The organism is Pseudomonas sp. NBRC 111124 (genome assembly GCF_001320245.1).
Lineage (GTDB): Bacteria > Pseudomonadota > Gammaproteobacteria > Pseudomonadales > Pseudomonadaceae > Aquipseudomonas.
In genome coordinates this window covers 1-57,671 of sequence record NZ_BCBA01000045.1, presented here as the reverse complement: position 1 = coordinate 57,671, position 57,671 = coordinate 1, and the positions used below count along the sequence as shown (strand labels likewise).

Here is a 57,671-nt window from a genome sequence, read left to right as displayed (position 1 = left end):
AGCCCGGTGCCGGTGGGTGGCGGCCTGTTCGCCTTCGCCGCCAACGGCTACCGGGTGAAGTACTTCGAGGACATCAAGCTCACCGGCATCAGCGCCTCGACCAAGCTCGGCGAGACCCAGATCGGCGGCGAATGGTCGTACCGCGACGGCGCCCCGGTCATGGTCAACACCGGCCTCGGGCCGACCCCGGCGCGCGGCAAGGGCCAGCAGTTCCAGCTTTCGGCCATGCGCGTGCTGGGCGACCGGCCCTGGGCCAGCCAGACCACCCTCACCGGCGAAATCATCCACGTCAAGGTCGACAGCGTCGACGCCACCTCCGCGGCCGGCAACCTGCAGGGCGTGGCGCTGCTGCCGAGCCTGGCACCGATGGTCGCGGCGTCCGATGACTACACCTACAAGACCGCGACCGGCTGGCGCACGCGCGATGCCAGTGCCTACACCGTGGGCGCATCGTTCAGCTACCCGGGGGTGTTCCAAGGCTGGGACCTGGAGGTGCCGGTGCGCTTCTCCAACGTGTTCAGCGGCGCGACGCCCATGGCCGGGAGCATTTCCGGTGTGCAGGGTGACCGCCGCCTCAGCGTGGGCACCACCTTCAAGTACCTCGGCAACCTGGAAGCCGCGTTGACCTATGTCGGCTACCTCGGCTCGCCCGACGCGATCAAGCGGCCGTACGCCGACCGTGACTACGCGACCTTCTCGTTGAAATACACCTTCTGACCGATCACCTGACAACGCTGGCGCCTGCGGGCGCTGGCAGGGAGGCACCATGGGGCTCAAAGGCCACGCAGCAATAGTCGGTACCGCGCAGTACAAGCCGGAGAAGTACGCCACGGCACCGAAGATGTTCCACCTCGAACAGGTCGCCGACCTGGCCGCCCAGGCCCTGCGCGATGCCGGCCTGCAAGCCTCGGACCTGGACGGCCTGGTGATCAACGGGCCGCAGTTCCACGAAGCCTCGGTGTTCGTCCCGGCCATGGCCGCCGAATACCTGGGCCTGCGCCTGAACTTTGCCGAAGTGGTCGACCTGGGGGGATGCACCTCGGTCGGCATGGTCTGGCGCGCCGCTGCCGCCATCGAACTGGGCCTGTGCCAGGCGGTGCTGTGCGTGCTGCCGGCGCGCATGGCGCCCTTGGGGCCGGATGAAGACGCGGGCTGGATGGCCCGGGCCATGCGTTTTGGTGGGCACAGCACGGCGTTCGGCGCACCGGAAGCGGAGTTCGACCTCCCTTATGGGCACATGGGCCAGAACACCGGTTACGCGATGATCGCCCAACGTTATGCCTCGCAGTTCGGCTACGACCCGCGGGCCCTGGCGAAAATCGCCGTGGACCAGCGCACCAACGCCCAGGCCAACCCGCAGGCGATGTTCTACGGCCAGCCGCTGACCGTGGAACAGGTGCTTGCCAGCCGCATGGTTGCCGACCCGCTGCACGTGCTGGAGATCGTCATGCCGGTGGCCGGTGGCGCGGCGCTGATCATCGCCAACAAGGAACTGGCCGCGCGTGCGCGCAAACGCCCGGCATACATCACAGGCTTTGGCGAGCACCTGGCGTTCAAGTCGCCGACCTACGCTGAAGACATGGTGCACACACCGATCGGCCCAGCCTCGCGCCGCGCCTTCACCATGGCCGGGCTCAAGCCTGCTGACGTCGATGCCGCGCAGATCTATGACTGCTACACCATCACCGCCTTGCTGACCCTGGAAGACGCCGGTTTCTGCGGCAAGGGCGAGGGCATGGCGTTCGTCCGCGAGCACGACTTGACCTGGCGCGGCGACTTCCCCATGAACACCCATGGCGGCCAGCTCAGCTTTGGCCAGGCCGGCTCGGCCGGCGGCATGTCCCAAGTCATCGAGGCGGTCACGCAGATCGCCGGAGCCGCGGGCGAACGCCAGTTGCAGCGCTGCGACAGCGTCTACGTCTCCGGTACCGGCGGCGTGATGAGCGAGCAGGGCGCATTGATTCTTCAGGGAGCATGACGATCATGTCGAACAACAAACCGATGCCCGTGGCGACCGAAATCTCCGCGCCGTTCTGGGAAGGGCTCAAGGCCCGTCGCCTGCTGGTCCAGCAGTGTGGCGCCTGCGCCCAGTGGCTGTTCTACCCGCGCCGGCACTGCCCGGCCTGCCTGGCGCCGGACCCGGCGTGGCACGAGGTGAGCGGCCAGGCGACGCTCTACAGCTACACCCTCACGCGCATTCCGACCCTGCCGGACTTCATCGATGAAATGCCGCAGAAACTGGCGGTGGTGGAGCTGGCCGAAGGGGTGCGGGTCAACACCACCCTGGTGGGCCTGGAGGAAGAGCAGATCCGCATCGGCATGCCGTTGCAGCCGGTATTTGCCCAGGTCGATGGCAAGGGCACCCGGCTGTTGCGCTTCACCGGCCTGGATCAGAACGCCGCAGCACTGGAATCAGCCCACGTGGTCGAGGTGGTGGCGCCTGTCGAGGTGCCCGACAACCGCCTGCAGGTCGACTGCCAGGACGGGGCCGCACTGCAGGCCCTGGTCAGCGAACAGTACAGCGACTGGAGCAACAGCCTGTTGGTGGACCAGGCGCTGATCGATGCCTTTGCCGAGCTTTCGGGTGACGACTACTGGATCCACACCGACCCTGAGCGGGCCCGGCGCAGCAGCCCGTTCGGCGGCACCATCGCCCACGGCGCGCTGGTGCAGGTGCTGCAATCGCGGCTGAAGCTGGCGCTGGGCTTCGAGATCACCGGCTTCACCACGCAGATCAACTACGGCTCCGATCGCCTGCGCTTCCCGGCGCCGGTGCCGGCTGGCTCGCGTATTCATGCCCGGGCACGGGTCAAGGCGGTCGAGCTGAACCAGCGTGGGACCCAGCTGACGCTGGAGATCAACACCCATGTGGTAGGGCAGGAGCGGCCGTCGGTGATCAATGACCTGGTGATCCTCTACCAGCGTTGATGCATGGATGGAACAGATGGGCAACGCCAGCGCATCGCAATTGCCCGGGCCCTGCTCGAGGCAGTGCCACATTTGCCGGCTGCGCGCCCTCGCTGGTTTGAGCGGATTGCGGTGTAAAACTGTGACGCCCCTTTCGCGACCTTTCAATCGCGAAAGGGGCTATGCCGGTTGCAACAAACTGACTAGTTCAGCTGCGTCAAATTGTTACCGGTAGGTAGGCATGTCATAGCAAATTCCCGGAAGTGGCTCCCACAGTCCATTACTCCCCTGTGTCGTGGGAGAACGGTAAAATTCAGGCATGTCAAGTTTGGGGAGGTGTAGTGTATGTCGTGGTTCCGAAAGTGTAGCGTTGAAGAATTGGCTGTAATTACCTTTAGTCTTTCCTAGTAGTCGCGCGGACTTGTATTTTACGTAAAGTGCTTTGCTGTCCGAGATCGAGGCAAAAATCCGTACTGTTGAGGCTTTGACAGGAAGGCCGCTAATTGTATGCAGTTGTCGAGCGAATGAGGTATTGTTTACTTCTAAAGCCAAATTGCAGCTAATGAGGCGGATGTTTCCGTACTTCTTCTTGAATAAATCATGCCATTGGGTGGCAGTGATGGATTTGTGCTGGGTTGTGGTGAGCTTACGCAGTTCTGCTGGCGTGGCTTTCATCCTCGCCTTGAAGTCGTTGATCAGCATCCCGTAGAATTTTTGGGGTGATGTCCTTATCGCTACTGTCCTGCCGCCCCTACGTTCATAACGGCCTATGTGTGCCATCCCGGTGTCATCTACGTATCCATGGCCGATAGCATTCAGCCTCGATTCAGGGGCAGTATGATCAGGAATAACCGAGGGTTTGAATAATGTTGCGCCAGTGCGGCCCTTCAAGCTAGTTCCATAAGAGGCGTGCGTTTTTCTTAGCGAAGCCAATACACGGTCTTCATAAGCATGGAAATTCAAGCTAAGCTGATGTTCAGCTTTTTGAATCTTGTCCAGTTGTGTATGATGAACCTTTTGCAGCGTGCCGTACCTGTTTTTAAGATTTGTTTGCAGATCTGTCAGCAGGCGTTTCCAGTAGGCAAGGCTCGCTTCACCGTCGGATATAGCACCTGCGCGATTTCTTGCCGCGTCAATGGCCTCTGTTATGCCACTGAATTGCTCGTCCTGATATTTATACTCAAAATCGTTAAAAATGCCGCTGATTTCATCGCCGTCTTTTGCTTTGCCAAGCGAGAATTCAGCGTTGTTTTTTCCACTGATAAGGTCGTCCAATTCCGTCGAAGCGGATTGTGCTGAGCGATATTCTTTTTCCGTTCCAGCTTGGAAGCTTTTTTTCAGGCTCTTGAGCGTACTAACTTCGTTCTCCAGTTTTGCGAGCTCGGCATTGGCGTTGTTCAGTGATGCCTGATAGCGGGACTGCATGGCGGTCACCACCCCGTTTTTTTGCGCGTTCTCTATTTTCTTGAGTTCGCTCTCGATAAAGGGGGTCATTAATTTACGATTTTCAGCTACGGCATGCCGGAATCCCACTTGATCATCAAAGAGATGGATGCCCTGGAAGTCCTCCTCTACGGACATCACATGTCCGTTACTTCGGATTCCGCCAAGGTGCATGTCCTTCGAACCAAGGGCCGGAAGTGCAATGTTGGGTGTACCGTTAAGTAGATATTGACTGCGCCTGCTTCGCTGCAGCAATGACGAAATACCATGTAACCTCACAGTTCTGCGGAGTCCGCGCAGGGCAGTCAGCGATTTTGAACCCAGCTTGGCCATGACGCTCCCCAGTTTTTTTGCTCCGGCGTACGCCAGGTCAAACAGGCCAGCAGCCATCGCCGCCCATCCCAGCTTCTCCGCCAGTTCAGGGTTGCTCTGCTGCACCGACACCTGAGCGATGGTCAAACCGGCATACGCCAGCGTCGATCCATACATCACCGCCTTCGCCACCCCGGCCATCTGCGAGCCGAATGCCGGCGCACTGGCCAGTGCCATCATCACTTGCCCCACAGGTTCCAATATCCGCGAAAGCTCCGGGTCCGACTGCCGCAATGCCATCCCCGTTGCCGTGACTGCGGCACCTGCTGTGTAGGCGATCATCAGCCCGGCGATCACCGGCGCACTCAGGGTGCCCGCCGAGGCTACGATCATCACTGCGCCCAAAATCGTCAGGCCAGCAAACAACAGCCATTCCCCCATGCTGGCAGCCTGGGGCGGCGCCGTCTCCGTCGCCGTGATGGGCGTCAGCGAGGCAATAATGGTATCGAGCCTTGCCAGGTTGGCTGCCTGGCCCTGGCGGTTGAGCATGATGTGGCCACTGGGGTCCTCGAAGTTGACCGGGTCGGCTTTCGGGCAGTAGGCACGGTCATTCGGGCCGGCTGCACCCAGGGGGCTCCAGTCGTCGGGTTGGCAGAACACTTGGTGCTGGGCGTCGTAGAAGCGGTAGCCGTCGCCCAAGTGGAAACCACCGGTCACCGGATCCACCCGCTGGCGGTTGTAACCGACGCCTACCGATTGCGCGTTGAGGGTGGCCAGATGGGTGACGCCCCAGGGTGTGAACGTGACCGAATGGCGAACCCAGGCGCCGTCCTTGAACTGGTATTCATCACCCCCACCGGTCTGCGGGTCGCCGAGCACGAACAGCCATTGATCGTCCAAGGCAACCGCAAGGCCTGCCTGGTCATCCAGCGTCAGGCGCTTGAGCACGGTACCTGCACCATCCAGCCAGGTTTCCCCACTCAGGCCATTGGCACCATAGTTGAGGATGCGCCGCTGGTTGTTGACGACATCACACTGGGCGATCAGCCGGTCATGTTCGTCGTACTCGTAATAGGTCAGCGGCGTCGTGCCATTCTTGGCAGTCACTGACCTCAGGCGGCCGCTGTCGGTGTAGGCCAGGGACTGTTCCCGCTCGTTGGTCGCCAAGTTGCCGTTGGCGTCGTACGTCAGTGTGACCGTGCGGGTACTGGCCGTGCCGGCAAGGGTCGTGATGCAGGTCATCGCGGTACGCCGAGTGGGATGCATCGCATCGCCGTAGGCATAGTTGCGTACCAGCGTGTCGTTGTTGCTACGCGTGGTCGAGCATTGGGTCATGCTGCCCAGTTCGTCGTATTGGTACGTCTCTTCCTTGATGGCATGCCCTTCGTCATCCTTGACCTGCTCGCCCGCCACAGCGTCCACCGTCCATTGCTGCAACTCATCGCTGGTGCCGGTCACGCTGGTGTAGTAGACGAATGTCTCGCTTCTTGCCCGCGTGCCGTCACGGTACAGCGTTTTGCTAAGCAGCTGGCTGGCCGGTGACCAGGTTTGCTCGTAGCGCACCTTTTCCTGGCCGTTCAGCGCATAGCTGCGCTTGGTCTCGCGGCCGAAGGCATCGTAGTCGTGCAGCACCTGCAGGTGCTGGCCGCTGCGCATGTCCTGCACCGTGAGGCAGGCCAACTGGCCCAGTGCAGTGTACGTGTAATGGTATTCGAGTGATCCGCGGCGCAACCGGCTGCGGTAGCCTTGGGCATTCTCCCAGGCCTGCAGGGGCAGGTCGTTGCTGTTCCATGTGCCGGTCAAGACGCCGCGCAGGGAGGCCGAACCCTCATCGCGCTGCTGTTGCCCATGCACTGTCCGGTTGAAGCGCCAAGTGCCCAGCAGCAGCGGTTGCAAGGTTTCGCTGGTGACCAGGCTTTGATGATCACCCTGCACCGGGCGTTCGGCCTGCATGGCCTGTGTGACGGGGCTCAACTTGAAGGTGACCAAAGGTGTCCTGCTAGCGGTGCTGCTGCCTGTTTGTGCATACCAGGACAGGCTGCCATCGGCGTTGCGTGCATGGTAAAGGCTGGTGCCATCTGGCTTTAAGTAACCGTCTGGCCGGGTTTGCAGCGTCTGGCTGGTATCGCTGCCCCTGACCAGCGTCGACACGGCGCCGTCTTTGAACGTGCGGCTGGCCAGTACCCGTTCCGGCGCGCTCGCCGACTTCTTGACGCTCATGCGGGTCGGGGATTCGTTCAAGCCTTCATAGGCCCAAGCAATGATCGATTTGTCCGGTTGGGTCAGTGTCTCTGGGCGCCCCAGGCCGTCGTAGGTGATGTTCCAGGTTCTGGCTTGCTTCGCATAGCCGGGAATGTCCTCGGTCACCTGGGTGCGCTGGCCTTTCTGGTTGAGGGTCTGGGTGGTCATGATGGCAGCACCGGCGGCAGGTCTGTCCAGGCCGTTCCACGCTTCGTGCGTCAGAGTGACCGACCCGTCCCGCAGGTTGCGTTGGGTGGTTTGTTGGGTGCTCAGTGCGCCTTGTGAGATCAGCCCCAAAGTGGAACGGGTGGTCAGCGACACATTGTGGTTTGCGTCGGTAACCACCGGGTCTTGCCCGTGGGCCTGCCAGAACCAGTCCTTGCTCTGCTCGGGCACGGCTTGGACATTGTCGATGCGCAGGCCACCCGGCAGGTAGTCGAACATCACTTGGCTGGCCATTTGGCCATCGCTGTCCCAGGAGGTTTGTTCCACCATGCAGTAATTGTCGGCACTGTGGTCAGGCCCTGGCACGCGTTGCAGCTCACGGCGCACGATGCGTTGCTGGCCATCGTAATAGCACTGCTGGTGACGCCCTTGGGCGTCGCAACTCCTGACCCGCTTGCCCTTGCCGTCTTGCGCGTAGTGGATGGATTGCGAGCCGGTGGGGAATAGCCAGGCCACCACGCCTGAGGTGAAGGCCTCTTCATTGAACGCGTAGGTGTCACTGCGCACGCCTCGGCCCAGGCTGTCGTACTGATGGCAAGTGAATGCAATGGGGTTGCCCTCGCTGTCTTGCTGGGTTTCACGCAGCAGGCGACCGGTGCGCGCCGACACGATCTGGCGCTGCAGGATGGCTGTTGCTGTCGAGTAGGGCGTGGTGCGCAGCAGTTCGTAAGTTGCGGCTTCTTTGCCGATGGTCACCACTTCGGTCACGGTCTGGGTGCTGCGGGCGTTATCGTTCTGGTACCACTGGGTGGCGATGCGTTCGCTGCTGCGGACTACGCCGGCCTTGTGCTGGTGGTTGGCCTGCACCAGGGATACGGACAACGTTGTCGGTTTGGCCAGCGTCACGTTCGCCAAGGCCAGGGTGTCGCTGTCGTCAAAGGCTTCGAAGCCATCGAAGGTCAACACGGTGTTGGGCAGCAGGGTGCCGTGCTCGTCGCGCTGGTTCAGGGCGTAGCCGAACAGGGTCAGTACCGGGGCCTGGCGGGTACCGTCGGGCAGCAGCAGGTACTGGTATTGGGCGCATAGGGGCAGCAGGCCTTTACCCGCCGCTGGGCGCTCGGTGCAGGTGAGCTGGGTGGCATCGGCCAGCGTCCTGCCGGTGCTGCCCACAGTGGCATTGGTACCGGTGGTGACCTTTGCCAGTGTCAGCCCTGCAACCAGTGTGCTGATATTCAGGGGGTGGGCGTCGGCTTCGTAGTACCAGAGGCGTGTGTGCAAGCCATCGTCAGTGATGAACTCTATAGGTTCCAGGCCGCCTGGGCGGTAACGGGTCAGCGTGGTTTCCGTGAGCGAATTCGCTGGAGGGGTGGGCGCTGGGCTGGAGGTGGTCTGATCCGTGCTGGTCATGGCTGCGGTTCCTCGGCAGTGGTGGCGACGCGAAGATCTTCGACAGTGATGTGCTGCTCTGTTTGCTGCGGCTGGCGCAGCGAATCGGGCACGGTGTTGTCGGTCTGATAGACATAGCGGGTGATGCGCTGCTGCTCGCCGGGGACCTTCTCGATAACGCGCGCCAGTTGCGTGGCACCGTCAGCGCTGTGGGACCATTCCCAGCGGGTGGAGGGGACCTGTTCCAGGTCGCTGCCGACAGGGGCGTGCGCGTAGCGGGTGGCTGCGGTGATTTGCTCTCTACCTTCCCAGGCCCAGGCGTGGTGGGTATTGGGTTGTTGGCCACCGGGGACGAAGGTGTGCAAAGCGACGCGAGGTGGTGAAACGAAATGTAGCCAGTCGTAGGCGGCCACCTCCCGTGCCCCATCGTCCTCGGCAACGCAGCACAATACATTGTCCAGTACCGGCGTTACGGTGTACTGGAAGTGCAGGCGCTGGTCGGGCTTGTCAGTCTGGGAGCCGCTGGATCGAGTCAAACGCCTGAGCAGGCAGTCCTTGATGTCCAGGGTGATACAACAGTGCTCATCAGTCTCTGGCCAGAGGGTGAAAACGCTCTGTTGGCTGCCCTTTAGCACCGGCTCGGCGGAGTATTCGGCCTTGAGCAGAACGTTAACACCGTCCTTTATTCTATTCAGGCGCACATGGCCCTTCACGCCTTGCCAGTCCAGTTGCAGCGCTCGGCTGTCGGCCTTGAGTTGCAGGGGCACCAAGATCAAGGCATTCCGCTCGACATCGGTGAGTGCCAACGCCATTTCGGTTTTCAGTTCGTTCAGCTGTGTTCTATTCGCGATGACCTGTTTGAGTTTTTCCCGATCCCTACCTAATAAATCGGCGCTCCATGTGGTGTTGATAAAGCTCGCAGCAATGGAATAGAGATGTATGGATTGGGTTTTTTCGTAGTCATCAAGGTTTGAACCTGCCACAAAACCACTGCCTCCGGTCAACAAGCCGCCGAGAATGCTCCATATCGGCGGTGCATCCTTTGATGGGGTTTCAAGATCCTCCAATGCGTTATTGATTTGCGTGATAATCGTCTCGATCTTGTTTTTAAGATTTTCTTTGTACCCTCCGCCACTTTCCAGGTTGTCATGGGTCTGGGGGAGCCCAAGGACTTCTTCGTGGCCGTTCAGATATTCGATCGTGAAGGCCGTCAGGTGATAGACCTTTCGTTTACCACCTTCAGCGCTCAACTCGTCGGTAGTCCCTTGAGCCGTTTTGAGGGTATAGCCAAGGCGCACTATTGGCTCACCATTGATCAGTTGCTTGATGTCATCGATGCTAAGCTCATCTACGGTCCCGTTGCTCAGTACCAGGCGCCGCTTGCGGTTGTCGTAGGAAGACAAACCGGAGAACGCGAAGCCATCGCCGAGGGCGCTTTCGTTGGCACGTAACGGCGAGTAGTTGAACGCCAGTGGGATCGCAGGCGTACTGCCGGAGAGGCTGGAGAGCGTTGCAACTGAGTGATGGAAGTGGAACAGGCCTGTCTGGGGCGAGACGCCATGGAGCTGCGAGCCGCTAGAGGCAAAGAGTTCAGCCCCTTTGGTATTTGCCATGTCGGCACACAGTGTGTCGTGCGCAGGTATTTCTATATTTATTTCTTTCATTGTTGTGCAGCGTTGAATTTTTCTCCAAAGAAAGTTGGGTGATGAGGTGCCGATCAAGATCTCTGCTGAAGCGCTATTTTCATCTGGTTCGAAAAGGGCGTTTAAGTCAAGTGTAAGTCCATGGTCATTTCGGGTGCATGAGACTAGAGAAAAGCCTTTGTCGATAGCTTGAGCGTCAAGTGCAATGAGGAGTTGTTCACGTAATGAGGAGGTGAGGGTGTCGATAGTTGCGAGATGACATTGGGTGGTTGTTAGGTTTGATAGGGTATCTTTTAGGAGGTCTCTGTTATCGAAGATATTCGAAAGAATTGGTGTGAGCGGACTATGTTCTGTATAAGATATGCAGTAATCTAGTGCCTCTTGGAAGTGGGCTTCAATATCAAGGAGGTTTGCACCTATTGAGCGTCCCAAATCATTTTCGTATTCACGTGTATCATCTGTGTCGAAGACATAGAGATCATTGAGTGAGGGTATAAGTCTGCGAAGTTTTCTTATTTTGGGGTGACCGGGATAGCTCAGGTCTAAGGGGTGTAAATGTGTTTCTAATATGCCTATATCGATTTGCGTGGGGTTTTTTATTATTTTTTTATAAAGTAGATTTGTTGTCTTGTAAGAATAAAACGGTTTTTGAATTAATTCAGCATATAGAAAATATATGTCGTGCACATATGGTACTATGTGGTCTCTTTTGATTTCCTGGGTGCTGAGTAGGTGGGATTTATGCGCCTGAATTGGTCCTTTTCTAGTGTCTTCATTGATAAGAAAGGGCAAAGAATTAGTACCTTGGATGCCAGTCGCTGTGGGCGCTGGTATTATTTTCCTCAGTGTTGTTTGTAACTGGAAAGCAGTTGCCCCACGCATTGTCCACGTATTCAGGGAAGTGCCGGAATCGTTGAGGTCGATGCTGAGCCCAAGCCAAACAACCCCGTTTTCTTTCAAGTGTTCTTCAAGCGTTTCCTCTAGCTTGGCTCGCTTTTCTGCCTGGTCTGTCGAAGACTCCATCGCCGACAAAGTAAAGGAGGAAGCGTGGCAGAGGTATCCCGTGCGCGTGTCACGGCTCTCAATGACCAACTGAGCACTTTCGTCGCCAAGGCAGGCGTCAAGCACGCCATCAATATCCTCGCCGGTGCGGCTTGACCAGGCAGGTGAAGCCAAAGGCGCGCTCATCCAGATGCGCAGTGGCACGCCGGCGCGCAGGCAACGCCATGTCGAAGCAGGGGCCGTGCCGATGCCGCTTGCCTGTTCCAGTTTGATGTAGGGGGCCAAGGGACTGCCAGCCAACTGGTTGGCCAACGCGTCCGGCCATTGGTTCTGCGCCTTCGTTGCAGCACTTGGGCAGAACGTGAACGGCGATCCTGGCAGCGGTGCGCCCGTTACATCATCGTGTACCGCAATCATCACCTCGTTATCCAAGGCCAGGTCCGCGTTCACGGTGAATGATGCATGCTCAAGCCAATTGACGGATTCAAGTTGAACAGAAAGGTCGGACAGTTGCGGTATCCACAGCTGATTTCCCTGCTCCGCAGGCGTGATGCTGATGCCATCGTCCTGGCGTTTGCCGGCCCTTAGCATCGCACTGTGCGGGTTGAGAAATTCGCACAGCTGTTTGCTCCAACTACCGCGGGTGCTGTTCGCTTCGGGCTGGAAAAAATGCGATTCGTACAGGTGCTGACTGGTCCTGTGGCGTACTTGAATGCATACACGCTCTGCCAACGACGGCGCTGCATCTGGAAGCGAGAGTGCACTGACCTGATTGGCCTTGAACGGCAGGTTGCTGAGCAGCTTGCAATGCGAATCAAATGCCCACAAACGGTCGATCTGGCTTTTCTCGACGTTGTTGTAACCCGTGAAGGTGTGCGAGGTGGGGGCATCGGTGTTTTCGGTCAGTTCGGCGTCGTTCGAGAGATGCCCGGCCTGGAGCAGCACGGAACCCTCGACCAGCCTGCGGTCGGCCTGGATCGCCTTGACCAACGCAACAGGCCAGGCCACGCGGGCCTTGTTGGCTTCGGTTGCTTTCAGCGAGACGGTTTTCAGCACGCGCCCGTCGACGGGGTCGACGGCCCAGACGTGAACGGTTTCGTCCAGCTGCAGGTCTCGGTCCGCCAGCACATGGCAGGGGCTTGCCCAAACGCAATCACCGGTGCCCAGGGTACTGTGCTCGAAGCCTGTCATGCTGGGCAGCCCGGCCAACGGTTCGGGCGCTACGGCAGGTTGGACCGTAGGTGCAGAGGTGAGATCGGGTAGTTCAAGAACATAATCAGGTGCGATTGCATGCACGAAAGCCTGGTATCGGTTGGCTTCCATGTCCACGAAGTCAGGCGCTGGGGTGTTGCCGTCGAAGAAAAAGAAGGCGCAGCTCACCTCATGCTTGTATGTGGCTTTACGTTCGGAGATCTTCTTTGAAATCTTGGGGCTGCCAATAGCGTCTTTCAAATCGTCCGTGTCTTTATCGCGATTTAGCGCTACCGCGGTTGGGTTTACATGCGTTGAAACCTTGCCGATCAAAAATGCGACAGAAACATCACTACTCCTTTCTTCGAGCATGAGTGGGTGAGGGATGGTATGGAGTTTATCGTGGTAGCTGGCCTTCACCAGCCGCCAGCCTCTCTTGAAAAACTCGGAAAATTCGTTCGCTATTTCTTGCTTTGTTTGTTCAAGGGATTCGAAGCTTTTGATAGCGCTCCAGCCAAGACGCTTGGGTTCTTCATCGGAGAGCTTTGGCTTCAACCAAACGTACCAATCGTTGTAGTCATCCCAGTAGTAGGAAGAGCCGTTGACAGTGACGGGGTCGCCTTCTGACAAGTATCTGAACACATCCATTTCATAGCTGTAGGTTTTCTTGGCACTCATTTCAACCTCTCCGGTTGGAGGTCCCAACAGGGTGCGTGATCACGCCGCTGAGCCGATGTAGGTAACAGAGGTGATTGAGTGTTCATCTGGATGGAAGTGAGGGCAACTGGCAAAAATGTCAGTTGCGAACATACGAATTTGGTTCTTGTGGCGTTGCTATCAGCATGACGGGGTTCCCGCGAGCAGGCCTGCGAACTGAAGTGCGATGTGCGCGAATTCGCACTATTTGAGGGCGATAGCCAAGGCGCTGGCGCATGAGCAGCCGGGGCCGCTTCTGGCTTTAGTGACACATGCCCGCGCAGAATCTCACGCGGTGGATGGCACCGGCTGCGCCGGTGTTCGCGGTTAAAGCCGCTCCTACAGGATTATCTCGGCTTCAAGGAACGCGCTGTACTTGTGGGAGCCGCGCTTGCCGGCGATGGGCTGCGAAGCGGCCCCACGATTTCAAGGTTGTTGCATAAATTGCCGGGGCCGCTTCGCGGCCCATCGCCGGCAAGCGCGGCTCCCACAAGGTACAGCGCACGGCTGGAGATTCCGACAAACCTTAAGCCATTTGGACGATGTTTCCCGTCCGTCCCCGCCGGACTATCCCCCATGCCCCCCGCCTGACAAGAACAAGAGGAACGGCTCATGGCTGCGTTGTACCTGCCCCTCGATCAGGAGCGATGCCCATGCGCTCGGTGATCGGCTACCTGGTCTGCCTGTTCGTCGGCCTGACCATCGTCTTTACCTTCCTGCCACGCCCCGAAGCTACCTTCGCCGACGACCCGCTGCGCGCCGACCGGGTTCAGGTCAACGCCTTGCTCGACCTCGACACCCGCGTGCTGGCGGTGGGCGAGCGCGGCAGCATCCTGTTCAGCGACGACCAGGGCGTCAGCTGGCAACCGGCGGTGGTCGAGCCGCAGCGCGAGGTCGCGCTGACCGCCCTGGTGGCTCTCGATCGCCAGCGCCTGCTTGCGGTCGGCCATGACGGCTGGATCCTGCGCTCCGACGACGCCGGCCAGCACTGGCACGAGGTGCGCCACGACGACCAGCTCGGCGAGCCGCTGCTGGGGGTGTGGGCGGCCGGTGCCGAGCGGGTGCTGGCCTATGGCAGCTTCGGCAAGTTCTACCAGTCGATGGATGCCGGGGCGACCTGGCAGCCGTTGGCGCTGGAGGTCGACAGCGCCCACCTCAACGGCATGGACGGTGGCAACGATGGCCGGCGCATGCTGGTCGGCGAGCAGGGCCTGGTGCTGCGCAGCCGTGATGGCGGCGGGCAGTGGCAAGCGCTGCCGGCGTTCTACAGCGGCTCGCTGTTCGGCGTCGTGCGCCTGAGCAGCAACGACTGGGTGACCTACGGCATGCGCGGGCATGTGTTCGTCAGCCACGACTTCGGTGGGCATTGGCGCCAGCTCGAGCTTGGCAATGCGCTGCCGCTGTACGGCCATACCCGCCTGCCGGGCGGTGGCCTGCTGATCGTCGGTGCCGGTGGCTCGCTGGTGCGCCTGGACGGGCGCGGTGAACTGGCCAGCGCCACGCGCCTGGCCGGGCACGGCACGCTGACGTCGGCGGTAATGGTGGGCTCACGGCTGCTGCTGGGCGGTGAGCAAGGGGTTTTCGACGCCAGCGCGGGCAACCTCGCCACGCTGGGCAAATGAGAGGCAAACCATGAAAAGAGCAGACACCCGAACCGCGCGCTGCGTGGAGGCCACTGCCCAGGCGTTGATGAAGGGCCGCAAAGGCCTGCTGTTGCTGTTCGTGCTGTTGACCCTGGGCCTGGGCTACAGCGCGACTCACACCCAGCTGGACCCGGGCTTCAACAAGCAGATCCCGGTGCGCCACGACTATATGGTGAATTTCCTGCGCTTCAGCCAGTACTTCACCGGCGCCAACCGCTTCCTGGTCAGCGTGCGCTGGAAGGGCGAGGGCGACCTGTACAACGCGCAGTTCCTCGACACCCTGCGCAAGGTCACCGATGACGTGTTCTTCATCTCCGGGGTCAACCGCGCCAGTGTCACTTCGCTGTTCACCGCCAACGTGCGCTACATCGAAATCACCGAGGAAGGCTTCTACGGCGACGTGGTGGTGCCGCCGCGCTTCAATGGCAGCGCCGCGGACCTGGCCCAGGTGCGCAGCAACGCCGCGGCCTCCGGGCAGATCGGCCGGCTGATCGCCAACGACCTGAAGTCGGCGATGGTGCGTGCCGACCTGCAGGACATCGACCCGCAGACCGGCAAGGCGGTGGACTATGTCGAGGTCGCCAAACGCCTTGAGGCACTGCGCCAGAAGTACGCCAGCGACGACATCGAGATCAGCGTGGTGGGCTTTGCCAAGCTGGTCGGCGATGTGGTCGAAGGCCTGAACACGGTGATCGGTTTCTTCGTCATCGCGTTCGCCATCACCGCGCTGCTGCTGTGGCTGTATGCCCGTTCCTGGCGCCTGACCCTGGTCGCGCTGGTGGTGGCGCTGCTGCCGGTGGTGTGGCTGCTGGGCCTGCTGCCGCTGCTGGGGCTGGGCATCGACCCGATGTCGATCCTGGTGCCGTTCCTGATCTTCTCCATCGGTGTGTCCCACGCGGTGCAGATGACCAATGCCTGGAAGCAGGACGTGGTGGCCGGGGCCAGTGCCCGGCAGGCGGCGCACTCGGCGTTCTGCAAGATCTTCATCCCCGGTTCGCTGGCCTTGCTGATGAACGCCCTGGGCTTTGCCGTGATCATGCTGATCGACATCCCCATCGTGCATGAACTGGGGGTCACTGCCTGTATCGGGGTGATGTTGATGATCATCACCAACAAGCTGATGCTGCCGATCATCCTCTCCTGGCTGCGCCTGGAGCCTGCCGCGCTGCAGCGGGCCCAGGCCCGTGAGGCCGGGCGCCATCGCCTGTGGTGGCGGCTGTCGGCGCTGGCCGAGCCGGGCCCGGCGCTGGCGGTGTTCGCCGTGAGCCTGGCGCTGCTGGTGGGCGGCGCCTGGAAGGCCCGGGAGCTGGCGGTGGGCGATATCGGCGCCGGGGCGCCAGAGCTGCGCGGCGACTCGCGTTACAACCAGGACAACGCGCGGATCATCGGCAGTTATTCGATCGGCCTGGATGTGCTGTCGGTGTTCGTCGAGGTCAAGGGCGTCGAGGAAGGCTGCCTGTCGCCGGAGGTGATGCGCGCGGTCGAGGCCTTCGACTTCCGCATGCGTGCGGTCAATGGCGTGCAGTCGGTGCAGAGCGTGGCCGGCATGGGCAAGCGGGTGATCGCCGGCAACAACGAAGGCAACCCGCGCTGGGCGGCCATCCCGGGCTCGGCCCGTGGCCTGAGCCAGGGGGCACGGGCCTACATGCCGGACGACGGGCTGGTCACCGAAGGCTGCCAGCAGATGCAGATCCTGGTGTTTCTGGCCGACCACGAAGGCGCCACCATCAGCCACGCCATCGGCGAAGCGCGGCGGATCATCGCCGACGTGCGCACGCCAAAGGTCGACTTCCTCCTGGCCGGTGGCAACGTTGGAGTCATGGCGGCCTCTAACGAGGCGGTCAAGCGCGCCGAAGTGACCATGCTGGCGGCGCTGTTTGGCTCGGTGGCGCTGTTCTGCTGGCTGACCTTCTTCTCGCTGCGGGCGGTGCTGTGCATCCTCGTGCCCCTGGCCATCGTCGCGATCCTGTGCAACGCGCTGATGGCCATGCTCGGTATCGGCCTGAAAGTGGCTACCTTGCCGGTGATGGCCCTGGGCGTCGGGGTCGGCGTGGACTACGGCATCTACCTGTACGAACGCATCCAGCACGAGATGACCGCCGGCGCCGACCTGCGCGAGGCGTTCTACCGGGCCATGTGCCAGCGCGGCACGGCGGCGGTGTTCACTGCCCTGACCATGTCGATCGGCGTGTGCACCTGGGCATTCGCACCGTTGAAATTCCAGGCCGACATGGGCGTGCTGCTGTCGTTCATGTTTCTGGTCAACGTGCTGGGGGCGATCTTCCTGCTCCCGGCACTGGCGGCGTGGTTCAACCGCGGGCGACCGTTGGTCGCCCGGCAGGCGGCGCCCAGGGCGGTGCTGGTGGGCGAAGGCGCAGGAGATATCCGGTAATACAAAATAACCCCGGCGCCCCTATTGTCGGCGCCAGGGCGGCCAGCGAGACTGTGCCGCGGCCACATCGCCAAATAAAAATAAGAAAGGGTAGGCCAATGCCTGCCCGAGCGAGGAGAAGACTGTGGAGCTGTCTTGACCCATGATGCGCTGGCCCGACTCGGCTGCGACCTGACAACCTTCGATCGCCTGGTCGGTGAAGTCTATGAAGGCGCCCTCGACCCCAAGCTGATGGCCCGTGCGCTGACCAGCTTTCGCACCCTGTATGCCGCCAACTACGCCACCCTGATCCTGCGCGTGCCCGACCAGCCGGACATGGGCGTGATGATCATCTCCGGCGACATCGAAGGGGCCGGTGACGTCACCTACATGACTTACCCGCAAACCAACACGCCCTTCACCAACCAGCCGCCGGACCATGTGTTCACGGTCGACGACGTCATGACCCCGGCCGAGTGGGAGCGCAGTGCCTACTTCAAGATGTTCTGCAGCCAGCAGGACGTGTACCACGTGATGGGCGCCGACATTTCCACACCCGATGGCGGCAAGCTGCGTTTTCGCATCACCCGCTCCCAACGCGAGCCGAATTTCTCGGCCGATGAGCGCGCCCTGTGCGGGATGTTCCTGCCGCACCTGCGCCGGGCCCTGCAGGTGCACAACCTGCTCGACCGCAGCGAATCGCTCAGCGAGCTCTATTCCCAGGCCATCAGCCGCCTGTCGGTGGCCACCCTGGTGCTGGACGAGAGCGGCAGCGTACTGCGGGTCAACCCGGTGGCCCAGGAGATCCTCGCCAGCGCCGACGGCCTGAAGCTGGTGGGCGGGCGTCTGGAGGCGACCTACCCGAGCGACAACCGCGAGCTGCAGCGGTTGATTCGCGCGGCCTTTTCTGCGGATGCGCCCAAGGGCGCCGAAGCCATGTCGGTGACCCGCCCCTCGGGCCTGGTCAACCTTGGCCTGGTGGTCGAGCCGATCCCCTCGCTGGACTGGGCCGACGAGCGCGGCAAGCCGGCGGCGCTGGTGTACATCCGTGATGCAGCGAGCAAGTCGCTGGCCAGCGAAGTGGTGACCAAGCAACTGTTCAACCTGACCCGCGCCGAAACCGCGCTTGCCATGGAGCTGGCCAACGGCCTGTCTCTGGAGGAGGCCGCCGAGGCGCTGAACATCCGCCGCAACACCGCGCGGGCGCACTTGCGCTCGATCTTCTCCAAGACCGGCGTGCGCCGGCAGACCGAGCTGGTGCGTATCCTGCTCAACAGCGTGGTCGCCCTTGGCAAGCCCAAGGTGGTGCTGAAGGCGCCCGAGCGCCTCAAGGTGCCGCTGCCGCAACTGGCCGTGGCGCGCCGAGCCTGAGGTGCATCCAGGGCGCCAGCCGTAGTCCGCAAGGACGATGCTGGCGCGCTGGCGTTCTGCCGATACTGCACCGACCTATCCTGGAGATCGATCATGTCTGTTACAGCTATCAGCGGCAGTGCCTCGGGCATTGGTGCCGCCGTTGCCGCGGCATTGCGCGCGGCGGGTCATGAAGTCATCGGTATCGACCGTGCCGATGCCGAGGTGGTGGCCGACCTTGCTACCGAGCAAGGGCGGGCGGCGGCAATTGCCGAAGTGCTCGAACGCAGCGGCGGGGTGCTCGATGGCCTGGTCTCTTGCGCCGGGGTTGGCGTGACCGCGCCGTCCTGCGGGTTGATCCTGGCGGTCAACTACTTTGGCGTGAGCCAGTTGCTCGAAGGCTTGCAAGGCGCCCTGGCGCGCGGGCGCAACCCGGCGGCACTGGTGATCGGCTCGGTGGCCGCCACCCAGCCAGGCGCCGAGCAGCAGGCGATGACTGGCGCCATGCTCGACGGCGACGAAGCGCGGGCGTTGGACCTGGCCAATGGCCTGGGCCAGCCCCATGTGGCCTATGCCTGTTCCAAATATGCCATCACCCAGCATGCCCGCAGCCTGGCGTCGGCCTGGGGCCAGCGTGGCATGCGCCTGAACGTGGTGGCGCCGGGCGCGGTGCAGACCCCGCTGCACCAGGCGTCGCTGGACGATGCGCGCTTTGGCAAGGCGGTGCGCGAGTTCGTCGCGCCGCTGGGGCGCGCCGGGCGCCCGGAAGAGATCGCTGCGCTGGTGGCGTTCCTGCAGTCCGAGCAAGCGCAGTTCGTCCATGGCAGCGTGGTATTCATCGACGGCGGCATGGACGCGATGGTGCGTGCGCCGCGTTTCTGACAAGGACTCCCTATGAACAAAGTGGCCTTCATTACCGGTGCCAGCCGTGGCATCGGCCGTGCGGCGGCGCTGGCGTTTGCCCGCGCCGGTTACGACGTGGCGATCAGCGCACGTACGCTCGAGGAGGGCGAGCAGCATCAGCACGCCCTGCGCGATGCCGCAGGTGCTCCGCTGGCCGGCAGCCTCAATGGCACTGCCGAGGCAATCCGGGCGCTGGGCGCACGCGCCCTGGTGGTACCGATGGACCTGCTCGACAGCGCCACGGCCGAGCAGGCTTGTGCGGCGGTGCTGGCCGAGTACGGGCGTATCGATGTGCTGGTGAACAATGCCATCTACCAGGGCAACGACCTCAATTCGACCTTTCTGGCGCTGCAGCCGGAGACCTTGGAGCGGATGTTCAAGGGCTATATCCTCACGCCCTTGCTGCTGACCCAGGCGGTGGTGCAGCGAATGTTGGGGCAGGGCGGCGGGGTGGTGATCAACGTCACCTCCGGCGCCGGCGAGAGCGACCCGCCAGTGGCGGCGGACAAGGGCGGCTGGGGTTATGCCTATGGTGCTGGCAAGGCAGCGGTGTCGCGGTTGTCGGGCATTCTGTCGACCGAGCTGGGCGAGCGGGGGATTCGTGCCTATACCCTGAACCCTGGGGTGGTGACCACCGAGGCGTTGAAGGTGACCATTGGCGAGCAGGGAGTGATTGCCTTGCGCGCCGGCAGTGCACCGCCTGAGGTGCCGGCGGCGGTGATGGTGTGGCTGGCGACGGATCCGCAGGCGCCGCAGTACCAGCGGCGGACGGTGGCAGCTCAGTCCTTGGCCCTGGAACATAAGATCGTCGCCGACTGGCGGTGAGGATGGCACCGGCTTCGCCGGTGTTCGCGGGGCAAGCCCGCTCCTACAGAACTGCACATGACTTGCTGATTTAGCAGGGATCCTGTGGGAGCGGCTTTAGCCGCGAACACCGGCGAAGCCGGTGCCATCCTCCGAGTAGCTTCAGGCCCTGCGCTTGGCCAGGGTCATCGCCGTATCTTCAATCATGTCTTCCTGCCCGCCGACCATCCCGCGCCGGCCCATCTCCACCAGGATCTCCCGCGCCGAAACCCCATACTTCTGCTCGGCCCGCTTGGCAAACAGCAGGAACGAGCCATACACCCCGGCATACCCCATGGTCAGCGCATCGCGGTCACTGCGGATGGGGAAGTCCATGATCGGTACCACCAGGTCCTCGGCCACGTCCTGGATGGCGAACACATCCACGCCAGTCTCGATCCCCATGCGCTTGCACACCGCTACCAGCACCTCCATCGGCGTATTCCCGGCGCCGGCACCCAACCCCGCGCAGGCCGCGTCGATACGGCTGGCCCCAGCGGCGATCGCGGCAATCGAGTTGGCCACGCCCATCGACAGGTTGTGGTGGCCATGGAAGCCGATCTCGGTCTCCGGGCGCAGCGCGGCACGCATCGCCGCCACCCGCTCGCTGACCTGGTGCGGCAACAGGTAGCCCGCCGAATCGGTCAGGTAAATGCAGTTGGCACCAAAACTCTCCATCAGCTTGCCCTGGCTGGCCAGGCCTTCGGGGCTGTTCATGTGCGCCATCATCAAGAAGCCCACGGTGTCCATGCCCAAGTGCCGGGCATGGGCAATGTGCTGTTCGCTGACATCGGCCTCGGTGCAGTGGGTGGCCACCCGCAAGGTGCTCACGCCCAGGCCGTGGGCCATCTTCAGGTGCTCTACCGTGCCGATGCCCGGCAGCAGCAGTGCCGAGACCTTGGCCTGCTTCATCAGCGGGATCACCGCCGACAGGTAGGCCTCGTCACTGTGCGCGGGGAAGCCATAGTTGACCGAGCTGCCGCCCAGGCCATCGCCGTGGGTCACTTCGATCAGCGGCACCCCGGCGGCATCCAGGCCGCAGGCGATGCGTTGCATTTCGTCGAGGCTGATCTGGTGGCGCTTGGGGTGCATGCCGTCGCGCAGGCACATGTCATGTACGGTGATGCGTTTGCCGTTGAGGTCCATGGTCGGCTCCTTAGGCCAGGGCAGTGGGGGCAGGGCGCAGCACCAGCTCGCCCTTGAGGATTGCTTCGGCGTACAGCTCGGCGGTACGCGCCGCTGCTGCCGTCATGATGTCGAGGTTGCCGGCGTAGCGCGGCAGGTAGTCGCCCAGGCCTTCCACCTCCATGAAGATCGACACGCGCTTGCCGTCGAACACCGGGCCGTTGACCAGGCGGTAGCCCGGCACGTAGCGCTGCACCTGTTCGATCATCGCCTCGATCGCGGCGCGGATCGCTGGTTGGTCCGGCTCGTCGTCGGTCAGGCAGTGCACGGTATCGCGCATGATCAGCGGCGGCTCGGCCGGGTTGATGATGATGATCGCCTTGCCCTGGCGGGCGCCGCCGACCTGCTCCACGGCGCTGGCGGTGGTGCGGGTGAATTCGTCGATGTTCTTGCGCGTGCCCGGGCCTACCGATTTCGATGCGGCGGTGGCGATGATCTCGGCATAGGCCACCGGCTGCACGCTGGACACCGCCGCCACCAGCGGGATGGTCGCCTGGCCGCCGCAGGTGACCATGTTGACGTTCATCACCCCCCGCCCGAGGTTGGCCTTGAGGTTGACCGGCGGCACGCAGTAGGGGCCAATGGCCGCCGGCGTCAGGTCGATCATCAGCACGCCCAGGGCGTTGAGCTTCTGGCTGTTCTGCGCGTGCACGTAGGCAGAGGTAGCATCGAAGGCGATCTGGATGTTGTCGTCCAGCACGTGCGGCAACAGGCCATCGACGCCGTCGGCGGTGGTTTTAAGGCCCAGCTCGCGGGCCCGTGTCAGGCCTTCGGAGCTGGCATCGATGCCGACCATCCAGACCGGCTCCAGCACGTCGCTGCGCTTGAGTTTGTACAGCAGGTCGGTGCCGATGTTGCCCGGCCCGATCAACGCACATCGGATTTTCTTGCTCATGTTCAACGCTCCACGCAAAGGTCAGGGCACGAAGCGCAGGCTGGACTGGCCCAACCCGCTCATGCTCAGGCTGATACGGTCGCCGGCGGTCACCGGCACCAGCGGCGCCAGGGCGCCGGAAAGAATGATTTCGCCACGGCGGAACGGGATGCCCAGTTCGCCCAGGGTGTTGGCCAGCCAGGCCACCGCTGCGCAGGGGTGGCCCTGGACCGCCGAACCGAGGCCGCTGCCGGCCGGCTCGCCGTTCTTCAGCAGCTGCATCTGCACCTTGGCCAGGTCCAGCGTGCGCGGGTCGAGGCGTTGCGTGCCGAGGGCGAACACGCCGCACGAGGCGTTGTCGGCCACGGTGTCCTGGATGCGGATCTGCCAGTTGTCGATGCGCGAGTCGACGATCTCGAAGCACGGCATCACCCACTGCGTGGCGGCCAGTACATCCTCGGCGCTGATGCCAGGGCCGTGCAGGTCTTCGCCGAGGATGAAGGCGATTTCGCCTTCGGCACGCGGCTGGATCAGCTGGTGCCGGGCCAGGCTGACCTCGCTGCCGTCCTCGACCTGCATGGCGTCGGTAAGAAAGCCGAAGTCCGGCTGGTGCACGTCGAGCATTTCCTGCACGGCGCGGCTGGTCACGCCGATCTTCTTGCCGACCACACGCTCGCCCAAGGCTTCGCGGCGCTGCAGGAAGGCCAGCGAGATACGGTAGGCCTGGTCGAGGGTCAGCTCAGGGTAGCGGCGGGTCAGCGGTTGCAGGGTATGGCGGCCACGCAGGGCGGCGAACAGCTCGTCGCCGAGCGCGGTGATCAGATGGGCGTCCATGGCTGGAGTCTCTTGCTTTCAGGAATAAAAAAAGCCGGCCCGAGCAAAAGGGTGGCCGGCTTGAGAAAAGGCTGGTCAGCCGACCCAGACGCTGGAGTCGGCACCGCCGTCGACGTCGATGATCTTGCCGGTGACCCAGGCCGAAGCCGGCGAGGCCAGGTACAGCGCGGCGGCGGCGATGTCTTCGGGGCTGCCCAGGCACTTGAGCGGGGTGTTGGCCTCCATGGCCTGGCGCATGGCCGCCGGCATCACGCTGTTCAGCGCGTCGGTGAGGGTCGGGCCGGGGGCCACCGCGTTGACCCGTACCTGCGGCGCGAAGTCCTGGGCCAGCAGGCGGGTCAGGTGGCTGAGCGCCGCCTTGGCCGTGCCATAAGCGCTGAAGTGGCGTTGCGAATAGCGCGCCGCCACGGAGCTTATGTTGACAATGTTGCCGCCACCGGCGTCGCGCATCAGCGGCACGCACAGCTGGCAGAACGCGTAGGCGCTGGACACGTTGAAGCGCAGGATCTCGTCGAACTGCTCCGGGCTCAGGCCCAGCGGGTCATTGGGGCCACCACCGCCGACATTGTTGACCAGGTGGGTGATGCACCCGAGGTGCTCGTGGCTCTGGCGCACCAGCGCCTGGCGCTGCTCGGCGTCGTTGACATCGCAGGCGAAGGCCAGGCCGTTGCGGCCCAGCGCACGCACTTCCTCAGCCACGGCCTGGACATCGTCCAGCGAACGGGCAGCGCACACCACGTCGGCGCCTGCTTCGGCATAGGCCAGGGCAATGGCCCGGCCTATACCCCGGCCGCTGCCGGTGACGATGGCCACGCCGCCGTCGAGACGGAATCGCTGCAGGATGCTCATGACGGTCTCTCCTTATCAGGGCTGTCGATGGCACCGACTATGGTCATGCCGCCGGCCACCGGCATCGTCTCAACGGACTAGCGCCCAGGGCGCGTCGGCACTAGTCCGCTTTGACGATGATCGATTGCCTGGCCGCCCCGATGATCGATCCCAGCTCGCGCAGTGGCGCAGCGAGACCGGGAGAGACCAGTGATGCACAGCTTGCGAGAAAAGACCCAGGAAGAAGTCGAACTGATCGAACGTGCGCGGCGCATGCTGCCGCAGCTCAAGGAACGTGCAGCGCAGGCCGAGCGCGACCTGCGCATCCCCGACCAGACCATCGCTGAGCTGCAATCGGCCGGCCTGCTGCGCGCCCTGCAACCCCGGGCCTTTGGCGGCTACGAAGTGGACCCGCGGACCTTCTTCGAAATCCAGATGATCCTCGGTGAAGGCTGCATGTCGACCGCCTGGGTTTACGGCGTGATGGGCGTGCACCCGTGGCAGGTGGCGCGTTACCCGATCGAGGCGCAGCGCGAGGTCTGGGAGCAGGACCACGGTGCGCTGATTTCCTCGACCTATATGCCGGCAGCCAAGGTCAGCGTGGTACCGGGCGGCTACCGCATCAGCGGGCGCTGGGGCTTCTCCAGCGGCAGCGAACACTGCCAGTGGGTGCTGCTCGGCGGCATCCTGCCGGCCCACGGTGACTTTGCCAGCGAGCACGGCACCTTCCTGCTACCACGCGCCGACTACCGCATCGAGCCTAACTGGGATGTGCTCGGCCTGCGCGGCACCGGCAGCCACGACATCGTGGTCGAGGACGCCTTCGTTCCGGCGCATCGCGTGCAGCGCACCAACAACTGGCAGATCGAGGCGACCCCGGGGCGCCTGGTGAACACCAACCCGATCTACGCGATCCCCTTCGCCCAGGTGTTCTCCCGTGCGGTCTCGACCTCGGCCATCGGCGCCTTGCAAGGGGCGATCAATACCTTCCGCGACAACGCCGCCCAGCACATCGGCAAGCACGGTGCACGTACCGCCGACGACCCGGTCGCGCAAACCGCAGTGGCCGAGGCGGTGATTACCGTCGACAGCCTCAAGCTGGTGCTGGAACGCAACTACGAACACCTGATGCAACTGGCCCGCGCCGGCGAATACCCGGACACCGAAACGCGCCTGCTGTACCGCTACCAGTCGTCCTACGTCACCAACATCTGCGCCGAGCGCATCAGCGACCTGCTGCGCAGCATGGCGGCCTCGGGCCTGTACAACAGCAACCCGGTGGCGCGGCTGTTCCGCGACCTGCACCAGGCGCGCGGGCATATCGCCAACAACTTCATGGCCTACGGGCGCAGCTTCGGCGCGGTGCAGCTGGGCCTGCCCAACCCGGACCCGTTCGTCTGAGCCAGGTGACAGCGAGTACCTGAACCATGAATGACTATCTTGCCTTGCGTGTGGCGCGGGTGATCGAGGAAACCGCCGATGCCCGGTCACTGGTGTTCGACGTGCCTGCGTCGCTGGCCGAGCGCTTTCACTACAAACCCGGCCAGTTCCTGACCCTGCGTGTGCCGTATGACGGTGGCTGGCTGCCGCGCTGCTATTCGCTGTCGAGTACGCCGCTGCTCGATGAACCGCTGCGGGTGACCGTGAAGCGGGTGCGTGACGGGCGCGCCTCCAACTGGTTGTGCGAAGAGCTGCAGGAAGGCCAGACCCTGCAGGTGCTGCCGCCGGCCGGGGTGTTCGTGCCCCGCGACCTGCAAGGCGACCTGCTGCTGTTCGGCGGCGGCAGCGGCGTCACGCCGGTGCTGTCGATCCTGCGTTCGGCGCTGCTGGCCGGGCAGGGGCGGGTGCTGCTGATCTATGCCAACCGCGACGAACAGTCAGTGATCTTCCGCGACGAACTGCGCTTCCTCGCAGCGGCCCACCCCCAGCGCCTGCAGGTGGTGCACTGGCTCGACTCGGTGCAGGGCGTGCCGGCCGTGGCGCAGCTGGCCGAACTGGCTCGGCCAATGGTCGATGCCCAGGCGTTCATCTGCGGCCCGGGCCCGTTCATGGACGCCGCCGTGCAGGCGCTGGCCAGCCTCGGCATGCCCAGCGCCCGTGTGCATGTGGAGCGCTTCGTCTCGCTGCCAGGCGAAGGCGAGCTGCCCCAGGCCAGCCACAGCGAGGCGGCGATGGCCGCGCAGCTGGCAGTGCGCCTGGACGGCGAAGACCACCAACTGGACTGCGCCAGCGGCGAGACCCTGCTCGATGCCATGCAGCGCGCCGGCCTCGAACCGCCCAGCGCCTGCCGAGTGGGCGGTTGCGCCTCGTGCATGTGCACCCTGGAGAGCGGCGCAGTCGAGTTGCTGCACAACGATGCCCTGGATGCCGACGAGCTGGCCGAAGGCTGGATCCTGGCCTGCCAGGCCGTGCCCACCAGCCCGGTGCTGCGTATCCGCTTTCCCGAGTGATGCCGATGAGTGAGCCTTGCATGAATCCGAACTTCGCTATCCCCCAAGCGTCGGCCGCTGCGCCGGCCACCATCGCCCGTCTGCTGTTCGACAGCGCACAGCGCTTTGCCGGCCATGTCGCCATCGAAGAGCACGGCCAATGCCTGGACTACGCCGACCTGCCGGAGCAGGTGCTGCAGGTGACCCGCGGGCTGATGGCGCTGGGCATCCAGCCGGGCGACCGGGTCGGGCTGTGGGCGCCCAACAGCCGCGAGTGGATCCTCGCTGCGTTGGGCATCCACTGCGCCGGCGCGGTGCTGGTGCCGGTCAACACCCGCATGAAAGGCGCCGAGGCCGCCGACGTGCTGGCCCGCAGTGGCTGCCGGGTGCTGTTCGTGCAACAGCGCTTCCTCGACGTCGACTACCCGGCGCTGCTGGCGCCCCATCGCCCGGCGACCCTGGAGCACCAGGTGATCTTCGCCAGCGATCAGCCTGCCGCCGCTCACGACCTGAGCCATGAGCGTTTTCTGCTCGGCGCCGCCACCATCGAGCCGCTGACGGCCAGGCGCCGGGCCCTGAGCATCCAGCCAGAGTCGATCTGCGACCTGCTGTTCACCTCGGGCACCACCGGCAAGCCCAAGGGCGTGATGAGCGCCCATGGCCAGAATCTGCGGGCCTTTGCCGAGTACGTGCGGGTGCTGGGGCTGGTGCCGGGCGACCGCTACCTGATCGTCAACCCGTTCTTTCACGCCTTTGGCTACAAGGCCGGCTGGCTGACCTGCCTGATCGCCGGGGCGACCATCCTGCCGCACGCAGTGTTCGATGCCGAGGCGGTGTTCCAGCGCATTGCCCGCGAGCGCATCAGCGTGCTGCCCGGTGCGCCGACCCTGTACCTGTCGCTGCTGGCCCACCCACGCCTGGCCGAAACCGACCTGTCCAGCCTGCGCATCGCCGTGACCGGCTCGGCGAGCATCCCGCCGAGCCTGATCGAACGCATGCGCAACGAGCTGGGCTTCAGCGTGGTGACCACCGCCTATGGCCTGACCGAGTGCGGTGGCCTGGCCACCCTGTGTGACCCGCAGGCGCCGGCCGAGGTAATTGCCGGCACCAGCGGGCGGCCGTTGCCCGGCACCGAAGTGAGCATCCGTGATGCCGCCAACCAAGCCGTGGCCGAGGGGGAAACCGGGGAAATCTGCCTGCGCGGTTTCCACGTCATGCAGGGCTACTTCCAGGACCCGGCCGCCACCGCCGAGGCGATCGACGCCCAGGGCTGGTTGCACACCGGCGATGTCGGGCGCCTGGACCCGCAGGGCAACCTGGCCATCACCGACCGCCTCAAGGACATGTACATCGTTGGCGGCTTCAACTGCTACCCGGCGGAAATCGAGGCGGCGCTGCTGGCCCACCCGGCCATTGCCCAGGTGGCGGTGATCGGCATTGCCGATGCGCGCATGGGCGAGGTGGGTTGCGCCTGCGTGGTGTTGCGCGAGGGGCAGCAGCTCGACGAGCAGGCGCTGATCGGCTGGAGCCGCGAGCGCATGGCCAACTACAAGGTGCCGCGCCAGGTGCGGTTCTTTGCGCAACTGCCGCTGAACCCGTCGAACAAGGTCGCCAAGAACGACCTGAGGCAGGCCGTGGCCCAGGCCTGAGTGTCAGCCAACGGACCAAAACAATAACAACAAAGGAGAGCAGCATGATTACCGCGAACACGGGCCTGGCCCGGCGCCGCTGGCTGGCCGTGGCCATCGGCCTGGCCAGTGGCGGAGCCAGTGCCGGGCCGACACTGGAGCTGGGCGAGGACACCACCCTCGACTCGTCGCTCACGGTCAACTACACGGCGTCGATGCGTACCGCCAAGCAGGCCAACCAGTACCTCAACGACATCAACAACGACGACGGCACGCGCAACTTCAAGCGCGGCTCGCTGATCACCAACCGCCTCAGCCTGTTCGGCGAACTGCGCCTGCGCCATGACAATGTCGGCGCCGTGGTCCGCGGCAGCCACTTCTACGACGATGTCTACCACGAACGCAACGCCAACGACTCGCCACAGACGGTGAACAAGGTCGGCCGCGCTGACGGCTTCGTCGAGGACACCCGGCGCCTGAGCGGCAGCAAGGCGCGCCTGCTCGATGCCTACGTGTACGGCAACTACACGCTGGGCGACACCCAGTACCTGTCGCTCAAGGCCGGCCGCCACCTGGTGGCCTGGGGCGAGAGCCTGTTCTGGGCCAACATCAGCCAGGGCCAGGCGCCAGTAGACGCGACCAAGTTCAACGTACCGGGCACCGAGGCCAAGGACGCCTACCTGCCGGTGGGCCAGGTGTCGGCCTCGTGGTCGCTGAACGAAGACCTGGCGCTGGTCGGCTTCTACCAGTACGCCTGGGAAAAGACCCAGCTCAACCCGGTTGGCGACTACTTTGGCAGCGACACCTTCGGCCCCGGCGCGGAGTTCTTCCGGCTCAATGCCGGGGTGATCGACAGCTTGCCCGACAAGACTTTCACCGGCGTCAATTATGCCGGCGAGGTCAAGCCCCGTGACGGCGGCCAGTGGGGCATGGGCGTGCGCTACCGGGTCACCGAGAACACCGAGCTGGGGCTGTTCCATTACCGCTACCACGAGCGGGTCGGCTCGCTGTACTTCGACTTCACCGGGCAGACCCAGTACTCGTCGAACTCGCGCATCAGTGCGCGCTCGAACACCGGCGCGGCGCCGGCCTACCGCCTGGGCTACTTCGAGGACGTCGAGCTGACCGGGGTGAGCTTCAGCTCCAAGGTCGGTGATTCGGTGCAGTACGCCGGCGACCTGAGCTACCGCAACGGCGCCTCGGTGTACCTGAACAATGGCGCACCGACCACCGGGCAGATCTGGCAAGGCAACCTCAACGCCTCGTACATCCTCGGCCCGAGCTGGCTGGCCCAGCAAACCACCTTCATGGGTGAAGTGGTGCACCAGTACATCGAGGGCGTCGACACCCTGGTCATCAGCGGCGGCGGTGCCGGTGTCGACGGCCGCTTCGACGACTTCCAGTCCAAGACCCAGACCCGCGGCTCGACCCTGCTCGGCGTCGGTGCCTACCTGGACTACCCGTCGATTGCCGACGGCCTGGACCTGACCACCCGGGTGGTCTGGCAGCAGAACGTCGACGGCAGCGCCTACCAGGGCCTGGGCCGTGCCGAGAAGCGCCTGACCGTTGGCGGCGACTTCAAGTACCTGGGCAACTTTCAGGTCGGCCTGACCTACGTCGCCTACCTCAGCTCCCCAGATGTCGCCCAAGGCCGCCTGCTGGCGGACCGCGACTACCTGTCGTTCAACGCCAAATACACCTTCTGAGCCCAGTACAACCAGCACGAGGCCTGACATGCACCACAACCCCGATCGATCGCCGTTCAGCCCGGTCAGCATTGGCCCGCTGACCCTGAAAAACCGCTTCATCAAGGCCGCCACCAACGAGGGCATGAGCGCCCAGGGTGTGCCGTCCCGGCAACTGGCCAAGCTGCATGCGGGCCTGGCCAGCGGCGGCGTGGCGCTGACCACCGTGGCCTACTGCGCGGTCAGTCGCGACGGCCGCACGCTGCCCAACCAGCTGATCCTGGAACGTGACAGCCTGCCGCATTTCAAGGCCCTGACCGATGCGGTGCACGCGCAAGGCGGCCTGGCCAGCGCGCAGATCACTCACGGTGGCTGCTTCACCTTCATCCGCGAGCGCGCCACGCCCAGGCCGCTGTCGGCCAGTGGCGGCTTCAACAAGATCGGCATGATGAGCGGCATGTTCCTCAAGCAGGCGATGAACGAAGCCGACATGCAGCAGGTGGTGCGCGACTTTGCCCAGGGCGCACGGCTGGCCCGCGAAGCCGGTTTCGACGCCGTGGAAATCCACATGGGCCACGGCTACCTGCTCAGCCAGTTCATCTCGCCGCTGTACAACAAGCGCCGCGACCAGTACGGCGGCAGCCTGGAAAACCGCCTGCGCTTCCCGCGCCGGGTGCTGCGGGCGGTGCTGGACGCGGTCGGCCAGGACCTTGCGGTGGTGTGCAAATACAGCATCACCGAGGGCGTGCGCGCCGGCAACAGTGCCGAAGACGGCGCGCAGATCGCGCGCATGCTGGAGCAGGAGGGCGCCCACCTGCTGGTGCTCAGCGCCGGGATGAACGCCGAGTCGATCACGACCATGTTCGGCTCGTCGTTCCCCAAGGAAAACCGCGTGCAGCAGAAGAACCCGCTGATTGCCCTGGCGATGGCGCTGCAGCGGCGCATGGACCCGGTGGTGGAGTTTCGCGAGCTGTACCTGCTGGAGCATGCGCGCAAGGTACGTGCGGCGGTGAAGATGCCGCTGGCGTACCTGGGCGGGGCCAAGAGCCTGGCCAGCATCGAGCAGGTGATGGCCGAGGGCTTCGACCTGGTGGCCATGGGGCGGGTGCTGATTGCCGAGCCGGATTATGTGAACAAGCTGGCCAGTGGCGCGAGCCGCAACTCGATCTGCACGGCATGCAACCGCTGTGTGGCGATGATGTATACCCCGGGTGGCACTTCTTGTGTGCTCGGCCAGCCCGGTGATGCCCAGCTCAACAGCCAGCGCGCTGCCGGTTTGTAGGAGCGGCCTTGTGTCGCGAAAGGGCCGCGAAGCGGCCCCACGTTTTCAAGGATGTTGCATAAATTGCGGGGCTGCTTCGCAGCCCTTTCGCGACACAAGGCCGCTCCTACAGGGCTGTATCAGCCGTATTGCAGGAACTCCAGGCAGCTACGGTTGAACAGCTCGCGGTGCTCCACCTGCACCCAGTGCCCGCAACGGTTGAGCACGATGAACCGCGCCTGACGGGCGCCGTCGATGATGTACTGGGCGCCACTGACCGGGTTGAAATTATCGTTGCTGCCCCAGAACCCGAGGATCGGGCACTCGATCTCCCCCAGGCGCGCGCGCATGTTCGGCACCAGCATGGTGCTGAACAGGTTCTTCGGCTGGGTCACCGCCACCGCCACCCGTTCCAGCAACAGCGCTTCGGGCAGGATCGAGTCGTCGAACAGCTGCAGGCGCATCATGCTGCGCATCTCCTCAAGGCCGATGGGGCCGGCATTGAACAACCCGACCATGCGCAGGATGCCGGGCATCTGGAAGTAGGTCTCGCGCTCTTCGACACCACCGGGTGCCAGCAGGATCAGCCGTTCCACCCGCTGCGGCTGGCGCAGGGCCAGGCCCAGGGCGATGGCGCCGCCCAATGAGTTGCCCAGCAGGGTGCAGCGGTTGATACCGAGTTGATCGAGCAGTGCCGCCACGCAATCGACGAAATAATCCAGCTCGTAGCGCACGTCGTCAGGTTTGTCCGAGCGGCCGAAGCCGGGCAGGTCGAGCAGGATGTTGCGGTAACCGGCCGCCACCAGCTCCGGGTAGTTGCCCTTGAAGTTGCTGAAACCGCTGGCGCCCGGGCCGCTGCCGTGCAGCCACAGCACCACCGGGCCCTGGCCTTCGTCCAGGTAGTGCAGGCGCAGGCCGTTGGGCAGGGTGGCGTAATCGCCGGTGGGCAGGGGCAGGTCGACGGGTTGGTTCATGCCGGTTCTCCGGTTCGCGAATGGGTGAGGGTCGATCCTCTGTCGCCCAGGCCAGGCTGGCATCGTCCATCCGGACCACGACGCGCCCAGGGCGCTAGTCCTATCGGACGATGTTCGGCACCGGCTGGCGCCCAATGATGGTGAAAACCAAAAGGCGTCAACAGAGGAGAACGCTATGAAACTGCAGAACAAAGTGGCCTTCGTTACCGGTGCCGGGCAGGGCATGGGCCAGGCCATCGTGCGCCGCTTCGTCGCCGAAGGGGCCAAGGTGGTGGCGGTCGACCTCAACCAGGCCGCGCTCGCCGCCGGCCTTGCCGACCTCGGCGAACAGGTGCTGGCGCTGGGCTGCAACGTCGCTGATGGTGCGTCGGTGGCCGATGCCATGGGCCAGGTCGAAGCGCATTTCGGCGGCCTGGACATCGTCGTCAACAACGCCGGTGTCGGCGCCCTCGATGCCTTCCTCGACACGCCGGACGACAGCTGGGCGCGGGTGATCGGGGTCAACCTCGGCGGCACCTTCCTGTGCTGCCGCGAAGGCGCCCGGCTGATGCTCAAGGGCCAGCGCCAGGGCGTGCTGATCAACTTGTCGAGCACCGCTGCGCTGACTGGCGAAGGGCCAAGCCACTATTGCGCTTCGAAAGCCGCAGTGATGGGCCTGACCCGTTCGATCGCCCGTGAACTGGCGGCCCAGGGCATCCGCGTCAACACCTTGGTACCGGGCCCGACCAACACCCCGATGATGGCCGGCATTCCCGATGAACACATGCAGGCGTTGCTGAAAAACGTGCCGCTGGGGCGGATGTGCGAAACCGACGAGATCGCCCGGGTGGCGGTGTTCCTGGCCAGTGATGACGCCAGCTTCATCACCGGGCAGAACATCGCCGTCAACGGCGGCATGGCCTTTATCTGACAGGAGCGCGACCGATGAGCAAACGTCTGCAAGGCAAGATCGCCTTCGTCACCGGGGCCGGCTCCGGCATTGGCGAGGCCACCGCACTGCGCTTCGCCGAAGAGGGCGCCCTGGTGGTGCTGTGTGGGCGGCGCCGCGAGCCGCTCGAAGGGGTACGCGAGCAGATCCTCGCCCGCGGTGGTTGCGCCGAGGTGGCGGTGGCCGACGTCAGTGACGAACGGGCCTATGTCGCCGCGCTGCAAGCCACCGCGCAGCGCCACGGCGGCCTCGATATCCTGGTCAACAACGCCATGGCCTACACCTGGGGCGGCATCGACGGCATGAGCACTGCCGACTGGCACGCCAACTTCGCCACCACCGTGGATGGCACCTTCTGGGGCACGCGCACGGCGATGCAGCTGATGAAGGGCAAGGGCGGCTCGATCGTCAACATCGCCTCGATCTGCGGCCTGTTCGGCACGGCCTGGATGGCGGGTTATTCTGCCGCCAAGGCAGCGGTGATCAACTTCAGTCGGGCCGCAGCCAGCGAAGGGGCGGCAGACAATATCCGTTGCAACGTGATCATCCCCGGGGTGGTCGACACACCGGCAACCGCGGGCATGCTCGGCGACGCCAAGGCACGCGCCAACACCGAGAAGGTCATCCCGATGCGCCGTGTCGGCCTGCCGCAAGAGCTGGCCAATGCCATCCTGTTCCTGGCCAGCGACGAAGCCTCGTACGTGACCGGCGCGAGCCTGGCGGTGGACGGCGGGCGCGGCTCGGACCTGTATACGGTGCTGGAATGACCGCCATGGAAAGCAGCACCACGCTGCTGCAGCGCATCGACCGCCTGGAGTCGCTGGACGCGATCCGCCAGCTGGCCGGCAAGTACGCCCTGGCCCTGGACATGCGCGACATGGACGCCATGGCCAACTGCTTTGCCGAGGACGTGCGGGTCGGCCGCGACAAGTTCGGCCGTGCGCACCTCAAGGCCTGGCTTGACGAGACCATGCGCAAGCAGTTCCACGGTACCTCGCACCACCTGGGCCAGCACATCATCGAGTTCAGCGATGCCGACCACGCCACGGGTGTGGTGTATTCGAAGAACGAGCATGAGACCGGGCCGGAGTGGGTGATCATGCAGATGCTGTACTGGGACGACTACGAGCGCATCGATGGGCGCTGGTGCTTCCGCCGCCGGCTGCCGTGCTATTGGTACGCCACTGACCTGAACAAGCCGCCGATTGGTGGCCTGAAGATGCGCTGGCCGGGGCGTGAGCCTTATGCCGGGAGCTTCCACGAGCTGTTCCCGTCGTGGGATGCGTTCTGGGCCCAGCGGCCGGACAAGGATGCCTTGCCGCAGATTGCCGAGCCGGCGCCGCTGGAGGGTTTTCTGCAGGGCATGCGGCGTGGGGCGGGGGACCCGAAGATTCGCGTTCGCTAGTGGTTGATCAGGGGCCGCTCTGCGGCCCATCGCAGGCAAGCCAGCTCCCACAGGTACAGCGCATGACTTGAAGTCGATGCTGTCGGTGTGGGAGCTGGCTTGCCTGCGATGGGCTGCAAAGCAGCCCCAGGGTTTCAGCGCCCCTTCACCTCCCGCGGCATGCCCAACGCCCGTTCGGCAATCACATTGCGCTGAATCTCGTTACTCCCCCCATAGATCGTGTCGGCCCGGGTAAACAGGAACAACGACTGCAACCGGCTCAACCCATACGGCGCACTCTCCAGCACCTCGGCCGCATCCCCCAGCACATCCATTGCCAACTTGCCCAGCTCTACATGCCAGTTCGACCAAGCCAGCTTGTAGATCATCGCCTCTCGCGCCAGGCTGCCATCCTGCGGCCCTGAGAGCATGCGCAGCGAGTTGTAGCGCAGTACCTTGAGCCCTGACCAGGCTTGGGCCAGGCGCTGGCGCAGCAGCGGGTCGCGGGCGGCGCCGTTGGTGCGGGCGATGCGCAGCACCTCTTCGAGCTCGTTGTGAAACTGCATTTGCTGGCCCAGGGTCGACACGCCACGTTCGAAGCCCAGCAGGGCCATGGCGATCTTCCAGCCTTCGCCAGGCTGGCCGATCAGGTTGCTTGCCGAGGTTTCGGCCTGGTCGAAGAACACCTCGTTGAACTCGCTGGTGCCGGTCAGTTGCTGGATCGGCTGCACGCGGATGTTGGCCTGGGCCATCGGCACCAGCAGGAACGACAAACCCTGGTGCCCGACGCTGCCCGGCTCGGTGCGGGCCAGCACGAAGCACCAGTCGGCCTCGTGGGCCAGCGAAGTCCAGACTTTCTGCCCGCTGATCAGCCAGTGTTCGCCGCTGGCGTCGAGGCGCGCGCGAGTCTGTACGTTGGCCAGGTCCGAGCCTGCGCCGGGCTCGGAATAGCCCTGGCACCAGAACGCCTCGCCCTGAAGAATGCCCGGCAGCAGGCGCTGGCGTTGCTCGGGCGTGCCGAACGCGGCGAGGGTTGGGCCGACCAGCCCTTCGCCGATGTGGCCCATGCGCCCGGGGCCGCCGGCGCGGGCGTATTCCTCGTGGAAAATCACCTGCTGGCTGATGCTCAGGCCACGCCCGCCGTCTTCTGCCCGCCAGCCCACACCGACCCAGCCACCGCTTGCCAGCTCGCGCTCCCAGGCCTTGCGCTCGGCCGGGAAGCTGTGTTCGTCGCCCGGGCCGCCACGAAAGCGCAGTTGTGCAAATTCACCTTGCAAGTGTGCTGCCAGCCAGCTGGCAACCTCCTGACGGAATGCTTCGTCTGCCTTGCTGAAACCGATCTTCATGGGTTTTCTCCCAGCAGTTTGCGGGCCAGGCGCTCACGGTGCCAGGCCGGGTTGCCCAGCAGCTGTTCGCTGGCCCTGGCGCGTTTGAAGTACAGGTGCGGGTCGTATTCCCAGGTGAAGCCGACCCCGCCGTGCAGCTGGATCGACTCGGCCGCGCAGTGGAAAAAGGTTTCGCTGGCCTGGGCCTTGGCGGTGGCCGCAGCGGCGAGCAGTTCGCCGCGCACCAGCGGGTCACCGTCTTCGGCCAGGTATTCGCGGGCCACGCAGGCCGCGTACCACACCGCCGAACGGGTGCATTCGATGTGCAGCATCATGTCGGCGCAGCGATGCTTGATGGCCTGGAAGCTGGCCACCGGCCGGCCGAACTGGTGGCGCTCGGCGGTATAGGCCAGGGTCAGGTCCAGCGCCTGCTGGGCACCGCCGAGCTGTTCGGCAGCCAGGCCGATGGCGGCGATACGCTGGGTGGCTTGGAGCAGCGGCCAGGCCTGATCGATGGGGCACAGGCGCTGTAGGTCACTGACTTCCACCTGGTGCAGTTCGATGCGCGCCAGGCGTCGGGTCTGGTCGAGGGTGTGTAATGTAATACGTACTATTCCAGGTGTGTCAGCTGGTACGGCAAACAGGCTAATGTCTTGTTCGCCTGCACTGCCTGGGCGACGTGCGGCGATCAGCAGCAGGTCGGCCTGGGCGCCATCGACGACCTGGGCGTGACAGCCATCGAGGCGGTAGCCGTCGCCATGGGGATGCAGTTCGACCTGCAGCTGCGCGGCCTCAAGCGGGCAGGCCAGGGTGGCATGCAGCTGGCCGCTGGCGATGGCCGGTAGCCAGCGGGCTTGCAGTGCCGGGTTGTCGGCCAGCAGCAGGGCCGGAGTGGCCAGGCAAGTGGTGGCGAACAGCGGCGAGCCGAGCAGGAAGCGCCCGCATTGCTCCAGCAGCACGGCCAGCTCGACGAAGCCCAGGCCCATGCCACCGTGGGCCTCGGGTACCAGCAGCGCCGGCCAGTACAGCTCCTGGCCGATGCGTCGGCACAATTCAGGGTCGTAATCGGCAGCACGGCTCATGCCTGCGCGTACCGCATGGGAATCGCTGGCCTGGGCGAGAAAACGCTCGGCACTGTCGCGGATCAGCAACTGTTCCTCGGTGAAAGCGAACTCCATAAAGGGCATCTCTAGGCTGGCGGGGCTGCAGCGCGGCCCCTGGATTCAGGTAGACAACGCCCTCGAATCTAGGGCCGGACCACGCACAGCGAATCATTGAAACGGACTAGGCCCACAGCCCGCTGCGGGCCGGCTGCGCCACGCATTGCGCTTAGTCTCAACGGACGATGAGCGCGGCGTTGGCGCTTTGCACAATGGTCCCCAGGCAACCCCTTGAGCCTGGAGGAACATGGGCATGATCGACATTCGTGGTTTGAGCTACTTCGTCGCGCAGATCGAGAACCTTGGCCAGTGGCAACGCTATGCCGAACAGGTGCTCGGCATGCAGGTGCAGGCCGCACCCGGCGGCGGCCTGTACGTGAAGATGGACGAGCGGCCTTACCGCATGCTGGTGGTCGAGGGCGACGCGCCGCGCTACCTGGCCAGTGGCTGGGAGCTCGCCAGCGAGCAGGCCTACGAGCAGGCCCTGCAGCACCTGGAACGCTGCGGCGTGGCCTGGAAGGTTGGCAGCGCGCAGGCCATCGAGCAACGTGGCGTGCAGGCGCTGGTCACCGTCAGCGACCCGTCCGGCAACCAGCATGAGTTGAGCTGGGGCCACCGCTCCGACTGCCAACCGTTCATTTCGCCACAAGGGGTGCCGCGTTTCGTCACCGGTGACATGGGCCTTGGCCACACCGTGCTGCCGGCACCGGATTTCGACGCCACCCTGGCGTTCGCCAAGGAGGTGCTCGGCTTCGGCCTGTCGGACATCTTCAACTTCCGCCCCGACCCGTCGGCGCCGCCGGTGCGCATCCACTTTCTGCATTGCGCCAACGCCCGCCACCACAGCCTGGCGCTGGCCGAGTACCCGGTGCCGTCCGGCTGCGTGCACGTGATGGTCGAGGTGGACTCGATGACCGAGGTCGGCCGTGCCCATGACCGCCTGCAGGCCCACGGTGGGCAGCTGTCCGCGACCCTCGGCCAGCACCTGAACGACCACATGACCAGTTTCTACATGAAGACACCGTCCGGCTTCGACCTGGAGTACGGCTATGGCGGGCTGCAGGTCGACTGGGCCGAGCACTCGGCCTTCGAGTTCACCCGCGTGAGTATCTGGGGCCACGACTTCTCGGTCGGCCGCCAGTAAGGAGCAGTTGAGCATGAACAAGCAAATGACCAGTGCCGACGCCGTCGCCCAGCTGCGCGACGGCATGACCATCGGTTTCGGTGGCTGGGGCCCGCGGCGCAAGCCGATGGCCATTGTCCGGGAGATCCTGCGCTCGCCGGTCAAGGACCTGACCGTGGTCGCCTATGGCGGCCCGGAGGTCGGCATGCTGTGTGCGGCCGGCAAGGTGCGCAAGCTGGTGTTCGGCTTCGTCACCCTCGATGCCATCCCGCTTGAGCCTTACTACCGCAAGGCCCGTGAGGCTGGCGAGCTGGAGCTGATGGAACTGGACGAAGGCATGTTCCAGTGGGGCCTGCGCGCCGCCGGCATGCGCCTGCCGTTCCTGCCCACCCGCTGTGGCCTGGCCACGGATGTGACACGGCTGAACCCGGCGCTGAAAACCGTCCGCTCGCCTTATGACGACGGTGAGGTGCTGCTGGCCATGCCGGCACTGGCGCTGGACGTGGCGTTTCTGCATGTGAACGTCGCCGACCGCCTGGGCAACTGCCTGGTGACCGGCCCTGACGCGTATTTCGACCACCTGTTCGCCCGCGCCGCCAAGCAGTGCTTTGTCTCTTGCGAGCGCCTGGAAGAGCGCCTGCAGCTCGATGCCGAGCAGGCCCGCGCCAACACGTTCGAGCGCTACCTGGTGACCGGCGTGGTGCATGCACCGCTCGGCGCCCACCCGACCTCCTGCCCGTCGGATTACGGCTGGGACCTGGAGCACCTCAAGGGCTATGTCGCCAGCGCCCAGGAAGAGGGCGGCTGGCAACGCTATGTCGAGGCTTGCGTGGCCGGCGGCGAACAGGCCTATCAAGCGCACAACGGCGGTGCCGCGCGCATGGGCGCCTTGCCCCTTCCCGTGTTCTGAGGATTCCAGCATGACTGCCACCCCTGAATTCACCCTTGCCGAACTGCTGATCGTGGCCGCCGCCGAAGCCTGGCGCGGCAATGGCGAGGTGATTGCCTCGGGCCTGGGCGTGATACCGCGCCTGGGCGCCAGCCTGGCCAAGCTCACTCACAGCCCCGAGCTGCTGATGACCGACAGCGAGGCGTTCCTGGTCGAGGAGCCGATCCCGCTGGGCCCGCGTGGCGCGCAGGCGCCGCGCTACAGCGGCTACCTGAGCTTCGAGCGGGTGTTCGAATGCGTCTGGGGCGGCCGCCGCCACGCCATGATCGGGCCGACCCAGGTCGACCGCTGGGGCCAGACCAACCTGTCCTGCGTCGGCGACTACCACAAGCCGCGCACCGCGATGCTTGGCGTGCGGGGGTTGCCGGGCAACAGCATCAACCATCTCAATTCGTTCTTCGTGCCCAACCACAGCACCCGGGTGTTCGTCGGTGGCGAGGTGGACATGGTCTCTGGCGTCGGCTTCAAGGCCGAGCGCTGGCCCGAGGGCGCGCGCCGCGACCTGATGGACATCCGCCAGGTCATCACCGACCTGTGCACCCTGGACTTCGACGGCCCTGGCCGCGCCGCGCAGGTGCGCACCCTGCACCCGGGTGTGAGCTTCGACGAAGTGCAGGACAAGACTGGCTTCCCGTTGCTGCGCTCAAAGCAGCTGCGCGAGACCGTGCACCCGACTGCCGAGCAGCTGGCGCTGATCCGCCGTCTCGACCCCCATGGTCTGCGTGCCAGCGCGATCAAGGGCAACCCGCCCGGCATCCGCGCCGCCTGAGGACACCCGCATGCACAGCAGCGACAGCCAATTCGTCAGCCGCGAGGACGCGGCGGTGTACGAGACCAAGGACCCGGTGCTGTATGCCGTGGCCGACGGTATCGCCACGCTCACCCTCAACCGCCCGGCGTTCAACAACGCGCAGAACTCGCAGATGACCTACGCCCTGGACGCGGCCTTGCGCCAGGCGGTGGACGACGACAGCGTCAAGGTCATCGTGCTGTGCGGCGAGGGCCGGCATTTTTCCGCCGGCCACGACATCGGTACCCCCGGGCGCGACATCAACAAGCCGTTCGAGCGTGCGCACCTGTGGTGGGACCACACCAACAAGCCCGGTGGCGAGCAGCTGTATGCCCGCGAGCAGGAGGTCTACCTGGGCATGTGTCGGCGCTGGCGCGAGCTGCCCAAGCCGACCATCGCCATGGTCCACGGCGCCTGCGTGGCCGGTGGGCTGATGCTGGCGTGGGTCTGCGACCTGATCGTCGCCAGCGACGATGCGTTCTTCCAGGACCCGGTGGTGCGCATGGGTATCCCGGGGGTGGAGTACTTCGCCCACCCCTACGAGTTGAACCCGCGCATCGCCAAGGAATTTCTGTTCTGCGGCGAGCGCATGAGCGCCGAGCGCGCCTACCAGATGGGCATGGTCAACCGCGTGGTGCCACGCGACCAGCTGCAGGCGGCGACCTACGCCCTGGCGGCGAGCATCGCCCGCCAGCCGCGCATGGGCCTGGCCCTGACCAAGCAGGCGATCAACCACGTTGAAGACCTGCAAGGCAAGCGCACGGCCATGGATGCGGCATTCGCCTGGCACCACTTCGCCCATGCCCACAACGAGCTGCTGTCGGGCGACAAGCTTGGCGGTTTTGATGCCAAGGGCATGGCCCAGGCCAACAAACAGGCGCTGCGCGCCGAAGGGGGCGAGCGGTGAGCCGCTGGATGAACACCGCGCTGACCGAGGCGCTGGGCTGCCGCTACCCGGTGGTGCAGACGGCCATGGGCTGGGTCTCCGATGCCAACCTGGTGACCGCCACCACCCTGGCCGGCGGCTTCGGCTTCCTGGCCGGGGCGACGATTGCCGCCGACGCGCTGGAGAGCGAGATCCGCAAGGTGATCGATGCCACCGACGGCAGCAACTTCGGCCTCAATTTCCACATGTTCCAGGACAACGCGGCGCAGTGCGTCGACCTGGCCATCCGTTATCGCCTGCGCGCCGTCAGTTACGGACGCGGGCCGGATGCGCAGACCATCGCCCGCTTCAAGGCGGCCGGGGTGCTGTGCATTCCTACCGTCGGCGCCCTCAAGCATGCGCTCAAGGCGCAGCAGCTGGGCGCCGACCTGATCACCCTGCAGGCGGGCGAGGGCGGTGGCCATACCGGCGGCGTGCCCGGTTCGATCCTGTTGCCGCAGGTGCTGGCGGCGGTGCGCGTGCCAGTGATCGCCGCAGGTGGGCACTCCACCGGGCGTGGCCTGGCCGCTGTGCTGGCTGCCGGTGCCAGTGGCATCGCCATGGGCACTCGGTTCCTGATGACCCGCGAATCGCCCACCCCGGCCAGCACCCTGGCGCGCTACCTGAAGGTCGACGACCCGCAGCAGGTGCGAGTGACCACAGCGGTAGACGGCATGCGCCACCGCATGATCGAAAACCGCTTCATCAATCGCCTTGAACAGGCCGGGCCGTTTGGCCGCCTGCGCATCGCCCTGGCCAGTGCCTGGCAGTGGAAGCAGCAGACCGGCATGAGCCTGGCGCACATGGGCACGGTGTTCGTGCGGGCCCTGCGCGAAGACCCGGCAGCGCTGTCGCAGGTGGTCATGGCCGCCAACCAGCCAGTGCTGCTGCAGCGCTCGATGGTCGATGGCGAACCGGACGCCGGCATCCTGCCCAGCGGCCAGGTGGCAGCGGCGATCAGCGAGCTGCTGAGCTGCCGCGACGTCATCGAAGGCATCGTCGCCGAGGCCAACCAGTGCCTGGACGCCTTGCTCGCCCGCTGCCCGGCCGAACCGTCGGCCACCCCCAACGACAGACTTGCCCACAGCGGAGAACACTCATGAACCCGGCCTTTACCACCCAGATCGACCAGGGCATTGCCGAGCTGGTCATCGACAAACCACCGGTCAACGCCCTCGACAGCCAGCAGTGGCGCGCCCTGGCTGCGCAGATCAGTGCCCTTGGCGCTGACCCCGAGGTGCGCGTCATCGTCATCCGCGCCGAAGGGCGTGGCTTCTGTGCCGGCGTCGACATCAAGGAGTTGGACGCCCACCCCGAGCGCATCGTCGAGGTCAACGCCGGCAATTACCAAACCTTCAAGGCCGTGCATCGCAACCCGGTGCCGGTGATTGTCGCCGTGCACGGCTTCGTGCTGGGCGGCGGCATCGGCATCACCGGCGCCGCCGACATCGTCGTGGCCGCCGACTGCGCACGCTTTGCCCTGCCGGAAGTGGATCGTGGTGCCATGGGCGGTGGCGCCCACCTGCAGCGGCTGTTCCCGGTGCAGAAGGTGCGCTACCTGTTCTTCACCGGCGACAGCATCGACGCCACCCAGGCCCAGGCCTACGGCTTCATCGAGCGCGTGGTGCCGCGGGCGCAGCTGCGCGAAACCGCCCTTGAGATTGCCGCGCGCATCGCCGCCAAGAGCCCGGGGATGATCCGCATCGCCAAGGAGGCGTTGAACGGCATCGAGGACGGCAACCTTGAAGACAAGTACCGCTGGGAGCAGGGCTTCACCTTACAGGCCTACACCAGCCCCGACTCGGCGGAAACCCGCCGGGCGTTTGTCGAAAAACGCGACGCCAAGTTCTGAGGGAACGCCATGCAACTGACCTATACCCCCAAGCAGCAGGCCTTCCGCGCCGAAGTGCGGGCATGGCTCGCCGACAACCTGCCACGCGAGCCGCTGGCCAGCTACGACACCCGCGAGGGCTTTGAACAGCACCGGGCCTGGGAAGCCAGGCTGTTCGAGAGCCGCTGGTCGATGGTGATGTGGCCGGCCGAGCTCGGCGGGCGCGGCTGCGACCTGATCGAATGGCTGATTTTCGAGGAAGAGTACTACGGCGCCGGGGCGCCGATGCGGGTCAACCAGAACGGCCAGCTGCTGCTCGGCCCGACCCTGATGGAGTTCGGTACGGCCGAGCAGAAGCGCCGCTTCCTGCCGCGCATGGCGGCCAGCGTCGACATGTGGGCGCAGGGCTGGTCGGAGCCCAATGCTGGCTCGGACATGGCGGCGATCACCAGCAAGGCGCTGCTCGACGGTGACCACTACGTGCTCAATGGCCAGAAGACCTGGTCGACCCGGGCGATCTTCGCCGACTGGCTGTTCGGCCTGTTCCGCAGCGAGCCCGGCTCCAGCCGCCACCATGGCCTGTCGTTCCTGATGGTGCCGCTGGATGCGCCCGGGGTCAGCATTCGCCCGATCAGGGCGCTCAACGGCAAGGACGCCTTCGCCGAGGTGTTCTTCGACGACGTCCGCGTGCCAGTGGCCAACCGCATCGGCGCCGAGGGCCAGGGCTGGCATGTGGCGATGGCCACCGCCGGCTTTGAGCGCGGGCTGCTGCTGCGCTCGCCGGCGCGCTTTCAGTACACCGCGCGCAAGCTGGTGGAGCTGTTCAAAGCCCACCCTGAAGCCACCAGGCTCGACCCGGCATTGGGCGATGCGGTGATCGACTGCTGGATGGGCGCCGAAGCCTATGCCTTGTCGGCTTACCACACGGTCGGGCGGCTGGCCCGGGGCGAGCAGATTGGTGCCGAGTCGAGCATCAACAAGATCATCTGGTCAGAGCTCGACCTGAAGATGCACGAAACCGCCATGCGCCTGCTGGGTGCTCGTGGCGAGCTGCTGGCCGGTGACACAGCGGCCTGGCTGGAAGGCTTCCTGTTCGCCCAGGCCGGGCCGATCTACGCCGGCACCAACGAGATCCAGCGCAACATCATCGCCGAGCGCATGCTCGGCCTGCCCAAGTAAGGATCAGGCCATGGACTTCACCTTTACCGATGACCAGCTGTCGTTTCGCGAAGCCATCAGCCGTTTCCTGATGACCGAAGCCGCCCCGGAGATGCTCCGGGAAATCTGGGAAACCGACGCCGGCCGCTCGCCGGACCTGCGCAACCGCATCGCCGCCCAGGGCCTGACCGCGTTGTCGGTGCCCGAGGCAGAAGGGGGGCTGGGCATGGACGACGTGGCCTGGGCGCTGATGACCCAGGAACTGGGCTACTACGGCATCCCCGATTCGCTGGCCGACACCGCCTATGTGGCCGCCGGCCTGCTGGCCAGCCTCGACCCCGGCCACCCGGCGCGGGCCGAGCTGCTGCCGCGCATTGCCGAGGGCAGCGTGCGCCTGGCGATCAGCCACGGCATCAACCCGCTGGTCAGCGATGCCCAGCTGGCCGAGGGGCTGATCCTGCCCGCTGGCGACGACCTGCACCTTGTGCCACGGGTGGCGGTGGATGTGCAGGCCAACCCGAGCATCGACGCCTCGCGGCGCCTCGGCCAGGTGAGCTGGAACCCAACGCCGCAGACATTGCTGGCCAGTGGCGAGCAGGGCCGGCGCCTGCAGGCGCAGCTACTCGACCGCGGCGCACTGTCGGTAGCCGGGCAGTTGCTCGGCCTGGCCCAGCGCATGCTTGACCTGTCGGTGGACTACGTGGCCCAGCGCAAGCAGTTCGGCCGGCCGATCGGCAGCTTCCAGGCGGTCAAGCATCACCTGGCCGACGTGGCGCGCCAGATCGAACAGGCCAAACCGGTGCTGTACCGCGCCGCCCATGGCCTGGCCCAAGGCGAGGCGAACGCCTCGGTGTGGGTCTCGCAGGCGCGCCTGGCCTGCTGCGAGGCCAGCTGGCTGGCGGCGCGCCAGGGCATCCAGGTGCATGGCGCGATGGGGTACACCTGGGAAGTCGACCTGCAGATGTTCATGAAGCGGGCCTGGGCGCTGGATGCGTCCTGGGGCGACCGCGGTTTCCACAAGTCCCGTGTCGGCGCCTACCTGTTTGCCGACAGCACCCGGCTCGGGCCGGGGCATACCTTCGAGGAGTAGAGCATGGCTCAGGCATATATCGTCGATGCGCTGCGCAGCCCCACCGGCAAGCGCAAGGGCGCGCTGGCCGAGGTGCACGCCATCGACCTGGGCGCCTACGTGCTCAAGGCCCTGGTGGCACGTAATGCGATCCCGGCCGAGGATTACGACGACGTGATCTTTGGCTGCGTCGACACCATTGGCGCCCAGGCCGGCGACATCGCCCGCACCAGCTGGCTGGCCGCCGGGCTGCCGCTGTCGGTGCCGGAGACCACGGTCGACCGTCAGTGCGGCTCGTCGCAGCAGGCGTTGCACTTTGCCGCCCAGGCGGTGATGAGTGGCACCCAGGATGTGGTGGCGGTGGGTGGCGTACAGACCATGACCCGCATTCCGATTTCGTCGGCCATGCTGGCTGGCCAGCCGCTGGGCTTTGCTGACCCGTTCAGCGGCAGCGAGGGCTGGCGTGCGCGCTTCGGCACGCAACCGGTCAACCAGTTCTATGCCGCGCAGCGCATTGCCGATCACTGGCAGATCAGCCGTGAGCAGATGGAGGCATTCGCGTTGCAAAGCCACAGCCGGGCGTTGGCAGCCATTGCCAGCGGGCGCTTTGCCCGTGAGATCGTCGGTTATCAGGGGCTGAGCGTGGATGAAACCCCGCGCCAAAGCAGCCTGGCGAAAATGGCCGAGCTGCAGCCGGTCGACCCGCAGTACCCGTCGATCACGGCGGCGGTGTCGAGCCAGACCTGTGATGCGTCGGCGGCCTTGCTGGTGGTGTCCGAGGCCGCGCTCAAGCGTTACGACCTGACCCCAAGGGCGCGCATTCACCACTTGACGGTGCTCGGCGACGACCCGATCTGGCACCTCACCGCGCCCATCGCAGCCACCCGCAGGGCCTTGCAACGCACCGGCCTGCGCATGGCCGACATCGACCGGGTGGAAATCAACGAAGCGTTCGCCTCGGTGGTGATGGCCTGGAGCAAGGAACTCGACTACGACCCGGCACGCACCAACGTCAATGGCGGCGCCATCGCCCTCGGCCACCCGCTGGGCGCGACCGGCGCCCGGCTGACCACCACGTTGCTCAACGAACTGGAATGCAGCGGCGGCCGCTATGGCTTGCAGACCATGTGCGAGGGCGGCGGCCAGGCCAACGTGACGATCATCGAGCGCCTTTGAGCTGCGCTTCTCATTCCAGGAAAAAGGATTCAGACATGGCGATATGTGAAGGGCGCACCGTGATCATCACCGGTGCCGGCGGCGGGTTGGGCCGTGCCTATGCACTGGCATTTGCCGGGCAGGGCGCCCAGGTGGTGGTCAACGACATCCGTGCCGAGGCAGCCCACGCGGTGGCCGAAGAAATCCGCGCCAGCGGTGGCCAGGCTATCGGCAACAGCGACGACATCACCAGCCTGGCCAGCGCCCAGCGCATCATCGACGCCGCGCTGGCGGCGTTCGGCGAGGTGCATGTGCTGGTCAACAACGCCGGGGTACTGCGTGACCGCATGTTCATCAGCCTGGAAGAGGACGACTGGGACCTGGTGATGCGCGTGCACCTCAAGGGCCATTACTGCCTGGCCAACCTGCTGGGGCGCCGCTGGCGCGACCTGGCCAAGGCTGGTATCCCGGTGGCCGGGCGGATCATCAACACCAGCTCCGGGGCCGGCCTGCAGGGTTCGATCGGCCAGTCCAACTATGCCGCGGCCAAGGGCGGCATTGCCGCGCTGACCCTGGTGCAGGCGGCGGAGCTGGCACGCTACGGCGTTACTGCCAATGCCCTGGCACCGGCGGCGCGCACGGCGATGACCGAAAGCGCGATGCCGGACGTGGTCAAGGCGCCGGAGGATGGCAGTTTCGATGCCTGGGCGCCGGAAAACGTCGCCCCGCTGGTGGTGTGGTTGGGCAGTGTCGAGTCCGCCCAGGTGACCGGGCAGGTGTTCGAAAGCCAGGGGGGGCGGATCTCGCTGGCCGATGGCTGGCGCACCGGCACCACCCAGGACAAGGGCGGGCGCTGGCAGGTCGAGGAAATCGGCCCGGCCGTGGCGCAGATCCTGGCCCAGGCGCCAGCGGCACAACGGGTGTGGGGCAGCTGACCAGCGCCTGCAGACCATCGAACAGAGGAAAGCCCCTATGAAACACGTTCCCCCTTATGTACCCGGCCACCAGTTGCTGGCCGGCAAGTCGGTGCTGATCACCGCAGCTGCCGGTGCCGGTATCGGTTACTCGGCGGCCCGGCGCAGTGCCGAGGAAGGTTGCCGCGCCTTGATGATTTCCGATGTGCACCCACGGCGCCTTGAAGAGGCCGTGGAGCGCCTGAAGGCGGAAACCGGCTTGCAGGCCATTCATGGCCAGCTGTGCGACGTCACTGTAGAGGCTGATGTGCAGGCCCTGGTCGACCGCGCCGAGGGCCTGCTGGGCGGCGTCGATGTGTTGATCAACAACGCCGGGCTCGGTGGCCAGAAGGCCGTGGTCGAGATGACCGACCAGGAATGGTCGCGGGTGCTGGACGTGACCCTGACCGGCACCTTTCGCATGACCCGGGCAATGCTGCCGCACATGCAGCGGCGCGGCGCCGGGGCCATCGTCAACAACGCCTCGGTGCTCGGCTGGCGGGCGCAGAAGGAGCAGGCCCACTATGCCGCGGCCAAGGCCGGGGTGATGGCGCTGACCCGTTGCAGCGCGCTGGAGGCAGCCGAGCATGGCGTGCGCATCAACGCAGTGTCGCCGTCGATTGCCTTGCACGATTTCCTCAAGAAGGCCTCCAGCGAAGCGTTGTTGGCCAGCCTGGCCAGCCGCGAGGCCTTTGGCCGCGCCGCCGAGGTCTGGGAGGTCGCCAACGTGATGATGTTCCTGGCCAGCGACTATGCGTCGTACATGGTCGGTGAAGTGTTGTCGGTCAGTTCGCAGCAAGCCTGAGGAGCGCCCCCATGAGTCACGTCTTCAACAGTGCCCAGGCCTTGCTTGCCGCCGAGGGCATGGACCTTGGCCACAGCGACTGGCTGACCATCAGCCAGTCGCGTATCGACCTGTTTGCCGAAGCCACGGGCGACCACCAGTGGATTCATGTCGACCCGCAGCGGGCTGCGCAAGGCCCGTTCGGGGCCTGCATCGCCCACGGCTACCTGACCCTGTCACTGGTCAACCTGTTCCTGCCGCAGCTGCTGACCATCGACAACCTGGCGATGGGCGTGAACTACGGCAGCGACCGGGTGCGCTTCCCGGCGCCGGTGCGCGTCGGTGCGCGGGTGCGTGGCCATGGGCAGATCCTGCGCGCCGAGCAGCTGGCCGACAGCGTGCAGCTGGTGGTGCGGGTCAGCGTCGAGATCGAAGGCGAAAGCCGCCCCGGCTGCGTGATCGACACCATCAGCCGTTACACCTTCAACCCCGTTACCGAGTGAGCCGTCATGGACCAGAATGAAGCCGTCATCGTAGCCACCGCCCGTACCGCGTTGGCCAAGTCGTTCCGTGGGTCGTTCAACGACACCGAGGCCCCTGTACTGGGCGGGCACGTGGTGCGTGCCGTGGTCGAGCGCAGCGGCGTCGACGCCGCAGCCATTGACGATGTGATCATGGGCGCCGCCGTGCAGCAAGGCACCCAGGGCTACAACATCGGCCGCCTGTGTGCCTACACCGGCGGGCTGCCCCAGGGGGTACCGGGCATGGCCGTGGACCGCATGTGCGCCTCTGGCCTGATCAGCATCGGCATGGCCGCCAAGGGTATCGTCACCGGCGAGCTGAACATTGCCATCGGCGGTGGCGTGGAGTCGCTGTCGCTGACCCAGACCAAGCACAAGAACAGCTACCGGGCCCAATCCCAGGCGGTGCAGGCAGTGATGCCGGACGCCTACATCCCGATGCTGGAGACCGCCGAGATCGTGTCGCGCCGTTACGGCATCAGCCGCGCGGCGCAGGACGAATATTCGCTGCAGAGCCAGTTGCGTACTGCGGCTGCCCAGCGTGACGGGTTGTTCGACGAAGAGCTGGTGCCGCTGGAGGTGGACAAGCTGCTGTTCGACCAGGACGGCCAGCCTGCCGGGCATCAGCGGGTGCGCGTCGAGCGTGACGAATGCAACCGCCCGGGCACCCGCCTGGAAGACCTGGCTGCGCTGAAGCCGGTGTGGAAGGACGGCAAGTGGGTAAGCCACGGCGAGTTCGTCACGGCGGGCAATGCCTCGCAGTTTTCCGATGGTGCGTCGGCCAGCCTGTTGATGAGCCGCGCTGAAGCGCGCAAGCGTGGGCTGACACCGCTGGGTATCTATCGCGGTATCGCCTTGGCTGGGTGTGCGCCGCAGGAGATGGGCATCGGGCCGGTGCTGGCGGTGCCCAAACTGCTCAAGCGCTTTGGCCTGGGGGTGGCGGACATTGGTTTGTGGGAGATCAACGAGGCATTTGCCTGCCAGGTGCTGCATTGCCGGGATGCACTCGAGATTGCGCCGGAGCGGTTGAATGTTAATGGCGGGGCGATTGCCATTGGGCATCCGTTTGGCATGTCAGGGGCGCGGATGGTGGGGCATGCGCTGCTCGAAGGACGGCGGCGCGGGGTGCGGTATGTGGTGGTGGCAATGTGCATTGGTGGCGGGATGGGGGCGGCGGGGTTGTTTGAGTTGCCTTGAGGCCGGCTTGGGATCTTCAGCGCCTGTGAGATCGAGCGCCGCCCGCGCGGCGCTCGATCTCACAGGCGCTGCATTTCTCAAGGCAAGCACCTGCGAAGCCAGGTCTTTTCTCAAGGCGAACACCCGCGCTACCCCATTTGGACGATGCCCCCGCCCACCCCCTCCCAGATCATCCAGCCATAATTCCAAGAGGGTACCCCAATGAAGCCTGCCTCGCGCCAGCTGACCGGCTATGTCATGAGCGCCATCGTCATCGCCGCCGTGGTCTTTGCCTTCGCCCCGCGCCAACCCGCCCCCCTGGCGGTCACCGAGGTGCTGGCCGACCGGGTCCAGGTCAACGCCTTGCTCAGCAGCGGTGACCGGCTGATCGCCGTCGGCGAGCGTGGCACGCTGCTGGTCAGCCGCGACAGCGGCCGCAGCTGGCAGGCCAGCCAGCCTGGCGCCGGGCGCGAGGTGACCCTGACCGGCGTGGTCGCCCTGAACGAGCAGGTCCTGGTCGCGGTGGGCCACGATGGCTGGATCCTGCGCTCGAACGATGCCGGCCAGACTTGGCAGGAAAAACACTACGACGCCGACCTCGGCGAGCCGCTGCTGGGCGTGTGGAGCGCTGACGGCAAGCAGGTGGTGGCCTACGGCAGCTATGGCAAGTTCCTGCTTTCGAACGATGCCGGCGAGCACTGGGCCGCGCGCGAGATGCCCGGTGACGGTGCCCACTTCAACGGCCTGGACGGCGGCGCCGACGGCCGCCAGATACTGGTCGGCGAACAGGGCCTGGTGCTGCGCTCCAGCGATGGCGGCCAGCACTGGCAGCAGCTGCCGGCCTTCTACAACGGCTCGCTGTTCGGCGTGGTGCGCCTCTCGACCAGCACCTGGCTGGCCTACGGCATGCGTGGCCATGTGTTTCGCAGCCGCGACTTCGGCGAGAGCTGGGAGCGCATCGAGGTCGGCAGTAGCCAGCCGATCTACGGCCATGCCCGCTTGCCGGGGCAGGCCGGGCTGGTGCTGGTGGGGGGCGGCAGCCGGCTGATCAGCCTGGATGCCGAGGGCAATCTGCTTGGCATCGACCAGCGCAGTGGCCTGGGTACCTTGACCTCGGCCGTGGGGCTCAGTGGCCGCCACCTGTTGGTGGCCGGTGAGCGCGGCGTGTTCCAGGGCGCACAGCCTGGCCTGGCGCTGAGCCAGGAAGCGCGGCCATGAGCGGCACCCATAGCGAGCGCTGGGTGCGCCGTTGTGCGGACCTGTTGCTGGGCTACAAGTCTGCTTGGCTCGGGCTGTTCCTGCTGGTCACCTTGGCGTTGGGCTACAGCGCTACCCAGGTGCGCCTTGACCCCGGGTTCAACAAGCAGATCCCGGTGCGCCACGACTACATGCGCAACTTTCTCGACTTCGGCCGGGTGTTCACCGGGGCCAACCGGCTGCTGGTGAGCGTGCGCTGGAAGGGCGAGGGCGACCTGTACAACCCAACGTTTCTCAAGGTACTGCAGCAGGTCACCGACGACGTGTTCTTCATCCCCGGCGTCAGCCGGCCGAGCGTGACGTCGCTGTTCACCCCCAACGTGCGCTATGTGGAGGTCACCGAAGAGGGCTTTGTCGGCGACCTGGTGGTGCCACCGCAGTACGCCGGCACCGCCGAGGACTTGCAGAAGGTGCGCAGCAATGCCGCCCGCGCCGGCCAGGTCGGCCGCCTGCTGGCCAACGACCAGCGGGCGGCGCTGGTGCGCGCCGACCTGCAGGACAGTGACCCGCGCAGCGGCCAGCCGGTGTCGTACGTGGAGGTCGCCAAGCGCCTGGAAGACATCCGTGCGCGCTATGACAGCGCCGACATCGAAATCAGCGTGGTGGGCTTTGCCAAGCTGGTGGGCGATGTAGTGGAGGGCCTGGGCACGGTGCTGCTGTTCTTCGTTGTCGCCTTCCTGATCACCGCAGCACTGCTCTGGGCCTACTCGCGCTCGCTGCGACTGACCTTCGTGGCCTTGCTGGTGGCGCTGCTGCCGGTGGTCTGGCTGCTGGGCCTGTTGCCGTTGCTGGGGCTGGGCATCGACCCGATGTCGGTGCTGGTGCCGTTCCTGATCTTTTCCATTGGCGTGTCCCATGCGGTGCAGATGACCAATGCCTGGAAGCAGGATGTGCTGGCCGGTGCGACGGCGCCGCAGGCGGCGCATTCGGCGTTCTGCAAGATCTTCATCCCGGGCTCGCTGGCCTTGCTGATGAATGCCCTGGGGTTCGCGGTGATCATGCTGATCGACATCCCCATCGTCCACGAGCTGGGCGTGACCGCGTGCCTGGGGGTGATGCTGATGATCATCACCAACAAGATGCTGTTGCCCCTGGTGCTGTCGTACCTGCCGGCCACACCGGGGCGGGCAGTGCAGCCACAGGCGCGCCAGCATCCGCTGTGGTGGCGCCTGTCGGCTCTGGCGCAGCCGCGGCCGGCACTGGTGGTGTTCGCGGTCAGCCTGTTGTTGCTCGGGGCGGGGGTGTACAAGGCCCGGCAACTGGCGGTGGGCGATATCGGCCCCGGCGCTCCGGAACTGCGTGCCGACTCTCGCTACAACGAGGACAACCAGCGCATCGTCGGCAGCTACGCCATCGGCCTGGATGTGCTGGCGGTGTTCGTGCAGACCCACGGCAGCGACGAAGCCTGCCTGGACCCGGCGGTGATGCATGCGGTGGAAGCGTTCGACTTCCAGATGCGCCAGGTCGCTGGCGTGCAGTCGGTGCAGAGCGTCGCTGGTTTGGGCAAGGCCATGATCGCCGGCAACAACGAAGGCAACCCGCGCTGGGCAGCCATCCCCGGTTCATCGCGTGGTCTGCAGCAAGGCTCGATGGCCTATACCCCGGACTCCGGGCTGGTTACCGAGGGCTGCCGGCGTATGCAGGTGCTGGTGTTTCTCAACGATCACGAGGGGGCGACCGTGGGCCATGTGGTCAACGAGGCCCGGCGCATCATCGCCAGCGTGCAGGTGCCGCAGGCGAGCTTCCACCTGGCCGGGGGCAATGTCGGGGTCATGGCGGCGTCTAACGAGGCGGTCAAGCATGCCGAGGCGTGGATGCTGGCGGCGCTGTTCTGCTCGGTGGGGCTGTTCTGCCTGCTGACCTTCCGTTCGCTGCGCGCGGTGCTGTGCATCGTGGTGCCGCTGGGCATCGTGGCGATCCTGTGCAATGCGCTGATGGCGCTGCTGGGCATCGGCCTGAAGGTCGCCACCCTGCCGGTGATGGCGCTCGGGGTCGGGGTGGGCGTGGACTACGGCATCTACCTCTACGAGCGTATCCAGCATGAGATGGCGGCCGGCCAGCCGCTGCGCAACGCCTTCTACCTCGCCATGTGCCAGCGCGGCACGGCGGCGGTGTTCACCGCCGTGACCATGGCGATCGGGGTTGGCACCTGGGCCTTGGCGCCGCTCAAGCTGCAGGCCGACATGGGCATCCTGCTGGCGTTCATGTTCCTGGTGAACGTGTTCGGCGCGATCTTCCTGCTGCCGGCGCTGGCGGCCTGGTTCGATCGCGACCGGCCGCTGGTGGCCCGCGCGCCCGACCGGGTACCCGCCCATGCCGCTGCCTAACGCCCAGGTGCTAGCCCAGCTGGGCATCGAACTTGACGAATACGAGCGCCTGATCGGCAACATGTACGATGCGGCGCTGGACACCCAGCGGCTCAACGAGGCCCTGCGCCAGCTGCGCGGTTTGTTTGCGGCCAGCTATGTGACGCTGATCCTGCGGGTGCTCGACGAGCCGTTGCTGTCCCCGATGATGGTCGCCGGCGATGTCGAGCCGGGGGAGGGCGGCGTCAATCATTTCGCCTACTGCGAGAAGGCATCGCTGTTCGACCGCTTGCCGGTGGACAGGGTGTTCACCATCGACGAACTGCTGAGCGATGCCGAGTGGGCCTGTTCGTCGTTCTACCTGCTGTACTGCGCGCCGTATGGCTGTTTCCACATGCTCGGCGTCGACATCAGCATGCCCGATGGTGGCACCCTGCGCCTGCGTATCAACCGCCCCCGTGGGCAGGCACGCTTCGGCGAGCTGGAACGGGCGCTGTGCGCGATGCTGGTGCCGCACCTGCGCCGGGCCCTGCACATGCATGCACTGCTCGACCGCAGCGCTTCACTGGGCACGCTGTATTCCCAGGCCATCAACCGCCTGGCCGTCGCCACCATCATGCTCGACGAAACCGGCAGCGTGCTGCAGCTGAACCCGGTGGCCCGCGAGATCCTCGACAGCAACGATGGGCTGAAGCTGGTGGGCGGGCGCCTGGAGGCGACCTACCCGAGCGACAACCGCGAGCTGGGCCGGCTGGTGCGCAGCGCCTTCCTGCGCAGCCGCCAAGGCAACCTGGCCGCCCAGGGCGCCGAGGCGATGTCGGTGTCGCGCCCGTCCGGGCAGGTCAACCTTGGAGTGGTGGTCGAGCTGGTGCCGTCCCAGGAACTGGTCGGGGGCAAGGGCAAGCCGACCGTGGTGGTGTACGTACGCGACGCGGTGGGCAAGTCGCTGGCGAGCAACACGGTGACCGCGCAGCTGTACAACCTCACCCCGGCGGAAACCGGCCTGGCCTTGGAACTGGCCAACGGCTTGTCGCTGGAAGAGGCGTCGGAGCGGCTCAACATCCGCCGCAACACGGCGCGCGCGCACTTGCGCTCGATCTTTTCGAAGACCGGGGTGCGGCGCCAGACCGAGCTGGTGCGGATCATGCTCAACAGCGTGGTCGCGCTGGGCGAGCCCAGCAACCTGACGCCGCCGATGCGTTAGTCCGAGCGGACGATGCTGCTGCCGCGAGGGCCTGCCGATACTGGGCCACCGCTATCGGTAACCAAGGAGAACAACAATGACCGAGAGTATTCTGGCGCGCCACGGCCTGGCCCTGAGCCTGCTGCTGATGGCTGCAGCGCCCGGTGTGGCGCTGGCCGCGCCTGAGGATGTCGAGCGCCTGGGCAAGGACCTGACCTGCATCGGCGCCGACCCCAGCGGCAATGCCGACGGGAGCATCCCGCCATTCTCCGGCAAGTGGCTGGGCGTGCCGCCGCACGTTGCGTTCAAGGGTACCGGCCAGCACCCGGTCGACCCGTACCCTGATGAAAAGCCCCTGTTCGTCATCACTGCCGACAACCTGGGGCAATACGCCGATGCCCTGTCTGACGGGCAGAAGGCACTGTTCAAGTTGTACCCGGCCACCTTCAAGATGCCGATCTACCCCAGCCACCGGGATTTCCGCTTCGACGATGCGGTGTGCCAGGCAACCCGCGAGAATGCCAAGCTGGCCAAACTCGTAGACGATGGCGAGGGCGTGGTCGGCAAGACCGGCGGCACGCCATTCCCGGTGCCGCGTAGCGGCCTGGAGCTGCTGAAGAACGCTTCGACCTTCACCCTGCGGGCGTGGACCGAGGAGTACACCTCCGACAACGCCTACGTGCTCAAGGACGGCAATATCAACTGGGGTCGCGTGCATTCGCGCAACCTGGCGCCGGCGCTGGAGCCGGGCAAGGTCGGTGACACGCTGGGCAACTCGTCGTTCTACCTCAACGAGACCCTGTTGCCGCAGCGCGACAAGGGCGAGATCAACACCGGCACCGAGTTCTGGAACGACAAGACCGAGCCGCGCCAGGCCTGGCGCTACGACCCGGGCACGCGGCGGGTGCGGCAGTCGCCCGGCTATGGCTTCGACATGTCGTTCCCGGGCAGTGGCGGCTCGATCACCGTCGACGAGGTGCGCCTGTTCAACGGCTCGGGCCAGCGTTACGACTGGAAGATCGTCGGCAAGCGGGAGATGTTCATCCCCTACGACACTTACCGCCTGCACGCCCCGGACCTCAAGTACGCCGACCTGCTCACCCCCGGGCACATCAACCCCCAGGCCATGCGCTACGAGCGCCACCGGGTGTGGGAACTGGAAGGCACGCTGAAGCCGGGTTATCGCCACCTGTACGGCAAGCGCAAGCTGTACATCGACGAAGACACCTGGTTCCCGATGCTGGCCGACAACTACGACAACCGTGGCGAGTTGTGGCGGACCTCGATGGTCAACTACTTCTATGCCTACGAGTCGCAGCGGCCCCAGGCTGGCGTGGGCCTGTACCACGACCTCAATGCCGGCAGCTACCTGGCGTTCAACCTGATCAACCAGCAGCGCACCGGCTACCTGCTCAACCGACCAGGCTTCAGCCCGCGCGACTTCGGCCCGGAGGCGGCGCGGCGCTTTGGCCAATGAGGCCCGGCCTAGTCCGATTGAAGGATGAGGGCCCGGCACGGCTGCTCAAAGATAACGGCCAGGTAATTCCCCCGGCACCGCAGGGGTATTGCCGGTGATTGGCGTACCCCCTACAGGAATAACAAGAACATGACCAAACTCGCCGAACTCTCCATCGACAGCGCCCAGCGCACCCACCGTTACGCCCGGGGCTGGCATTGCCTGGGCGTGGCCGATGACTACCGTGATGGCAAGCTGCACACTCTGAATGTATTCGGCACGCGCCTGGTGGCCTTCGCCAACAGCGTCGGCGCCATCAGCATTCTCGACGCGTTCTGCCCGCACATGGGCGCCGACCTGTCCCAGGGCACCCTCGAGAACGACACCGTGGTCTGCCCGTTCCATCACTGGAAGTACGACACCAGCGGCAAGTGCGTGGAGATCCCGTACTGCAAGCGCATACCGCCCAAGGCCAAGACACGCAGCTGGCTGACCTGCGAGGAAAACAACCTGCTGTTCGTCTGGAACAACCCGGAAGGGCGCCCGCCGAAGGAGGGCGTGGTCATTCCACACCTGCCGCAGATGGACGACCCCGAATGGATCCACGACTGGAACATCGACACCATGCTGATCGAAACCAACCCCCGCGAACTGGTCGACAACCTGGTCGATGCCCAGCATTTCGGGCCGGTGCATGGCACCCCGACCAAGTACTTCGCCAACGAGTTCGAGGGGCATATCGGCCGGCAGATCTTCCATGGCGACTCCGAGCGCCTGGGCGGCGACCTGATTGCACCGTCGGCGTACTACGGCCCGGCCACCCATTTCACCGAGCTGAGCTCGATGTTCGGCGAGGTGCGGGTGCACGCGATCCTGCTCAACAGCCACGTCCCGGTGACCCCGGACAGCTTCGTGCTGCGCTTCGGTTGCATGGTCAAGCGCGTGCCGGGCCTGACCGACGAGCAGAACGGCGAAATCGCCAAGGCCTACGTCCAGGGCAACCGCGAGTCGTTCTACCAGGACGTGGACATCTGGAAGCACAAGGTGCGCATCGACAAGCCGGTGCTGGCCGAGAATGACGGCCCGGTGTACCAGTTGCGCGAGTGGTATCAGCAGTTTTTCACCGACGAAGACCAGGTGCCGGCGAGCATGGCCGAGCGCCGCGAGATCATCACCGTGGATGAACGCTGAGTGGCTGCGCCCTGCCAGCCAGCCTGGCAGGGCGGCAGATCGGGAGGTGGGTCATGAAGATACAGCGATTTCTGGCGTACTGCGTGCCGCTGTCGGTGGTGCTGATCATCGGCCTGACGCTGCTGGCCTCGGCTGCGCCTGAGTCTGCCGGGGCCAGGGCGTGTCGGCAGATTCCGGGCTGCATGAGTATTTTGCCGAGCTTTCAGGGGTTCCCCGGGGTTCGCTGAGCGGTGCAGACACAAACAAGCCCGGCCCTCGGTTTGAGGGTCGGGCTTGTTTGCATCAGTGGATCAAGCCAGCTTTTCGAGCTCTGGAACGGCTTCGAACAGGTCAGCGACCAGGCCGTAATCGGCCACCTGGAAGATCGGCGCTTCTTCATCCTTGTTGATCGCAACGATCACCTTGGAATCCTTCATGCCGGCCAGGTGCTGGATCGCGCCGGAGATACCGACGGCGATGTACAGCTGTGGCGCAACGATCTTGCCGGTCTGGCCGACCTGCATGTCGTTCGGCACGAAGCCTGCGTCGACTGCGGCGCGCGAGGCACCGACGGCTGCGCCGAGCTTGTCGGCCAGGCTGTACAGGTGCTTGAAGTTGTCACCGTTGCCCATGCCGCGGCCGCCGGAAACGACGATCTTGGCAGCGGTCAGCTCTGGGCGGTCGGACTTGGCCAGCGCTTCGCCAACGAAGGCCGAAATGCCGGCGTTGTGCGCAGCAGCCAAAGCTTCGACGGCAGCCGAGCCACCTTCGGCGGCCACGGCGTCAAAGCCGGTGGTGCGCACGGTGATGACCTTGACCGAAGCGCTCGATTGCACGGTGGCAATGGCGTTACCGGCGTAGATCGGGCGCTTGAAGGTATCGGCCGATTCAACCGAGATGATCTCGGAGATCTGGTCGACGTCCAGCAGCGCGGCAACGCGCGGCAGGATGTTCTTGCCGTTGGTGGTGGCCGGAGCCAGCACGTGGCTGTAACCGCCTGCCCCGCTTTGTTCAACAAGAGCAACGATCAGCGGCGCGACGTTTTCCGGCAGGGCGTTGGCGTAGGCCGCGTTATCGGCAACCAGTACCTTGGCCACGCCAGCGATCTTGGCAGCGGCTTGGGCAACACCACCGACATTTGCGCCTGCGACCAGCACGTGGATATCACCACCGATCTTGGCGGCAGCGGCAACGGTGTTCAGGGTGGCCGGGGCTACGGCACCGTTCTCAGGACCTTGTAGAAAGTCAGCGACAACCAGGATAGTCATTGGATC

Annotated in this window: 45 protein-coding genes (1 of these 45 running past the window's edge); 35 read left to right on the top strand and 10 right to left on the bottom strand. The window is 65.1% G+C overall.

The window, feature by feature from the left end:
• The 3 genes in view from APH28_RS18540 to APH28_RS18530 are tightly spaced (at most 49 nt apart) and all read left to right on the top strand, a layout consistent with a single transcriptional unit that may run on beyond the window.
• A protein-coding gene (locus APH28_RS18540; RefSeq protein WP_060511871.1) for a DUF1302 domain-containing protein crosses the window boundary here: on the top strand, positions 1 to 717 show its 3' end. It extends 951 nt beyond the left edge of the window; the window shows 717 of its 1,668 coding nt (coding positions 952-1,668); the start codon falls outside the window, past its left edge; the stop codon is at positions 715 to 717.
• A gap of 49 nt (positions 718 to 766) precedes the next feature.
• Positions 767 to 1,978 (top strand): thiolase family protein, encoded by a 1,212-nt coding sequence (locus tag APH28_RS18535; RefSeq protein WP_060511869.1) that lies wholly within the window; start codon positions 767 to 769, stop codon positions 1,976 to 1,978.
• A 5-nt stretch (positions 1,979 to 1,983) separates the two neighbouring features.
• Entirely contained in the window at positions 1,984 to 2,928 is a 945-nt protein-coding gene (locus APH28_RS18530) for an OB-fold domain-containing protein (protein WP_060511886.1), read from the top strand.
• 204 nt (positions 2,929 to 3,132) lie between these two features.
• On the opposite strand, the gene APH28_RS18525 is transcribed toward APH28_RS18530, so the two are convergent.
• Both APH28_RS18525 and APH28_RS18520 read right to left on the bottom strand, forming a co-directional pair.
• Complete coding sequence (locus tag APH28_RS18525; RefSeq protein ID WP_060511867.1) at positions 3,133 to 8,475, bottom strand: RHS repeat-associated core domain-containing protein; 5,343 nt, start codon at positions 8,473 to 8,475, stop codon at positions 3,133 to 3,135.
• Positions 8,472 to 12,968, bottom strand: coding sequence for a hypothetical protein (locus tag APH28_RS18520; RefSeq protein ID WP_060511865.1), 4,497 nt, complete (start codon positions 12,966 to 12,968; stop codon positions 8,472 to 8,474). The genes APH28_RS18525 and APH28_RS18520 overlap by 4 nt, the downstream gene beginning before the upstream one ends.
• Positions 12,969 to 13,639: 671 nt before the next feature.
• Between APH28_RS18520 and APH28_RS18515 the strand changes: the two genes are divergently transcribed.
• From APH28_RS18515 to APH28_RS18495, 5 genes are all read left to right on the top strand, one after another.
• Positions 13,640 to 14,608, top strand: coding sequence for a YCF48-related protein (locus APH28_RS18515; RefSeq protein ID WP_060511863.1), 969 nt, complete (start codon positions 13,640 to 13,642; stop codon positions 14,606 to 14,608).
• Positions 14,609 to 14,618: 10 nt separating this feature from the next.
• Positions 14,619 to 17,021 (top strand): MMPL family transporter, encoded by a 2,403-nt coding sequence (locus APH28_RS18510; protein WP_060511861.1) that lies wholly within the window; start codon positions 14,619 to 14,621, stop codon positions 17,019 to 17,021.
• 135 nt (positions 17,022 to 17,156) lie between these two features.
• A complete protein-coding gene (locus APH28_RS18505; RefSeq protein ID WP_256249950.1) occupies positions 17,157 to 18,371 on the top strand; it encodes a helix-turn-helix transcriptional regulator in 1,215 nt (404 codons plus the stop codon).
• Positions 18,372 to 18,464: 93 nt separating this feature from the next.
• Positions 18,465 to 19,232 carry an SDR family oxidoreductase gene (locus APH28_RS18500; protein WP_060511858.1) on the top strand — a complete coding sequence of 256 codons (768 nt, stop codon included), beginning with the start codon at positions 18,465 to 18,467 and terminating at the stop codon, positions 19,230 to 19,232.
• A 12-nt stretch (positions 19,233 to 19,244) separates the two neighbouring features.
• Positions 19,245 to 20,078 carry an SDR family NAD(P)-dependent oxidoreductase gene (locus APH28_RS18495; protein ID WP_060511856.1) on the top strand — a complete coding sequence of 278 codons (834 nt, stop codon included), beginning with the start codon at positions 19,245 to 19,247 and terminating at the stop codon, positions 20,076 to 20,078.
• A gap of 141 nt (positions 20,079 to 20,219) precedes the next feature.
• Here APH28_RS18495 and dmpG read toward each other — a convergent pair whose 3' ends face one another.
• From dmpG to APH28_RS18475, 4 genes are all read right to left on the bottom strand, one after another.
• Positions 20,220 to 21,242, bottom strand: a complete 1,023-nt coding sequence (dmpG, locus tag APH28_RS18490) for a 4-hydroxy-2-oxovalerate aldolase (protein ID WP_060511854.1) — start codon at positions 21,240 to 21,242, stop codon at positions 20,220 to 20,222.
• 10 nt (positions 21,243 to 21,252) lie between these two features.
• Positions 21,253 to 22,176: an acetaldehyde dehydrogenase (acetylating) gene (locus APH28_RS18485; RefSeq protein WP_060511852.1), complete on the bottom strand. Its 924-nt coding sequence runs from the start codon at positions 22,174 to 22,176 to the stop codon at positions 21,253 to 21,255.
• 21 nt (positions 22,177 to 22,197) lie between these two features.
• Entirely contained in the window at positions 22,198 to 22,989 is a 792-nt protein-coding gene (locus tag APH28_RS18480; protein ID WP_060511850.1) for a fumarylacetoacetate hydrolase family protein, read from the bottom strand.
• Between the two features lie 75 nt (positions 22,990 to 23,064).
• Positions 23,065 to 23,838 (bottom strand): glucose 1-dehydrogenase, encoded by a 774-nt coding sequence (locus tag APH28_RS18475; RefSeq protein WP_060511848.1) that lies wholly within the window; start codon positions 23,836 to 23,838, stop codon positions 23,065 to 23,067.
• A gap of 192 nt (positions 23,839 to 24,030) precedes the next feature.
• Here APH28_RS18475 and APH28_RS18470 point away from each other — a divergent pair, with 192 nt between their 5' ends.
• The 5 genes from APH28_RS18470 to APH28_RS18450 are packed head-to-tail and all read left to right on the top strand — an operon-like array spanning position 24,031 to position 30,841.
• A complete protein-coding gene (locus APH28_RS18470; protein ID WP_060511846.1) occupies positions 24,031 to 25,218 on the top strand; it encodes an acyl-CoA dehydrogenase family protein in 1,188 nt (395 codons plus the stop codon).
• 26 nt (positions 25,219 to 25,244) lie between these two features.
• Complete coding sequence (locus tag APH28_RS18465; protein ID WP_060511844.1) at positions 25,245 to 26,267, top strand: ferredoxin--NADP reductase; 1,023 nt, start codon at positions 25,245 to 25,247, stop codon at positions 26,265 to 26,267.
• A gap of 20 nt (positions 26,268 to 26,287) precedes the next feature.
• Positions 26,288 to 27,895: a FadD3 family acyl-CoA ligase gene (locus APH28_RS18460; protein WP_060511842.1), complete on the top strand. Its 1,608-nt coding sequence runs from the start codon at positions 26,288 to 26,290 to the stop codon at positions 27,893 to 27,895.
• A 44-nt stretch (positions 27,896 to 27,939) separates the two neighbouring features.
• Positions 27,940 to 29,580, top strand: coding sequence for a DUF1302 domain-containing protein (locus APH28_RS18455; protein WP_060511840.1), 1,641 nt, complete (start codon positions 27,940 to 27,942; stop codon positions 29,578 to 29,580).
• 28 nt (positions 29,581 to 29,608) lie between these two features.
• A complete protein-coding gene (locus APH28_RS18450) occupies positions 29,609 to 30,841 on the top strand; it encodes an NADH:flavin oxidoreductase (RefSeq protein ID WP_060511837.1) in 1,233 nt (410 codons plus the stop codon).
• A gap of 119 nt (positions 30,842 to 30,960) precedes the next feature.
• Here the strand turns inward: APH28_RS18450 and APH28_RS18445 are convergent, their stop codons facing one another.
• Positions 30,961 to 31,794 carry an alpha/beta fold hydrolase gene (locus tag APH28_RS18445; RefSeq protein WP_060511835.1) on the bottom strand — a complete coding sequence of 278 codons (834 nt, stop codon included), beginning with the start codon at positions 31,792 to 31,794 and terminating at the stop codon, positions 30,961 to 30,963.
• A 175-nt stretch (positions 31,795 to 31,969) separates the two neighbouring features.
• Between APH28_RS18445 and APH28_RS18440 the strand changes: the two genes are divergently transcribed.
• From APH28_RS18440 to APH28_RS18430, 3 genes are read left to right on the top strand one after another with little or no spacing between them, the layout of a single operon-like run.
• Complete coding sequence (locus APH28_RS18440) at positions 31,970 to 32,704, top strand: SDR family NAD(P)-dependent oxidoreductase (protein ID WP_060511834.1); 735 nt, start codon at positions 31,970 to 31,972, stop codon at positions 32,702 to 32,704.
• 14 nt (positions 32,705 to 32,718) lie between these two features.
• Positions 32,719 to 33,489, top strand: a complete 771-nt coding sequence (locus tag APH28_RS18435; RefSeq protein WP_060511832.1) for an SDR family NAD(P)-dependent oxidoreductase — start codon at positions 32,719 to 32,721, stop codon at positions 33,487 to 33,489.
• Between the two features lie 5 nt (positions 33,490 to 33,494).
• Positions 33,495 to 34,127 (top strand): nuclear transport factor 2 family protein, encoded by a 633-nt coding sequence (locus APH28_RS18430; RefSeq protein WP_156340921.1) that lies wholly within the window; start codon positions 33,495 to 33,497, stop codon positions 34,125 to 34,127.
• Between the two features lie 134 nt (positions 34,128 to 34,261).
• Here the strand turns inward: APH28_RS18430 and APH28_RS18425 are convergent, their stop codons facing one another.
• Both APH28_RS18425 and APH28_RS18420 read right to left on the bottom strand, forming a co-directional pair.
• Positions 34,262 to 35,452 (bottom strand): acyl-CoA dehydrogenase family protein, encoded by a 1,191-nt coding sequence (locus tag APH28_RS18425; RefSeq protein WP_060511828.1) that lies wholly within the window; start codon positions 35,450 to 35,452, stop codon positions 34,262 to 34,264.
• Positions 35,449 to 36,609 (bottom strand): acyl-CoA dehydrogenase family protein, encoded by a 1,161-nt coding sequence (locus APH28_RS18420; RefSeq protein WP_060511826.1) that lies wholly within the window; start codon positions 36,607 to 36,609, stop codon positions 35,449 to 35,451. Before APH28_RS18420 ends, APH28_RS18425 begins: the two co-directional genes overlap by 4 nt.
• Before the next feature lie 235 nt (positions 36,610 to 36,844).
• On the opposite strand from APH28_RS18420, the gene APH28_RS18415 reads away from it, so the two are divergent.
• The 19 genes from APH28_RS18415 to APH28_RS28690 all read left to right on the top strand — a co-directional run bounded on the left by APH28_RS18415 (position 36,845) and on the right by APH28_RS28690 (position 56,645).
• On the top strand, positions 36,845 to 37,735 hold the full coding sequence (locus tag APH28_RS18415) for a VOC family protein (protein ID WP_060511884.1): 891 nt from the start codon (positions 36,845 to 36,847) through the stop codon (positions 37,733 to 37,735).
• Positions 37,736 to 37,748: 13 nt separating this feature from the next.
• Complete coding sequence (locus tag APH28_RS18410) at positions 37,749 to 38,624, top strand: CoA transferase subunit A (RefSeq protein WP_060511824.1); 876 nt, start codon at positions 37,749 to 37,751, stop codon at positions 38,622 to 38,624.
• Between the two features lie 10 nt (positions 38,625 to 38,634).
• On the top strand, positions 38,635 to 39,432 hold the full coding sequence (locus APH28_RS18405; protein WP_060511822.1) for a CoA-transferase subunit beta: 798 nt from the start codon (positions 38,635 to 38,637) through the stop codon (positions 39,430 to 39,432).
• Positions 39,433 to 39,442: 10 nt separating this feature from the next.
• Positions 39,443 to 40,360, top strand: a complete 918-nt coding sequence (locus APH28_RS18400; protein ID WP_060511821.1) for an enoyl-CoA hydratase — start codon at positions 39,443 to 39,445, stop codon at positions 40,358 to 40,360.
• A complete protein-coding gene (locus APH28_RS18395; RefSeq protein WP_177334276.1) occupies positions 40,357 to 41,481 on the top strand; it encodes a nitronate monooxygenase family protein in 1,125 nt (374 codons plus the stop codon). Before APH28_RS18400 ends, APH28_RS18395 begins: the two co-directional genes overlap by 4 nt.
• Complete coding sequence (locus tag APH28_RS18390) at positions 41,478 to 42,230, top strand: enoyl-CoA hydratase family protein (protein WP_060511819.1); 753 nt, start codon at positions 41,478 to 41,480, stop codon at positions 42,228 to 42,230. Before APH28_RS18395 ends, APH28_RS18390 begins: the two co-directional genes overlap by 4 nt.
• 9 nt (positions 42,231 to 42,239) lie before the next feature.
• Positions 42,240 to 43,388 carry an acyl-CoA dehydrogenase family protein gene (locus APH28_RS18385; RefSeq protein WP_060511818.1) on the top strand — a complete coding sequence of 383 codons (1,149 nt, stop codon included), beginning with the start codon at positions 42,240 to 42,242 and terminating at the stop codon, positions 43,386 to 43,388.
• 10 nt (positions 43,389 to 43,398) lie between these two features.
• On the top strand, positions 43,399 to 44,457 hold the full coding sequence (locus APH28_RS18380; protein WP_060511816.1) for an acyl-CoA dehydrogenase family protein: 1,059 nt from the start codon (positions 43,399 to 43,401) through the stop codon (positions 44,455 to 44,457).
• A 3-nt stretch (positions 44,458 to 44,460) separates the two neighbouring features.
• On the top strand, positions 44,461 to 45,612 hold the full coding sequence (locus APH28_RS18375) for an acetyl-CoA C-acetyltransferase (protein WP_060511814.1): 1,152 nt from the start codon (positions 44,461 to 44,463) through the stop codon (positions 45,610 to 45,612).
• Between the two features lie 35 nt (positions 45,613 to 45,647).
• Positions 45,648 to 46,526: an SDR family oxidoreductase gene (locus APH28_RS18370; protein ID WP_060511812.1), complete on the top strand. Its 879-nt coding sequence runs from the start codon at positions 45,648 to 45,650 to the stop codon at positions 46,524 to 46,526.
• Positions 46,527 to 46,563: 37 nt separating this feature from the next.
• The gene (locus APH28_RS18365; RefSeq protein ID WP_060511810.1) at positions 46,564 to 47,349 is read left to right on the top strand and encodes an SDR family oxidoreductase; all 786 of its coding nucleotides are present in this window, start codon (positions 46,564 to 46,566) and stop codon (positions 47,347 to 47,349) included.
• 11 nt (positions 47,350 to 47,360) lie between these two features.
• Complete coding sequence (locus APH28_RS18360) at positions 47,361 to 47,831, top strand: MaoC family dehydratase (protein WP_060511808.1); 471 nt, start codon at positions 47,361 to 47,363, stop codon at positions 47,829 to 47,831.
• Positions 47,832 to 47,837: 6 nt separating this feature from the next.
• Positions 47,838 to 49,046, top strand: a complete 1,209-nt coding sequence (locus tag APH28_RS18355; protein WP_060511806.1) for an acetyl-CoA C-acyltransferase — start codon at positions 47,838 to 47,840, stop codon at positions 49,044 to 49,046.
• Positions 49,047 to 49,247: 201 nt separating this feature from the next.
• On the top strand, positions 49,248 to 50,243 hold the full coding sequence (locus APH28_RS18350) for a YCF48-related protein (RefSeq protein WP_060511804.1): 996 nt from the start codon (positions 49,248 to 49,250) through the stop codon (positions 50,241 to 50,243).
• On the top strand, positions 50,240 to 52,609 hold the full coding sequence (locus tag APH28_RS18345) for an RND family transporter (RefSeq protein ID WP_060511802.1): 2,370 nt from the start codon (positions 50,240 to 50,242) through the stop codon (positions 52,607 to 52,609). Before APH28_RS18350 ends, APH28_RS18345 begins: the two co-directional genes overlap by 4 nt.
• Positions 52,596 to 53,792 (top strand): helix-turn-helix transcriptional regulator, encoded by a 1,197-nt coding sequence (locus APH28_RS18340; RefSeq protein ID WP_060511800.1) that lies wholly within the window; start codon positions 52,596 to 52,598, stop codon positions 53,790 to 53,792. The genes APH28_RS18345 and APH28_RS18340 overlap by 14 nt, the downstream gene beginning before the upstream one ends.
• 127 nt (positions 53,793 to 53,919) lie before the next feature.
• On the top strand, positions 53,920 to 55,248 hold the full coding sequence (locus APH28_RS18335; protein ID WP_060511879.1) for a DUF1329 domain-containing protein: 1,329 nt from the start codon (positions 53,920 to 53,922) through the stop codon (positions 55,246 to 55,248).
• Positions 55,249 to 55,377: 129 nt separating this feature from the next.
• Positions 55,378 to 56,418, top strand: coding sequence for a Rieske 2Fe-2S domain-containing protein (locus APH28_RS18330; protein WP_060511798.1), 1,041 nt, complete (start codon positions 55,378 to 55,380; stop codon positions 56,416 to 56,418).
• A gap of 53 nt (positions 56,419 to 56,471) precedes the next feature.
• Positions 56,472 to 56,645, top strand: coding sequence for a hypothetical protein (locus tag APH28_RS28690; protein ID WP_156340919.1), 174 nt, complete (start codon positions 56,472 to 56,474; stop codon positions 56,643 to 56,645).
• Positions 56,646 to 56,708: 63 nt separating this feature from the next.
• On the opposite strand, the gene APH28_RS18325 is transcribed toward APH28_RS28690, so the two are convergent.
• The gene (locus APH28_RS18325) at positions 56,709 to 57,665 is read right to left on the bottom strand and encodes an electron transfer flavoprotein subunit alpha/FixB family protein (RefSeq protein WP_060511796.1); all 957 of its coding nucleotides are present in this window, start codon (positions 57,663 to 57,665) and stop codon (positions 56,709 to 56,711) included.
• Between the last annotated feature and the right edge of the window lie 6 nt (positions 57,666 to 57,671).

Coding starts and splice junctions, on each gene's coding strand:
- APH28_RS18440 (WP_060511834.1), top strand. CDS start 31,970: ATGAAACTGCAGAACAAAGTGGCCTTCGTTACCGGTGCCGGGCAGGGC.
- APH28_RS18330 (WP_060511798.1), top strand. CDS start 55,378: ATGACCAAACTCGCCGAACTCTCCATCGACAGCGCCCAGCGCACCCAC.
- APH28_RS18340 (WP_060511800.1), top strand. CDS start 52,596: ATGCCGCTGCCTAACGCCCAGGTGCTAGCCCAGCTGGGCATCGAACTT.
- APH28_RS18415 (WP_060511884.1), top strand. CDS start 36,845: ATGATCGACATTCGTGGTTTGAGCTACTTCGTCGCGCAGATCGAGAAC.
- APH28_RS18455 (WP_060511840.1), top strand. CDS start 27,940: ATGATTACCGCGAACACGGGCCTGGCCCGGCGCCGCTGGCTGGCCGTG.
- APH28_RS18385 (WP_060511818.1), top strand. CDS start 42,240: ATGCAACTGACCTATACCCCCAAGCAGCAGGCCTTCCGCGCCGAAGTG.
- dmpG (WP_060511854.1), bottom strand. CDS start 21,242: ATGGACCTCAACGGCAAACGCATCACCGTACATGACATGTGCCTGCGC.
- APH28_RS18450 (WP_060511837.1), top strand. CDS start 29,609: ATGCACCACAACCCCGATCGATCGCCGTTCAGCCCGGTCAGCATTGGC.
- APH28_RS18480 (WP_060511850.1), bottom strand. CDS start 22,989: ATGGACGCCCATCTGATCACCGCGCTCGGCGACGAGCTGTTCGCCGCC.
- APH28_RS18445 (WP_060511835.1), bottom strand. CDS start 31,794: ATGAACCAACCCGTCGACCTGCCCCTGCCCACCGGCGATTACGCCACC.
- APH28_RS18380 (WP_060511816.1), top strand. CDS start 43,399: ATGGACTTCACCTTTACCGATGACCAGCTGTCGTTTCGCGAAGCCATC.
- APH28_RS18515 (WP_060511863.1), top strand. CDS start 13,640: ATGCGCTCGGTGATCGGCTACCTGGTCTGCCTGTTCGTCGGCCTGACC.
- APH28_RS18405 (WP_060511822.1), top strand. CDS start 38,635: ATGACTGCCACCCCTGAATTCACCCTTGCCGAACTGCTGATCGTGGCC.
- APH28_RS18520 (WP_060511865.1), bottom strand. CDS start 12,968: ATGAGTGCCAAGAAAACCTACAGCTATGAAATGGATGTGTTCAGATAC.
- APH28_RS18420 (WP_060511826.1), bottom strand. CDS start 36,609: ATGGAGTTCGCTTTCACCGAGGAACAGTTGCTGATCCGCGACAGTGCC.
- APH28_RS18425 (WP_060511828.1), bottom strand. CDS start 35,452: ATGAAGATCGGTTTCAGCAAGGCAGACGAAGCATTCCGTCAGGAGGTT.
- APH28_RS18460 (WP_060511842.1), top strand. CDS start 26,288: ATGAATCCGAACTTCGCTATCCCCCAAGCGTCGGCCGCTGCGCCGGCC.
- APH28_RS28690 (WP_156340919.1), top strand. CDS start 56,472: ATGAAGATACAGCGATTTCTGGCGTACTGCGTGCCGCTGTCGGTGGTG.
- APH28_RS18465 (WP_060511844.1), top strand. CDS start 25,245: ATGAATGACTATCTTGCCTTGCGTGTGGCGCGGGTGATCGAGGAAACC.
- APH28_RS18350 (WP_060511804.1), top strand. CDS start 49,248: ATGAAGCCTGCCTCGCGCCAGCTGACCGGCTATGTCATGAGCGCCATC.
- APH28_RS18365 (WP_060511810.1), top strand. CDS start 46,564: ATGAAACACGTTCCCCCTTATGTACCCGGCCACCAGTTGCTGGCCGGC.
- APH28_RS18535 (WP_060511869.1), top strand. CDS start 767: ATGGGGCTCAAAGGCCACGCAGCAATAGTCGGTACCGCGCAGTACAAG.
- APH28_RS18390 (WP_060511819.1), top strand. CDS start 41,478: ATGAACCCGGCCTTTACCACCCAGATCGACCAGGGCATTGCCGAGCTG.
- APH28_RS18435 (WP_060511832.1), top strand. CDS start 32,719: ATGAGCAAACGTCTGCAAGGCAAGATCGCCTTCGTCACCGGGGCCGGC.
- APH28_RS18400 (WP_060511821.1), top strand. CDS start 39,443: ATGCACAGCAGCGACAGCCAATTCGTCAGCCGCGAGGACGCGGCGGTG.
- APH28_RS18475 (WP_060511848.1), bottom strand. CDS start 23,838: ATGAGCATCCTGCAGCGATTCCGTCTCGACGGCGGCGTGGCCATCGTC.
- APH28_RS18335 (WP_060511879.1), top strand. CDS start 53,920: ATGGCTGCAGCGCCCGGTGTGGCGCTGGCCGCGCCTGAGGATGTCGAG.
- APH28_RS18355 (WP_060511806.1), top strand. CDS start 47,838: ATGGACCAGAATGAAGCCGTCATCGTAGCCACCGCCCGTACCGCGTTG.
- APH28_RS18500 (WP_060511858.1), top strand. CDS start 18,465: ATGTCTGTTACAGCTATCAGCGGCAGTGCCTCGGGCATTGGTGCCGCC.
- APH28_RS18530 (WP_060511886.1), top strand. CDS start 1,984: ATGTCGAACAACAAACCGATGCCCGTGGCGACCGAAATCTCCGCGCCG.
- APH28_RS18360 (WP_060511808.1), top strand. CDS start 47,361: ATGAGTCACGTCTTCAACAGTGCCCAGGCCTTGCTTGCCGCCGAGGGC.
- APH28_RS18485 (WP_060511852.1), bottom strand. CDS start 22,176: ATGAGCAAGAAAATCCGATGTGCGTTGATCGGGCCGGGCAACATCGGC.
- APH28_RS18345 (WP_060511802.1), top strand. CDS start 50,240: ATGAGCGGCACCCATAGCGAGCGCTGGGTGCGCCGTTGTGCGGACCTG.
- APH28_RS18370 (WP_060511812.1), top strand. CDS start 45,648: ATGGCGATATGTGAAGGGCGCACCGTGATCATCACCGGTGCCGGCGGC.
- APH28_RS18430 (WP_156340921.1), top strand. CDS start 33,495: ATGGAAAGCAGCACCACGCTGCTGCAGCGCATCGACCGCCTGGAGTCG.
- APH28_RS18410 (WP_060511824.1), top strand. CDS start 37,749: ATGAACAAGCAAATGACCAGTGCCGACGCCGTCGCCCAGCTGCGCGAC.
- APH28_RS18510 (WP_060511861.1), top strand. CDS start 14,619: ATGAAAAGAGCAGACACCCGAACCGCGCGCTGCGTGGAGGCCACTGCC.
- APH28_RS18525 (WP_060511867.1), bottom strand. CDS start 8,475: ATGACCAGCACGGATCAGACCACCTCCAGCCCAGCGCCCACCCCTCCA.
- APH28_RS18495 (WP_060511856.1), top strand. CDS start 19,245: ATGAACAAAGTGGCCTTCATTACCGGTGCCAGCCGTGGCATCGGCCGT.
- APH28_RS18375 (WP_060511814.1), top strand. CDS start 44,461: ATGGCTCAGGCATATATCGTCGATGCGCTGCGCAGCCCCACCGGCAAG.
- APH28_RS18470 (WP_060511846.1), top strand. CDS start 24,031: ATGCACAGCTTGCGAGAAAAGACCCAGGAAGAAGTCGAACTGATCGAA.
- APH28_RS18325 (WP_060511796.1), bottom strand. CDS start 57,665: ATGACTATCCTGGTTGTCGCTGACTTTCTACAAGGTCCTGAGAACGGT.